This is a genomic window from Microbacterium sp. TNHR37B (assembly GCF_001620065.1).
Lineage (GTDB): Bacteria > Actinomycetota > Actinomycetes > Actinomycetales > Microbacteriaceae > Microbacterium.
Window position 1 is genome coordinate 735,697 of record NZ_LQGV01000001.1, and the last position, 54,235, is coordinate 789,931.

Sequence of the window (54,235 nt, forward strand, 5' to 3'; positions counted from 1 at the left end):
CGTACGCAGCGAGCGTGGCGTCGACGTACTGCTGCGCCTTTCGACCACCCCATCGCTGCGGCTTGGCATCCGCCTCGGCGTAGCAGCCGGGGCCGTGGCGCAGGGCGAGCGAGCTCATGGCTTGACTCGCGTCTCGTAGTACGCGAGGGCGAGCAAAGCGACGACGGACGCCCAGCTGCACGAGACGAGCAGCGCGAGCACGTCGCGCGGGATCATCGTCGAGATGACGACGGTACCGATCGCGATCGCCAGCAGCGTGACCATCGCGACGAGCAGCGCGTGAGCGCGGCGACGCATCACGATGCACTCCTGAGAGCGAGCGGCCTCTCGGCGCAGTGCACGCACTTGCCGTAGTGGCCGAGCTCGTGCGCGCCGTTGCGATAGTTCGCGGGGCACCGCTCATCCGACCAGCGCACGGCGCCGAGGTTATCCACAGGCGCAACCATCGTGCCCTGTGGTTGCGCTGGTACGTGATCTTTGTTCTTTACTTGGTCTTCTATAGGCGTCGGTTTGACCGACGACGGTGGAGCCGACGTCGGTTTAGCCGACGTCGGATAATCCGACGCGGTGCGGCGCGGGTTATCCACAGGCGCGAGTAGTGGTGAGGCACCGTGTTCGTCGACCCCCTCGAAGGGGTCTTGGATCACCCAGTCGTGCCCCGCCATGCGACCGTGCGCGCGGCGCTTCTGAACGCGGTGGAGGTACCCATAACGCTCGAGTTCGCTGACCATCCGGCGCAGGGCGTCGCGCCCCTCAAGACCAGCGCCGCTGAGAGCGTCAAGGGTGATCTGATAGCTCGAGGTGTCGTGCGTCATGAGCTCGGCGAGAAGGCCCCGTGCCCCACGACTGAGGCGGCGATCGCGGAGCCACGCGTTGGGCAGCTGTGTGAAGTCTCGCTCGAAGCGCAGCTGGACGCGCGTGATCCTCGCGGACTGCGCGGTGTGCTCGGTCACCATTGGACGGCAAGCGCGCTGGCGAATGCACGGGCCGCGGCGGAGCCGCGGAGTGCACCCTCGGTGAGGATGACGATCAGCGTGCGCTGCTGATCGAGCGAGAGCGGTGCGAGCGCGCGCTTGTAGAGCTCGAGGCGCACCAATGGTTCGGGGTGCTCGCTGACGGTCGCGAGCTCGGTGAGCTGACGCGCGATCGCCTGGTAGTTCTCGGTGGCGGTTGCCATGTCCCTGGTCTCCACTTCCGTATCATTTTCGATACAGAGGGAACGGTCATGCACCACAAGCCCGCTTGTCACGATTGCGTGCGGCGTGTCGCAATATTGCCACGCTTGACGCGCTAGCATGACGGCATGACCATGCTTCAGTCGCAGGCCACGACACCGGCTCAACTGCTCTCGGAGACTCGGCGCCTCTCGGGGCTCACTACGCGCGAGCTCGCCGCGCTCATCGGAGTCTCGCACTCGGCGATCGCGCGGTGGGAGCGTGGCGAGGGAGAGCCGAGCGCTTCGCAGTTCGTGCGTTGGGCGCGCGCAACAAGACAGCCCCTCGACCAGATGATCGAGGGGCTGTCGTCGTGCACCCCCTGGGACTCGAACCCAGAACCCACTGATTAAGAGTCAGTTGCTCTGCCGATTGAGCTAGAGGTGCAGGCTGTTCGCACGAGGCGAACCGAGGGTCAACGTTACCATCCCGATGCCCGCTCACGCCAATCGAGCAGGGCGGCGCCGGTATCCTGGAGCCGTGACCCCCGAACCCCTCGTGCGCTCCTGGAACGAACCGTTCACCGACGACCTCACGAGCGATCTCGAGCTGGCCCTGCGCATCGCGGACGCCGCCGATGCCGTGACGATGTCCCGCTTCGACGCCGCAGACCTGTCCGTGCAGACCAAGGCCGACGCCTCGCCCGTGACAGAAGCGGACCTCGCGGCGGAACGTGCGATCCGGGACGTCCTGGCCTCCGAGCGCCCGGAGGACGGCGTGTTCGGTGAAGAGTTCGGCGCGTCGGGCGATGCGAGCCGTCAGTGGATCATCGATCCGATCGACGGCACGGCGAACTACCTCAAGGGGATCCCGATGTGGACGACGCTGATCGCCCTCGCGATCGACGGCGTGCCGCGCGTCGGGGTGGCCAGCCAGCCCGCCCTCGGTCGTCGGTGGTGGGCAGCGACGGGCCTGGGCGCCTGGACCGACGGTGATGCTGCGGGCCCGCGACGGCTCCACGTCTCGACCGTGTCGACGGTCGCGGAGTCGAGCATCAGCTTCCAGAGCATCTCGCAGTGGGACGAGGCGGGCCGCGCCGACGCCCTCGTCCGCATGAGCCGCGCCGTGTGGCGCGACCGCGGCTACGGCGACACCTGGCCCTACATGCTGCTCGCCGAAGGGCGACTGGAGTTCGTCGCGGAGTTCGGCGTGAAGGAGTACGACATCGCTGCACTCGTTCCGATCATCACCGAGGCGGGCGGACGCTTCACCGACATCGACGGCAACGACTCCCTGTCCTCACGATCGTCACTGGCGACGAACGGCATCCTTCATCGCGCCTTCCTCGACCTCGTCCACGACCGCTGACCTCGGAGTCCCGCCCATGTCCGCACGTCTCCCCCGTCTCCTCGCTGCTCTCGGCACCTCGGCGGCCCTGGCTGCGACCCTCGTCGCGTGCAGTCCGTCATCGGCCGCACCCGCGCCCGGCGCATCGACACCCCTCGCCCCCAGCTCCCCGGCGCAGACCTCGGCGGCACCGCCTGCGCCCTCGGAGACGGCAGGCGCCGTTGATCCCGCCGACGTGACGTGTGAGAACCTCCTGCCCGCCGACCAGGTGGCAGAGCTCACCGAGCAGGGATGGACGTTCCGCGAGGACCCGTTCCTGATCGGCGACACGGAGTTCCCCGACGGCATCTCCTGCACGTGGGGTGACTTCGAGCAAGAGGTGGAGGACGACCTCCTGCTGTTCGGCTGGTCTCCGATCACCCCGGAGGAGGCGACGACGGCGCAGGCGGCGCTGGAGTCCGAAGGCTGGATCATCGAGCAGGGCGCGGAGGGCACCTACGTCACGGAGGACCCTGACGGGGCCATCAACCGCGACGAGGACGGCTACGGAATGACCTATCTCTTCGGAGACGGCTGGGTCACCGTGTCGGACACCAAGCAGGGGCTTCTGCTCATCCAGCGCCCCGCTAGCTGAGCGGGTCGTACGCGAAGGCGCGCACCTCTTGTGCGCAGCGGCACGCACGCGCCAGGCGAGCCGCCCACGCGTGGGCCTCATCGACGGTGGGGAGTTCGAGGATCGTGTAGCCGCCGCGAAGATCGCCCGTCTTCGCGTACGGCCCCGCCGTCACGGTGCCGTCGCCCGAGACCCTCACCGGGTCGACGGTCTCGTCGATCCCCCCGCCGAACACATACACGCCGGCGTCTTTCGCCGCCTGGATCACGGCGTGGGATTCGGCAACCACGAGGTCGAAGTCCTCCGGCGGGAACTCCATGACCCCGGTCGGAAAGGAGATGAGGTACTTGGTCATGCGCCGATTATCGCGTCGCCTCGGCTCGACCGGTAGCGTCGAGGCCACGTCGACACGAGCCGTAAGGAGCGGCGCGGCGGCGTGAGGCACGGAGGATCCATGGGCGAGTTCGACACGGTCGTCGTCGGCGCGGGGGTCGCAGGTCTCACGGCCGCCCGACTCCTGCGGCGGGCGGGCCGCTCCGTCGTGGTCGTGGAGGCGCGGGGCCGCGTGGGCGGCCGGGTCCACACCGATCGTACGGACGGGCGGATCACCGACCTCGGCGCATCGTGGATCCACGGCATCACCGACAGCCCGGTGGCCGCCGCCGCGTCGGCGTTCGGTATGCCCACGACGGAGTTCACGGTCGGCGGCTATCAACCCGACAGTCGTCCCATCGCTCACTACGACCCGTCCGGGCATCGACTGTCGCCGTCTGCGGCGGCGAGCTACGTCACTGACATCCACACGGTCGATGCCGCACTCGTCGACGTCATCGCCGCGTCCGCGCCGAGGGCCTCGTATCTCGAGGTCACCGAGGAGGTGATCGGTCGCCAGCCGTGGACGCCCGAACGTGCCGACCGCGTGCGCGAGTACTTCTCGCATCGCGCCGAGGAGCAGTACGGAGCGGCCATCGACGATCTGGCGGCCCACGGTCTCGACGACGACGCGATCGACGGCGACGAAGTGGTCTTCCCCGACGGTTACGACCGGCTCCCCCACCACCTCGCCGAGGGGCTGGACGTGCGCCTCGGCCATGTCGTCACGCGTATCGAATGGAGCGGCGCGGGAGCACGCGTCACGACCGCCCAGGGGATCTTCGCAGCCCGTGAGGCCATCGTCACCCTCCCGGTCGGCGTGCTGCAGTCCGGCGACGTGGCCTTCGACCCCGAGCTTCCCGATGAGGTCGCAGCTCCGCTCTCACGACTGCGCATGAACTCCTTCGAGAAGGTGTTCCTCCGGTTCCCGTCCGTCTTCTGGGACGACGACGTCTACGCCATCCGTCAGCAGGGCGCCGAAGGGGCATGGTGGCATTCCTGGTACGACCTCACGCGCCTCCACGGTGAGCCCACGCTCCTGACGTTCGCCGCCGGCCCTGCCGCGATCGGCACACGCGGATGGACGGACGACGAGGTCGCCGACTCCGTCATGGCGCAGCTCCGTCGACTCTACGGCGACGACATCCCCGCGCCCACGCGCGTCGATGTGACCGCCTGGCACGACGATCCCTTCGCGCGCGGGTCGTACGCGTATATGACGCTCGGCTCGACCACCGACGACCATGACGCCCTCGCAACGCCGATCGGCGGCGTCCTGCACCTGGCCGGGGAGGCGACGTGGACCGACGACCCCGCCACCGTGACGGCCGCGCTCCTCTCCGGGCACCGGGCCGCCGAACGCGTGCTCGGCCGCGAGATCGACGTGACCGGGGCCTGGGCCGACTGACGGATCTCCCCGGGCACGACGAAGCCCCTCGCCCCGGGTGAACCCGCGACGAGGGGCTTCCTCCATCGTGACAGTGGATTCGTGGAGCTGGGGGGAATCGAACCCCCGTCCAACGCTGTGATACTGCGTCTTCTCCGGGCGCAGTCTGTAGAGACGTTCTGCTCGGCCCCGACCTTTGTCACAGACACCTAAGTCGACAGGCCCAGTCTGGGAAGAGTCCCGTGTGACGTCCAGACGCCGTCACACAGCAAGATTCCTAGATGACGCCAGGATCCGTGTCGGAATCACACACGGTCTGACGGACTATCGGGCTCGCTTAGGCAGCGAGGGCGAAGTCAGTGCGCTTTGCATCGGCACTTATTGGTTCGCAGAGATCGTTAACGAGATAACCCTGCATCCTCGGCCCGCTTCCCGCAGCTTCGCAGGCGCTGTCGAAACCGATCAGCCCCGTGAGCCTTGCGGCAGAGAACCACTGTCACGCTGTGGAGTTGTCGTGTTCCGGCACCTCGGTGCCAGAGCATTACAGCCTACAACGCTTCGCGGCCCCGCGCCATTCCGCGGCGTAGAGTCGAGGCATGAGCGAGGTCATCATCACCGTCCGCGGCGAGCACGAGACGCGCGTCGCGCCTGAACGCGCCGTCGCCCGGATCTCTGCCGTGGCTGATGGCCCCGTACGAGGCACGGTCGTCGACCGGGTGTCCGCGCTCTCCTCCCCCGTGCGCGAAGACCTCACCACCCGCGCGGAAGCAGGCTCGGTCGTGGAGTGGAGCAGCGGCCGGGTCACCGTCTGGTCCGATCGCCCCTGGAATGCCGACGGTGTGCAGCTCGACCTCGTCCACCATGCGTCCGTGGAGCTGTCGGCCACGTTCGGCGACCCCGAAGCCCTTGCGGAGTGGCTCGACACCGTCGCCCAGCGAGACGGACTTCAGGTGGGCGGTGTGGAGTGGCAGCTCTCGCCGGAGACACGGGCACGTATCGAGCGCGAAGCCGCGACCCGTGCAGTCGCCACCGCCGTCGAGCGGGCCACCGCCTACGCGCGGGCGATCGGACGCAGCTCCGTCGTCCCGCTGGAGATCGCCGACCTCGGGCTCCTGCGCGGGGCTGAGGTCGACGCGACACCGCGCGTGTTCGCGAAGGCCGCGATGGAGATGGACGCCGCCGGATCGCCCGGCTTCGCCTTCCGCCCGGAAGAGATCGTCGTCCGCGCCGCGGTCGAGGCACGTTTTCGCGCCGAGTGACCGCGCCTCGGGCCGCCGATCAGTCGCCGAGGCGGTTGCGGGTGCGCATCGCGCGCTCCGCCTCGCGCTTGTCCTCACGTTCGCGGATGGTCTGCCGCTTCTCGTACTCGCGCTTGCCCTTGGCCACCGCGATCTCGACCTTGGCCCGCCCATCCGAGAAGTAGAGCTTGAGGGGCACCAGGGTGTAGCCGCCGGCCGAGATCGCGTGAGAGAGCTTGATGATCTCGTCTTTGTGGAGGAGCAGCTTGCGGGTGCGCTTGGACGCGTGATTGGTCCAATGCCCCTGCGAATACTCGGGGATGTGCACGGCGTCGAGGTAGGCCTGCCCCCCGTCGATGTAGGCGTAGCCGTCGCTCAAGTTCGCGCGCCCCTGACGGAGCGACTTCACTTCGGTCCCCGTGAGCACCAGCCCCGCCTCGTACGTCTTCTCGATGGCGTACTCGTGGCGCGCGCGACGGTTGGTCGCGACGACCTGCTCCCCGCGTTCCCTGGGCATGATGACTCCTCGTGTCCGATCGCCGTCGGTTCCCGAACGGGCTCGGGAGACGGCAGCCGACCAGCCTACCTCAGGCGCGGAGCCAGCGTCGGATCGCGAATCCGGCCGACAGTGCCGCGAGCACGAGGCCGATGAGGATGATCGCGGGAATGACGGCGGCCGCGTCGGACAGATCCACCCAGGTGGTGATGAAGTTCACGCGCTCGCGCAGGTATCCGCGCACGCCGAACTGGATCCCGGCCAGGATCGCTCCGCCGGCCAGCAGCGAGCCGATGAAGGCGGCGAAGACGCCTTCGAGGATGAACGGGGTCTGGATGAAGCGGTTGGACGCTCCGACAAGGCGCATGATTCCGAGCTCCTTCCGCCGCGCATAGGCGGAGAGCCGGATCGTCGTCGCGATCAGCAACACGGCCGCGACCAGCATGAGGGCGGCGATGCCGACCGCGATGTAGGTGGCGACGGTGAGCGCCGTGAACAAGGGATCGAGATACTGCATCTGGTTGATGACGGCGTCCACTCCGTCCATCGCGCCGAACGCTTCCGTGATGACGGCGGCCTGCCCCGGGTCGTTCAAGGTGACGTAGTACGTCTCGTTCATCTGGTCTTCGGTGACGAACTCGCGGTAGTCGTCTCCGTACAGGTCGAGGACGGCTTGGTAGGCATCAGCGCGCGACTCGAAGCGCACTCCCTTGACCACCGACTGCAGGGCCTCACTGTCGAGCTTCTCCTTGACGGCGGCGACCTGGTCCTCCGTGGCCACTCCGTCGACACAGGTCTTGGAGGTGGAGATCGAACTGCACAGTGAGACCGCCACCTGTGCGCGATCCACCCAGTACGAGTACATCTTCGTGATCTGGAGCTGCATGAGCATCGCGGCGCCCACGAACGTCAGCGACACGAAGGTCACGAGGATCACCGAGATCACCATCGAGGCGTTCCGACGCAGGCCCGACAGGGCCTCGCCGAGGATCAGTCCGACTCTCACGACGTGGGCCCCACTTCGTCTTCGTCGGTGGACAGACCGAGGCGATCGGCGGCGCCGAGACCGTCGAGTCCGAGCTCCTCGAGGTCCACCGAGGGTGCCGCGATCGGAATGGGTCGTGTGCCGGGCGCAGGATCGGCCGCGGGCTGGGTGAGCGCGGGCGCGTGGCCCGCCTCGGCGGCGTTCTCGGCGGGGGCGGGGCCTGCGGTCGTCGCGGGTGCGGGTGGGATGGGCTCGGGTGGGCGGGAGGCGATCTCCCGCTGCAGCTCGAGGACGGCCGTCAGGGCGGCCGTCGCCGCGACACCCTTCTCCTCCAGGGGAGCAAGACTCGGGAGCGCCGAGGTGTCACCGTAGCCACCGTGCCGGTCGTCGCGCACCATCGCGCCGCCGCGGAGCTCGATCACTCGGCGCTGCATCTCGTTGACGAAGCCGGCCTCGTGCGTGGCCATGACGACCGTGGTGCCTCCCGCGTTGATCCGCGCGAGGAGCTGCATGATGTCCACCGACGTCGCCGGGTCGAGATTTCCCGTCGGCTCGTCGGCGAGCAGGATCTGGGGCCGGTTCACGAGGGCCCGCGCGATGGCGACACGCTGCTGCTCACCGCCCGACAGCTCGTGGGGCAGGCGCTTGTCCTTGCCCTGGAGCCCGACCAGGGCAAGCGCCTCGGGCACGGCCTGCTGGATGAACGCGCGGGAGGAGCCGATCACCTGCAGCGTGAAGGCGACGTTCTGGAACACCGTCTTGCCGGGAAGCAGCCGGAAGTCCTGGAAGACCGATCCGATGTGACGCCGGAAGTAGGGCACCTTGCGGGTGGAGAGCGAGCGGAGGTCGCGCCCGAGCACGACGACTCGCCCCTCGCTCGGGGTGTCCTCCCGCAGGATCAGCCGGAGACACGACGACTTCCCGGAGCCGGACGCACCGACGAGGAAGACGAACTCACCACGTTGCACCTCGAAGTCGACATCGTGCAAGGCGGGTTTGCTGGTGCCGCGATATCGCTTGGTGACCTGCTCGAACCGGATCATGACCCGTCGAGCCTAAGCGCGCCGCGAGCCGTTGCCGGTCACGACACCCGCAGGAGCATGCGATCCCCGCTCGGCGCGGAGGCGGTGACGGTCTGCGTCGACCGTCTCTCCGGCTTCCGCGGACGCGGGGTCAGTCGTCGTCGTCCTTGCGCTTGCGCCACCGGATGCCTGCCGCGATCAGTCCGTCGAGGTCACCGTCGAAGACGGCGGCGGGGTTTCCCACCTCGTAGCCGGTGCGGAGGTCTTTCACGAGCTGCTGGCCGTAGAGGAAGTAGGAGCGCATCTGGTCGCCCCAGCTGGCGGTGATGACGCCGGCGAGCTCCTTCTTCTTGGCCGCCTCTTCTTCCTTCTGCAGGAGCATCAGGCGCGTCTGGAGCACGCGCATGGCGGCTGCGCGGTTCTGGATCTGGCTCTTCTCGTTCTGCATCGAGACGACGATGCCCGTCGGGATGTGCGTGATGCGCACGGCGGAGTCGGTGGTGTTGACCGACTGCCCACCGGGGCCCGAGGAGCGGAAGACGTCGACACGGATGTCGCCTTCGGGAACCTCCACCTCCTGGGCCTCCTCCATGACGGGGATGACCTCGACGGCGGCGAAGCTCGTCTGGCGCTTGTCGGCGGATCCGAACGGGCTGATGCGCGCCAGGCGGTGCGTTCCCGCCTCGACCGACAGGGTGCCGTACGCATAGGGGGCGTCGACCTCGAACGTGGCCGACTTGATGCCGGCGCCTTCGGCGTAGGAGGTGTCCATCACCTTGACGGGGTACTTGTGACGCTCGGCCCAGCGCAGGTACATGCGCAGGAGCATGTCGGCGAAGTCGGTCGCGTCGTCGCCACCGGCGCCGGAGCGGATGGTGACGACGGCGGAGCGCGCGTCGTACTCGCCGTCGAGGAGCGTCTGCACCTCGAGCTGTCCGATCGCGTCGCGGAGGTTGGCGAGCTCGGTGCGCGCCTCGGCGGCGGAGTCCTCGTCTTCCATCTCGTTCGCGAGTTCGACGAGCACCTCGAGATCGTCAAGGCGCTGGCCGATCTCGCTGACGCGCTTGAGCTCGGCCTGGCGGTGGCTCAGGGCGCTCGTGACCTTCTGCGCCTTCTCCGGGTCGTCCCAGAGATCGGGGGCGCCGGCCTCTTCGGACAGGCGGTCGATCTCGGCGCGGAGCCCTTCGACGTCGACCACCGCCTGGATGTCGGCGAAGGTGGAGCGCAGGGCCTGGATGTCGGCGGAGAGATCGAGTTCGAGCATGACACTCCAGACTAACGTGGAAAGGGTGACCGCCGCCGACTCCCCCGACCCCATCGGGAGGATGCTGTGGCGACTCGCGCCGATGATCTACGGCCCGACCGTCCTGTTCGCGCTCGGTGAGGGCGCCCTCCTTCCCCTCCTTCCCGTCTTCGCGTCGCAGTTGGGCGCCGATGTTCCCACCGCGGCGCTCGTCGCCTCGGCCCTCGTGGTGGGTCAGCTCTGCGGCAACCTGCCGGCGGGGTGGGCCGTCGCCCGCATCGGCGAGCGAGCCGCGATGGCGATCGGCGGCGGGGTGGCGATGGCGGCCGTCGTGGGCGTGGTCTTCGCGCCCAACCTGGCGGTCCTGGCTCTGTCGGTGTTCGCGATCGGACTGAGTGCGGCGGCGTTCGGGCTCGCCCGGCACGCCTTCATGACCACGCGAGTGCCGCTGTCGTTCCGGGCGCGGGCGCTGTCGCTGCTCGGCGGCACGTTCCGGCTGGGCATGTTCGTCGGTCCGTTCTTGGCGGCGGCGCTGCTGGCGGTCTTCGACGACCCGCGCGCGACGGCGTGGTTCTTCGGCATCTGCCTGGTCGCGGCCGTGACGCTGGTGCTGACGGGGCAAGATCCCGAGCGACTGGTGCCGGCGACTCCCCCGCCCGGCGCCGCGTCGGGGGCCACGGATGCCGATACCGGCGAACCGGTGACTGGCCCCGTTCAGGTGCCGCGCCGGGAACCCGGGACCGGGGTGATCCGCACGATGTGGCGCCACCGGCGGGTGCTGTCGCGTCTGGGCGTGGCTGCGGCCTCATTGTCGGCGGTGCGCTCGGCCCGGCAGGTGGTGCTGCCGGTGTGGGGCGTGTCGATCGGCCTGGATGCCCAGACGATCGCCCTCGTCGTAGGAATCTCGGGAGCGATCGACTTCGCCCTGTTCTACGCCAGCGGCCAGGTGATGGACCGCTTCGGGCGACTGTGGGCTGCGCTCCCTGCAATGCTGCTGATGGGCGTGGGGTTCCTCGCGCTGTCGGTGACGCACGACGGCGATCAGGCCGCGATGTGGTTCGGCGTGTTCGCGGCGGTGCTCGGGGTGGGCAATGGACTCTCGAGCGGCATCCTCCTCACACTCGGAGCGGACGCGGCCCCGCAGAGCGATCCGGCCGCGTTCCTGGGCTCTTGGCGGACGCTCACCGATGCCGGTGGCGCCGTCGCTCCACTGCTCGTCTCCGCCACCGCCGCCGTGTTCTCCTTTCCGGTGGCCACCGGAGTCATGGGCGTGATCGGTCTTCTCGGTGCCGCCGCCTTCGTCCGCTGGGTGCCACGCCCCTGATCGGTTGACTCCTATACGTGCGAGTCGTCGCGGGCGGACCGCACGATGTCGCGTTCCAGCAGGCGATAGCCCAGGTACTGCAGGCCCGCGAGCAAGAGCAGGCCGACGACCGCGACGACCCACCACGGCACGAACGGCTCGATCCAGATCGCCGCGACGTAGTACGCCGCGAGCACCGCGACAACGAGACCGATGCGCGGCAGGGTGCCGAAGAGGGCACGCGTGGCTTGAAGGCTGAGGACTCTTCTCATTCGATCCATCCTCGCCGCTTCAGCACCCAACCCTTTCATCCCAGAGCCGTACGGCTGGTCGCGGTCGAAGTGAGAACGACGCCGTCGGGGACGAAGAGACCGACCAGCGGCGGCCGCCACACCGCCTCGATCGTCACCCGCGCAGACGAGCCATCGGGGGTGTCCGCGCGGACGAGTCGCATGTCGTCTGCGCCGCCGAGCAGCAGACGCGCCTGTTCCGCGACGCCCTCATCCGTCAGGCGAGCAACGGGGACACCGTTGTTCACCTCGATGATGAAGCCGTCAGCTCCCGCGAGCGCAGCAGCGTCCGCGACGGCGTCGACACGCTTCTGCATCAGGTAGAGACTCGTCGCACTGACACTGACGAGCACCAGCGCGATCGCCAACAGCGCGTATCCGAGAGTCAGCAGCAGGATGCTCCCCTCATCGTCAGGTTCATCCGACTCCGTCACGGCTCACCACCCCACGTGCGCGCCACTTTTTGTGAGGCCGCGGCATCGACAGTCACGCGCGCCGCTCGCTCCAGCCCGAGAACGGGTGGCACGAGTGGGAGCGCGACCTCGGCGCGCAGCGTCACCAGGATCACCGCGCCGGCGCGGGGGCATTCGACTCCCTGCGGGCGGCAACGCAGCTCGACCTGCACAGAGCCGGGCTCCATCCCATACTCGCGTTCGATTGCCGCCAGCACGCGCTGAGACCGGATGTCGGCGTCGTCCCGATCCTCCGACGTGGCGATCGTGCGCGCCAGGTAGCGCGCACCCGCTTCCACGGCGAAGGCGTGCCCTTGAATCTGTCCGAGCGCAATGATCAGGTACACGATCGGGACGAGGAGCACGGCGCCGGCAGCAATGAATTCCAGCGACGCCGAGCCGGCGTCGCCTGTTCCTACAGTGTCTCCGTCGCAGAGCCGCGACTCACGGGAGCGTCTCCGCAGGCGCACGACCGACCACCTCCCAACCACCCGGGACTCCAAAGGGCCCGACCAGGGGAAGAGTCGCCGTCACCGTGACCTCGACCGACGGCTCACCGAGGAAGGTGACCTCTCGCGCGGTGACCTGCTCGACGAAGCCCCGCCCGACGGCGCGCTCGACCACGTGGCGAGCGCGGATCGCGCCGTCCGCCGCATCGACGTCGGCGAGCGCGCCGTAATAGGCGCCTTCGACCGCGGCGTCGTGCACGACGTTCCGGAGATACACCGCCACCCCGACCTGGAGAACCCCGAGGGTCAGGAACGTCACGAGAATGCCGACGAGGAGAAACTCGACAGAGGCCGAGCCACGATCGTCGGCGGTGTCCGTCAGAAGCCGGAGACGCGACTGATCGCTTGCTCGAAGAGGTTGGCGAGTGCCGGACCGGCCAACGCCCAGATCGCCACCACGAGTCCCGCCGTCATCAACGTCACCAGCACCCAGCCGGGAACATCTCCGCGCTCGTCCTCCCCGAACCCGGAGGTCCGCGCACGCCACCTCTTCCACAGCCTGTTCCACATGTTCTCTCCCCTCTTCAGTGATCACGACACCGCTCACCCCACACCCAGGCGCAGCATGACGATTCCTGGAAAAACCGCGAACAACACCGACAACGGCAGGAGCAGAAACACGAGCGGGAGGAGCATCGCGATCTCCTTGCGTCCGGCGAGCTCCAGGAGGTCTCGTTTGGCTCCTTCGCGCGCATCGGCTGCTTGATCCTGCAGCACCTGCGCGAGAGGAGCGCCGCGGTCGATCGCCGCGACGATGTGATCCACAGCCCGCCCCAGGGCCGCGACGTCCAGGCGCTGTGAGACGGCCCGCAACGCGTCGCTCAGATTGGATCCCGTGCCGCTCTCCACGACTGCCCGACGAATCTCGCCCGTCAGCTCGCCCGTGCCGACGTTCCCGACACGGTGCAGGGCGTCCCGCAGCCCCTCGCCTGCCGCGAGGCAGAGTGAGAGGAACTCCAACACCGTGGGGAGCTCGTCCTCGATGCGGACGCGTCGCTGCTGGGCCCGCCGCGTGAGTCGCATCTCACAGACCGCCGCGGCCACACCACCACCCAGAGGCGCGAGCATCGTGGCCGCGGGGCCTCCCCCACCCCACACCGCCAGAGCGACAGCAACGAGCGCGCCGATCAGGACACCCCCGAGTCCCCAGCCCAACTGCACGGAGCGAAACGATGCGACCGACTGCATCGATCCCGCTTGTTGGAGGCGCCGGGCGACCTGCGCGTGCCCGCCGATCTGTCCGAGGAGTCGGTGAAGCCGCGCAACTCCCGTCGCCGACCCCGTCGGCCCCGCGACAGGTGTCAGCCCCAGCGGGTCGGCGATGTCACGCAGGTACGGCGCAATCCGGCGCGTGAGCGTCGGTGCCGCCCACTGCGGAACGCGCGTTCCGAGGAGGAGCACCCCCGTCGCGAGCGCACCGCCGAGAATGACGGCCAGGGCCACGTCGCTGAGCAGACTCACCCGAACCACCGCTGTGGTTCCGGGAGCCGGCCCAGCCGGACCATGAGTCGATACGCGGCGACCGATACGCCCGCTCCGGCGAGGACCAGGATGAACCCCTCCGGAGACCCATACGCCCGGGACCCCTCGGGGCGGGCAGCCAGCAGTCCCAGCACGAGCCACGGCGCCACGACCCCCAAGACGGCAGCGCCGCGGGTCCACGACTGACGCGCTTCGATCTCTCCCCGCAGGGCGGCGTCCGTACGGACCGACGCCGACAGCGCGCGGAGCACCGCGGTCAGTTCGGTTCCTCCCACCTGACGAGCCATCCGCAGCGTCTCGAGGATGCGGTCGCTCACGGAATCCCCCAGGACTGCCTTGAGCCGGAGGAGCGCGGAGTCGAAGTGCCCCGAGGCCGCCAGATCGGCCGAGAAGACCCGGAAGGCCGGCCGGAGGGCCGGCGGCGCGGACTCGGCGAGCGACGCCACCCCGTCCGGGAGCGACATCCCCGACCGCACGGACGCGACGAGAAGATCGCAGACATCCGGCCAGAGCGTGCGCCGCATGCGACGCAGGCGACGAGCCCTCGAGCGCAGCCATACGACCGGCGCGTGAGCGCCGGCGGCAGCGGCGATGAGGGCGACCGCGAGAAGGCCCGTCACGAGCCAGGCCACCGACGCGCTGCCGGCCGCTGCGCCCACCGAAAACATCGCGAGACGCGCGGCCGGGATGTGCGCGTATCCGGCCACGTCGAGCAGACGTCGAGCGCGCCCCTCCTCGCGTACGGCGACACGATGCTCGACCGGCGGCCAGAGCCAGGGGGACAGGATGAGGAGAATGCCCGCCGCCAACACCCCGCCGAGGAACACGGTCATCGAGGTTCCCCTTCGCCGAGCGCACGGGTCTCGATGACCCCGTCGACGACGCGCCCGGTCACCTCGACGACTTCCGGCACGACCCGTCGGCCGTCGCCTCGGCGGGCGCAGTGCAGCACGAAGTCGACCGCCGAGGCCACCGCAGGAAGGACGAACGAGGAGTCGATGTTCCGTCCGGCCAGGAGCGGCAAGGACGCGAGCTTGCGCAGAGCGTCGGCTGCCGAGTTCGCGTGGATGGTCGCCGCGCCGGGAACGCCCGTGTTGAGCGCGAGCAGGAGGTCGAGCGCCTCCGCACCGCGCACCTCACCGATCACGAGACGGTCCGGTCGCATCCGGAGCGCCTCCTTCACCAGCCGACGGAGGGTGACCTCCCCCGTTCCCTCCAAACCGGGCTGTCTCCCCTGCATCGCAACGACGTCGGGAGCAGTGATCGCCAGTTCGAACGTCTCCTCCACAGTGACGACCCGCTGGGATTGATCGGCCGCATCGATCAGTGCCCCCAAGAGCGTCGTCTTCCCCGCGTGCGTCGCACCGGAGACGAGGAACGACTTCCCGGCGTCGATCGCCGCCACGATCCATTCGGCGGTGCGCTCGGTGAGCGACCCGGCCGCCACCAGCGCCGGAAGGCTTCGCACGCCCGGCACGAACTTGCGAATGTTCACCGCCCAATGCCGGCGCGTGACATCGGGGATGACGACGTGGAGTCGCGAGCCGTCAGGAAGAGACGCGTCCACGAACGGGTGGCTGAGGTCCACGCGACGACCGGTCGCGTGGAGCATGCGTTCGACGAGGTCGCGCACCTCCTCCTCCGTCAACCGCAGCGGCAGGCGCTCACTGCGACCCTCACGGGCGCAGAAGACCCGGTCGGGCGCATTGATCCAGATCTCCTCGACCGTCGCGTCGTCCATCAACGGCTGCACCACGCCGTATCCCGAGACGCTCGCGAGGATCGCCCGCACGGCCGCCTCCTCGTCGTCGACGGAGGCAACGCCGCGCGAGGGCGCGAAGTCGTTGTGCCGCTGGATCTCGGCCAGCACCAAGCGTCTCGCGCGCTCGGGATGGCGCATCGGATCCACCTGCTCGACGCGGAAGACATCTCGCACCCGTTCGCTCAACGCGCGCGTCACGGAGAGATCCTCGGCGGCATCGATCAGCGGAAACATCGCGATCATCCTGACGAACCCGCCGGCCAAGCCTCCGAAGTTATCCACACCGCCCGCGGGCGGTGCGTGCCGTCAGAGGTCGCGGCGAGCGTAGAGGCGCGCGGCCACCGCGCGGGACGCGATTCCCAGGCCCAGCACGACGACGAGTGCGCTCACAGCGAGCCACACCGGCGGCACCGAGGTCAGCGCCGCCGCGACGGCCTCCCCCGCCTCGGGCACGAGGCCTCCGACGAGCACGACGACCACGACGATCGCGGCGGGCACCGCGAATCCCACCGTGCGTGCGCGGGTGGCGCCCACCGCGAAGTACAGCGGCAGCTCGATCGAGAGGACCACCGCTGCCACCGCAAGGCTCCCCGCGGCGATGCCGAGCGCGAGCGGGAAGTCGAAACCCGTCGCCAAGGCCTTCGCTGCGAGCGGGGCGATGAGGAGGCCGACGGCGGTCATCGCGACGAGGATCGCGAGGGCCGTCGCGTAACGCCCCGACACGACCCTCCGTCGATCGATACCGAGAGCCCCGTAGAGGGTGTCGAGCCGGCCTCTCTCGTCGTTGCCGAACAGATACTGCGGAGCGATCATCACCGCGAACACGCCGGCGGCGGGGATCACGGCGTAGGGGCTCTGCGACGGCAGAGCGGCAGCGACCAGAAGCACGAGGGCCGGCAGCAGGAGCGACCGCGCAGACGGGCGCAGGGATCGCAGGTCGAGTCGGATGAACTGCACGACGGAGTTCACGGGTCACACCTCCTGGGGCTGGTGGCGCTGATGATGAACGACGACCTGCTCGATCGTCGGCGCCTCGATCTGGACCGACGGCCCGAAGGCCGCGGTGTCGGCGGTACGGATGATGCCGTCGAAGGTCTCTCGTCCCCGCCGCAGTCCCCGCACGAGCGGTTCGTTGTCCGGCGTCACATCGTCGAGCATTCCTCGGACATAGGCGAAGTCGGTCGTGAGCTCGTCCACGGGGCCGGAGTAGACGACCTTCCCCTCGTCCACGAACAGCAGATGATCGGCGAAGTGCTCCAGGTCGCTCGTGATGTGAGTGGAGAAGAGAAGCGACGCCTCGGATCCCGTCATGTAGTCGCGGAGGACGTCGATGAGGTCCGCCCGCGCCGACGGATCCAGTCCGCTCGTCGGCTCATCGAGGATGAGGAGCTCCGGGGCGTCGGCGAGCGCCAGAGCGGTCATCAGGACGCTCCCCTGCCCCCGTGACAGGTCCTTCACCTTCGCATCGGCAGACAGACCGAACCGTCGACAGAGCCGGTCGAACCGCGCCCCGTCCCAGCCGCCGCGGAACTGCGCGTAGGTCGCGGCAGCGTCACGGACGCGCCAGTCGGGAAGGACGAAGGGCTGGTCGAACGCGACGCTCACGCGCTCCGGCGGCGGAAGCCGGATGGTCCCCTCGTCTGCATGGACGAGACCCACGAGCGTACGCAGAAGGGTCGTCTTGCCCGCGCCGTTGGCGCCGACCACCCCCGTGACGAACCCACGAGGAACAGCGACGTCGATCGGGCCGACGACGAAGCTTCCGCGTCGCTTGATCAGCCCCGAGACCTCCACCACGTTGTCCACCGTCATCACAGCTCCCACTCCTCCTCGATCATCGTCATCAGTTCCTCTCGGGACACCCGGCCCGAGGCGCGAGCGCGCGTCACCACCTGGCGGATCCCCGCACGAGCGCGGTCGAGGGCGCCGGCGCGGGCGACGTCGGCGTCGATCTCGGCGACGAACGACCCCTTTCCCGGCACGTTGACGATCAGCCCCTCGGCGGCCAGCTCGTTGTAGGCGCGCGTCGTGGTGATGAGCGACACGCGCAACTCCTCGGCAAGCGCACGCAGCGACGGCAGGGGCGATCCAGCGGAGAGCTCGCCCGACATGACCTGTGCCCGCACCTGCTCCACGATCTGTTCGTAGAGCGGGACGCCGGACGTCGTCGAGACGATCACGCGCATACCCACTCCTTCATCGCGCCTTACTGTATATACACACTATATACACCTACACGACCCCGGTCACCCCTGCTTTTCTCCAGCCCATGGGCGACCGCTGTGGTCGGACCACAAGTAGACTCGCCGCAGGCGGTCATCGCCGCGAAAGGAGCGGATGCGATGCTCAGCATCTCGGAGACCCTCGACGTCCAGGCGGACGCCGCCGTGCACAAGGCCGATGGACTGCGCACTCCCCTGCGCTTCACGCTCTCGGGCATGCTGGCCGGCGCCTACATCGGGATCGGTGTCGTCCTGATGGTCGCCACGGCCGGACCGCTCCTGGCGGGCGACACAGGCTTCGGCAAGCTCGTCGCGGGGCTGGTGTTCGGTGTCGCGCTCACGCTCGTGGTGTTCGCCGGCGGCGACCTTGCCACCTCGGCGATGATGGTGCTCCCCCAGGGTGCCCTCATGCGGGCGATCAACCCGTGGCGCGCGGTGGCGACGCTCCTCGCCACCCTCGCCACGAATCTCCTCGGAGCCCTGGTGTTCGCCGCCCTCATCGTCGTGTCCGGCGTCCTCCACTCCAACGCCGCCGCGGGCGACATGGTGCAGAGCATGCTCTCCGCCAAGGCGCACGAGTCGCCCGCAGAACTCCTCGTCCGCGGAATCCTCTGCAACCTGCTCGTCTGCCTCGCGATCTGGATGTGCGCTCGCGTCCACTCCGAGGCAGCCAAGATCCTGCTCATCTTCGCCGCGATCCTGGCCTTCATCAGCTCGGGCTTCGAACACGTCGTGGCCAACATGACCACCTACGGGATCGGCCTGTTCGGCGGCTACGCCGACACCACATGGATCCTGTTCGCCTCGAACCTCTGGTGGGTGGGCCTGGGGAACCTCATCGGCGGCGGACTGTTCGTCGGCGTCGCCTACTGGGTCATCGGCGGCTCCCCGCGGTCCGTCGGCGCCGGATCGGCGGCCCCCGCGACAGCCGATTCCACGGCGGATTCGCAGACCCGTGCCGTCTCAGATACGAAGGCCCCCTCGATAGACTGATTCCCCCGCGGGAGTGGTGGAATTGGCAGACACGCAGGATTTAGGTTCCTGTGCTGAAAGGCGTGTGGGTTCAAGTCCCACCTTCCGCACGGGACGATGCAATCCGCGTCGTCCGTCATGACCGCCGACCGCATGTCCGACCGACGGGACCTCCGTGCACTCCATCGCCCTCATTCCCTGGCTCGACCCCACCACGATCATCGAGGCGGCCGGTCCGTGGGCTCTGCTCGTCGTCTGCTTCATCGTGTTCGCCGAGACCGGGCTGCTCGTCGGGTTCCTCCTGCCCGGCGACACCCTCCTGATCATCTCCGGGCTGCTCACCCACACGAACGAGATCTTCGGCGTCAACATCTGGATCGTGTCGCTCCTGATCGCCCTGGCGGCATTCCTCGGCGGAGAGGTCGGCTACTACATCGGGCACAAGGGCGGCCCCGCCGTGTTCGAGCGCAAGGAGTCCGGGCTGTTCAGCCGCAAGAACGTAGAGCGGACGAACGCCTTCTTCGAGCGGTACGGCGGGCTCACGGTCATCCTCGCCCGCTTCGTCCCGATCGTGCGTACCTTCGCGCCGGTGGCAGCCGGCGTCGGACACATGCCGTGGAAGCGCTACAGCCTGTACAACTTCATCGGTGCGATGATCTGGGGCTTCGGGCTCACCATGGTCGGCTTCCTCGTGGGCTACATCCCGTGGGTCGCCCACCTGGTCACGGAGTACATCGACCTCATCCTGCTCGTCGCCGTCGGCGGAACGGCGATCTTCACCCTCTGGCACTACTTCTCGGAGCGCCGCAAGGTGCGCAAGGAAGCCGCAGCCGGGGTGGAGCCTCGTGTCGACGCCCGGGAGGCCGAGGAGCTCGCCCTCGAGCCCGAGGTCTTCGACGACCCGCTCACCCCCGACACCGACGCATCGGCCGAGCACCGGCAGCGCGAGGAGCCCCGCGCCGACGCCTGAGCGAGCGTCCGCTCAGGACGCCTTCTTCGTCTTCTTCGGTGCGGCCTTCTTCTTCGCGGAACCGCCATCACCGGAGCCCGAGCCCGCAGAGCCCTTGTCGCCCGAGGCACCTCGCGCGGCACGGCTGCGCTCCACACTGGCGCGGAGCGCTTCCATCAGGTCGATGACCTCGCCACCCGAGTCGGCGCCTTCCGCTTCGCCGAAGGTCTCGCTCGTGTCCAGCGCGTCACCCTTGTCGAGCTTGGCCTCGATCAGCGTCCGCAGCTCGGCCTGGTAGGCGTCGGTGTACTCTGCCGGATCGAAATCACCGGAGAAGCTCTCCACGAGGGAGGCCGACAGGTCGAGCTCCTTGTCGGAGATCTTCACCTCGGTCTCCAGCGCGGGAAACGACGCCTCGCGCACTTCGTCGGCCCACAAGAGCGTCTGCAGCACGAGCACGTCTCCTCGCACTCGGAGCGCGGCCAGGCGCGTCTTCTGACGGAGCGAGAAGCGGACGATCGCCGTCCGGTCGGTCTGCTCCAGCGTCTTGCGCAACAGCACATAGGCCTTCGGCGAGGAGGAGTCGGGCTCCAGGTAGTAAGCACGGTCGAGGGTGAGCAGGTCGATCTGCTCGGACGGCACGAACTCCACGACCTCGATCTCGCGACTGCGCTCGGCGGGGAGTGACGCGAGGTCCTCCTTGGTCAGCACCACGGTGCGTTCGCCGTCGTCGTACGCCTTGTCGATGTCGGCGTACGGGACGACCTCGCCGTCGATCTCGCAGATGCGCTGATAGCGGATCCTGCCGCCGTCGGCCGCGTGCACTTGATGCAACGGCACGTCGTGGTCTTCGGTCGCGGAGTAGACCTTGACCGGCACGTTGACGAGGCCGAACGTCAGGGCGCCCTTCCAGATGGATCTCATCGTCCCAGTAGACACCGAGGGCGCGGGTGGTCGCCAGGGGTTGCCCGTTAGCCTTACGCCATGGCAGATGCTCCGCGCCGCGCCTCCCCGCAGACCGTCGAGGTCGCCGGGCGCCGTCTGCGCGTGAGCAACCTCGACAAGGTCCTCTACCCCGAGACCGGCACCACCAAGGGGGAGGTGATCGACTACTACACCCGGATCGCCCCGCTCCTGCTGCCTCACGTGGCCGGGCGTCCGGTCACCCGCAAGCGCTGGCCCGAGGGCGTGGATGCCGCACCGTTCTTCGCCAAGGCACTCGAGGCCGGTGCCCCGTCCTGGATCCCGAGGCGTCCGATCGCCCACAGCTCGGGCCCGAAGGACTATCCACTGATCGAAGAGACCGCAGCGCTCGTGTACTTCGCCCAGACCGCGAGCCTGGAACTACATGTGCCGCAGTGGCGATTCACCCCCGACGGCGACCGAGGCCACCCCGACCGGCTCGTGCTCGACCTCGACCCCGGCCCGGGAGTGGGCCTCGCCGAATGCGCGCAGGTGGCCCGCTGGGCCCGAGCGGTCCTGACCGAACTCGGCATGGACGCGCTCCCGGTGACCAGCGGCAGCAAAGGCATCCACCTCTACACGCCTCTCGATGGCTCCCGCACGAGCGAGCAGATCTCCACGTTCGCACACGAGCTCGCCCGAGCGCTGGAAGCAGACCACGGCGATCTCGTCGTGAGTCAAATGAGCAAGGCCGCTCGACCGGGACGAGTGTTCCTCGACTGGAGCCAGAACAACGCCGCGAAGACGACCATCGCCCCCTACTCGCTCCGCGGTCGCGCCCAGCCGACCGTCGCAGCGCCGCGGACGTGGGCCGAGCTCGACGACGCCGACCTTCGACATCTCACCTTCGCCGAGGTGCTCCAGCGCGCCGACGATACGAGCCTCACTCCCCCATCCCAGCCCACACGCGCCGCAGCGAGAACCTCCGACCACGCGCTCGGTCCGTACCTCGCCAAGCGCTCCGCCGACAAGACACCCGAACCCATGCCGTCCTCCGCAGACGCTGCCACCGATGCGGCCGAGGGCACCGCCTCGCGGTTCGTCATCCAGGAGCACCACGCCCGTCGCCTGCACTACGACCTGCGTCTGGAACGCGACGGTGTGCTCGTCAGCTGGGCCGTTCCGCGCGGCGTGCCCGAGACCGGCGCCCAGAACCATCTCGCCGTCATGACGGAGCCCCACCCGATGGAGTACCTCGACTTCCACGGCGAGATCCCGAAGGGACAGTACGGCGCCGGGACGATGACCATCTGGGACGTGGGCACCTACACCACCGAGAAGTGGCGCGACGACGAGGTGATCGTCACCCTTCAGGGCCGAGACGCGGGCCCGCTGCGCGAGGCGCGGCTGGCTCTCATCCGCACCGGCGGGGAGGGCGAGAAGTCGCAGTGGCTGCTGCACCGGATGACCCGGGAGCCGGCCGCCCTGCCCCGCCGCGGACACCATCGGCCTTCCGCCTCCCCCACGCGCGGCCGTCCCGCCGCCGACGGGGAGGGGGACGCCGCGATAGCTCCGATGCTCGCGACGGCATCCACTCCGGAGTCGGCGCGACGGGCCGCCCGTCGCTGGTCAACGCCGTGGGTGGAGTTCAAGTGGGACGGCATCCGGGCGATCGGCTCGTGGGACGGGAGACGCCTGCGGTTGACCGCGCGGAGCGGCACCGACATCACCGATCGTTACCCGGAGCTGTCCGACGTCGATGCCGGGTTCGGGCCGGTTCCCTGTGTCGTCGACGGAGAGATCGTCGCCCTCGATGCCTCCGGCCGCCCGAGCTTCAGCCGGCTGCAAAATCGCATGCACCTCGCTTCTCCCGGAGAGATCCGCCGGGAGATGACGCGCACGCCCGTGCAGTACTTCCTCTTCGACCTGCTCTCCCACGGCGGCACCGATGCCACTCCCCTCCCGCTCGCGCAGCGACGCGAGCTCCTGGAGGCCGTGGCTTCCGACACGATCGAGGAGATCAGCGTTCCCCCGGTCGTCGACGACCTCGAGGTGGCTCTCGCAACGGCCGAGGAGCTGAACCTCGAAGGCGCGGTGGTCAAAGACCCCGCATCTCCCTACCGTCCGGGGCAGCGCAGCGAACAGTGGCTCAAGGTGAAACGCACGCACACCCTCGAGGTCGTGATCGGCGGCATTCGACCCGGAAAGGGGGGACGCACGGGGCAGATCGGCTCACTCCTGGTCGGAATCCCCGGGCCTGACGGCCTCCGCTACGCCGGACGCGTGGGATCGGGGTTCAGCGAGCGCACGCTGCGCGTCCTGGACGACGCACTCGCACCGCTGCGCTGCGAAGCCGATCCGTTCGTCGGCACTCCGGCCGCCGACGCGGGCGATGCGCTCTGGGTGCGGCCGCGCCTGGTCGCCGAAGTCGAGTTCGCCGAGCTCACACCCGATGGCGTCCTCCGGCACGCACGATGGCGCGGGCTCAGGTCGGACATCACCGCCGACGAACTCTCCTGACCCGGTTAGTGGGCGTCGTGCTCGACGTGTCCGACCGTCTCGAACTGGAAGGTGGAGTGCTCGACGTCGAAATGCTCCGCCAGGCACGTCTGGAGCTCGGCGAGGAGCTGCGTCGTCCGCCCCTCGGAGAGCACCTCGGCAGCGACGACGACATGCGCCGTGAACACGGGCGCCCCACGGGTGAGCTGCCAGACATGCACGTCGTGCACGGCAGTGACCCCGGGCTTGCTGAGCAGGTGCTCGCGGATCTCGGCGACATCGGTGCCACGCGGAGAGGACTCCCCCAGCACCGCGAAGACCTCCCGGAGCAGCGTCACGGCCCTCGGCACGATCATGACCGCGATCGTCAGCGACGCCAGCGCATCGGCGGGCATCCACCCGGTGAGCCAGATCACGCCCGCCGCGAGGATGACCACCACCGAACCGATCAGGTCGCCCATGACCTCGAGGTACGCACCCCGGACGTTGAGGCTCGTCCGTTGCGCGGCACTCAGCAGCCACATCGAGATGGCGTTCGCGACGAGGCCGGCCGCAGCGACGATGAGCATCACGCCACCGGCCACCTCCACCGCGGACGGGTCGATCAGGCGCTGGATCGCTTCGACGACGATCCACGCGCACAGCAGGATCAGGATCACCCCGTTGATCAGGGCCCCGAACACTTCGGCACGCTGGTACCCGTAGGTGTTCCGGTCGTTCGCGGGCCGTGCGGCGATGATGCTCGCGACAAGGGCCACCACGAGGGCGGACGAGTCTGCGAACATGTGCGCGGCATCGGCTAGCAACGCGAGCGATCCGCTCCACAGCGCGCCGACGATCTGGACGACCATGACCGTGGCCGTGAGGCTGAGCGAGATCGTCAGCAGCCGGCGGTTGCTCGCCGAACGAATCCCCGGCGTGGGTGCGTGGTCGTGCATGTCTTCGAGGCTATTGCCGAAGAGTCGTGATCACGGCCGATTCCCACAGTCGGGAATGAGTGTGATTTTCAGTCGCCCGATCGCGGCACCCGGGCCAGCAGCGGGCTCAGCTCACGGAAGGCGCGGCCCCGATGGGACGCTGCGTTCTTCTCTTCGGCCGACCACTCGGCCACTGTCCGTGCCGGCTCGTCCTGACCATCGGGGATGAAGATGGGGTCGTAGCCGAAGCCGCCCGCGCCCGAAGGGGCGCTGGCGAGCCGCCCGGGCCACACCCCCTCGACCACGTATTCCTCGCCGCCGGGAAGGACGAGCGCGATCACCGACACGAACTGGGCGCCACGGCGCGGGTCGGCGATATCGGACAACTGGTCCAGCAGGAGCGACACGTTGGCCGCCGCATCCTTCTGGTGCCCCGCCCAGTACGCCGAGAATGCCCCCGGCGCACCGCCCAGCGCGTCGACACAGATCCCGGAATCGTCTGCGAGGGCCGGCAGCCCGGTGTGCGCGCACGCTGCGCGCGCTTTGATCAGCGCGTTCTCCGTGAAGGTGACGCCGTCCTCTACGGGCTCGGGACCGTCGTAGCCGACCACCTCGATGTCCGGGCGCTCGTCACGCACGATCTGGGCGAACTCTGCCACTTTGTGAGGATTGTGGGTGGCCAGCACGATGCGGGTGGCGGCGCTCATTCGGTCTCTCCGGCCGCGAGGGTCGCCCGCTGGATCTCCCGCAGTTCCGCGCAGCCGTCGACCCCGAGCTCGAGGAGCGCATCCAGCTCCCGCTTGTCGAACGGGGCTCCCTCCGCCGTTCCCTGGACCTCGACGAAGAGACCGCGGCCGGTGACGACGACGTTCATGTCCGTCTCGGCGCGCACGTCTTCGACGTAGGCCAGATCGAGCATGGGCGTCCCGTCGATGATGCCGACCGAGACCGCCGCCACGGAGTCGCGGAGGACCTCGGCCTTCTTGGCGACGAGTCCCTTGGCGCGGCCCCACTCGATCGCATCGGCGAGCGCCACGAACGCTCCGGTGATCGCCGCCGTACGCGTGCCGCCGTCGGCCTGGAGGACGTCGCAGTCGATGACGATCGTGTTCTCGCCGAGGGCCTTGGTGTCCACGACGGCGCGGAGGGCTCGGCCGATGAGGCGGGAGATCTCGTGGGTGCGCCCCCCGACCTTGCCCTTCACCGCTTCGCGGTCGTTCCGGGAGTTCGTCGCGCGCGGAAGCATGGCGTACTCGGCGGTCACCCAGCCCTTGCCCTTGCCGGTCAGCCAGCGCGGCACTCCGCCGGTGAACGACGCAGTGCAGAGCACTTTGGTTCCGCCGAAGGAGATGAGCGCCGACCCTTCGGCGTGCGCGCTCCAGCCACGTTCGATCGAGATGGGGCGCAGCTGGTCGGCGGTGCGGCCGTCGGCCCGGACGTCAGTGGTCATGCGTTCTCCTTGGGAAGGTCGATGGCTCCGGTCTGGACGAGACGAACGCGCGAGACGCCCTGTCCCATCAGTCGATGAGCGAGGCGGAGGAAGTCGTCGGCGGAGTCGCCGGTCGCCTCGTATACGTGCGTGGGCGTCGCGTCGGGACCAGCGAGCAGATCGCGGGAGACGAGCTGACGGTAGACGTCCTTGGCCGTCTCGGTGTCGCTGGAGACGAGGGAGACGTCAGGCCCCATGACGTAGCTGATCGCGCCCTCGAGGAAGGGATAGTGGGTGCAGCCGAGCACCAGCGTGTCGACGCCGGCATGCCGAAGCGGCGCGAGGTAGTCCTCGCACGCCTCCAGTACGGCCGGCGAGTCGGTGATCCCCGCCTCGACGAATTCGACGAAGCGGGGGCATGCCTGCGCGAACACCGACAGCTGCGGATTGACGGCGAGCATGTCCTGGTACACGCCGGATCCGATCGTTCCGGTCGTACCGATGACCCCGATCCGGCCGGTGCGGGTCGTGGAGACTGCGGTCCGCACGGCGGGGCCGATCACCTCGACCACCGGCACGTCGTATCGTTCGCGCGCATCCCGCAGCATCGCCGCCGACGCGGTGTTGCACGCGATCACGAGCATCTTGACCCCCTGATCGACGAGCGTGTCGAGAACCTCGAGGGAGTAGCGGCGCACGTCGGCGATCGGCTGGGGTCCGTAGGGAGAGTGCGCGGTGTCGCCGATGTAGAGGAGAGACTCCCTCGGCAACAACTGCGAGATCGCGCGGGCCACGGTGAGCCCCCCGACGCCGGAGTCGAAGATCCCGATCGGCGCGTCATTCACGATTCCCCAGCCTACCGTCCGCACCCAGGCGGCCGCCGCGACCCCCGGGCGCCTCGTGCCGGGACGTCGATAGAGTGTCGCCATGAGCGCCGCGTCCCGCACCGCACTGCTGACCGACCGCTACGAACTGACGATGATCGATGCCGCGCTGCACGACGGCACGGCATCGCGCCGTTGCGTCTTCGAGGTTTTCGCGCGCAGGCTCCCCGGCGCCCGCCGCTTCGGGGTCGTCGCCGGCACGGGACGACTCCTCGACGCCCTCACCCGCTTCCGGTTCGACGACGACGAGCTGCGGTACCTCCACGACGAGCGCGTCGTGAGCCCCGAGACGATCGCTTTTCTGGAGGGCTACCGTTTCGGCGGCTCGATCACCGGCTACGCGGAAGGGGAGCTGTACTTCCCGGGCTCCCCCGTCCTGACCGTGGAGGGAACGTTCGCCGAGGCCGTGCTCTTGGAGACACTGTGCCTGAGCATCCTCAATCACGACTCCGCCGTGGCCAACGCCGCTGCCCGGATGAGCGTCGCCGCCGGTGATCGCCCCCTCGCCGAGATGGGGTCGCGGCGCGCTGCCGAGCACTCCGCGGTCGCCGCCGCCCGGGCCGCCTACATCGCCGGATTCGACGCCACGAGCAACCTGGAAGCCGGTCGCCGCTGGGGTGTGCCGACCATGGGCACCGCCGCGCATGCATGGACACTGCTGCACGACAGCGAGGAGGAGGCGTTCCGCAGCCAAGTGGCCACGCTCGGCACGGGCACCACCCTGCTCATCGACACGTACGACATCCGCGAGGGCGTCGCGACAGCCATCCGCGTCGCGGGGCGGGAGTTGGGGGGCGTGCGCATCGACTCGGGGGACCTTCCGACGGTCGCCTCCGAGGTGCGCGCGCAGCTCGACGCTCTCGGCGCCACCAAGACCCGGATCACCGTCACCAGCGATCTCGACGAGTTCGCCATCGCCGCGTTGGCCGCATCCCCGGTCGACGCGTACGGTGTCGGGACCTCGGTCGTCACCGGCTCTGGCTCACCGACCGCCGGAATGGTCTACAAGCTGGTGGCGAGGCAAGGCAGCGACGGCGGCTGGGTGCCGCTGGCCAAGTCCTCGGTCGACAAAGCCTCCCGCGGGGGCCTCAAATCAGCCTTCCGAACGCTCGAGCGTGGGACCGCGACCTCAGAGCTCATCGCCGTCGCCGACGGCTTCGATCGGAAGCCAGTGCCCGCCGATCACCCCGAGGCACGCTCCTTGCAGGTACCACTGATGTCAGACGGCGATCCCGACATCGCGGCGCTGGGACCCGAGGGCGTGCAGCGCGCGCGGGCTCACCACGCCCTCGTGCGCGAGGAGCTCCCCGTGCAGGCGCTGGCCCTCAGCAGATCCGACCCGGCGCTGCCGACGGTGTACGTCGACGTCGCCTGATCAGGAGATCAGCGACTCGTAGATCTCCTTGCACGTCGGGCAGACCGGGAACTTCTCCGGATCGCGCCCCGGCGTCCACTTCTTGCCACAGAGTGCGCGCACGGGCTTGCCCGTCAACGCCGACTCCAGGATCTTGTCTTTCTTCACGTAGTGCGAGAAGCGCTCGTGATCTCCTGGCTCGATGTTCTCCTCGCGGATGAGTTCCTCGAGCTCGCGGTCGAGGGTGGCCAGCCCGCCTTGGTCGGGGCTGTCGAGGGGCTGGTTGCTGGCCAGGGGCATGCTCATGGACACCGATTCTAGCCGCGCACGCCGCCGCCGGATCGGGTCAGCTTGCCTCGGCGAACTCCATCACGCGACTCGCCCGCCGGACGAAGAGCCATCCTCCCCCGAGTACGCCGACAACGAGGATGAACAGGCCGACGCCGATCCCGAGCCACATCGCCGTCCACGTCATCGTCGTCTCGCCCGACAGGGTGAGCCACGCCGCCCAGAAGGCCGGGGCCGTGAGGACGAGGGCTCCCCCCAGCACCATCCCCTGGCTCACTGGCCCTCCCGTGCGCTGGGGCTGCTCGAAGGGGCTGTCCCCCGGGCCGGACACCGGGTAGGGGGCGGCGACCGAGGAGATCGACGACAGGCCGAATCCGGAGAGAAGGAGGCCGGCACACACCCCGATCATCGCCGGAAGGAGGCTCCAGTCACCGTGCACGCCGATGGTGACCGAGATCGAGACCGCGAGCGTCGGGATCGCCAGGAGCGTGGGCGGCACGAGCCGCCCGATCCGGTCCGCGACACCGCTCACGCCGCTGGCCACATGCATCCAGATGGCGGTGGAGTCGTAGGCGAGGTCGTTGTGTGCGAGCCAGCCGAAGAAGAGGGCCATGAGAGGCGCAGGTACGAGGACGGCCGTCTGGAGCGGAACACCGACGACGATGAGCGGAACCATCACGACCACCGCGGCGATCGGGATGACCACGACGTTCACGATGTACCGCGGGTCGCGCGTCCAGTAGATCAGGCTCCGCGCCGCGATCGCTCCCGTGGGCGTCCCCGGGGTGATGGTGAACCAGCCGAGCCCGCGCGCCGACCTGACCGAGAGGGGACGTTCGGTCGTTTCCAGAAGCCAGCGCACTACAGCCCACCAGGCGACGGCGAGCAGGACGAGCGTCAGCAGTGCGACGGTGAGCGGCCCCGCGGGATCGCCTTCCTGCCATCGCCACGGCACGGCCCAGGCCGCGCCGAGAGGCGTAACGGCCAGAATGTCGACCGCTCCGGCGAGCTCACGCGGAACGTCCACATCCCATTGCAGCGACGCGGCGAAGACACCGACGGGGACGGCCACCACGAGGAGCGCCAACAGGAGCACTCCGGTGAGCTCACGTGAGCGCCGCTCGCGGAGAACGCGAGCGCTCACGGCGAAAGCGATGCGTGCGAGGAGCACCGCAGTGACGACGCCGGTGATCCCGGCCAGGACCGACACCCCCAGCGGCACGCCATGCGCGTCCCACACGACGACGAGCGCGACCGACGCGGTGATGAGCGCGAGGGCGGGGAGGCTCAGCATCCCGGCCAGAGCCGTCACCGGCGCCAACGATCCCGGCGTCGCTCCGAGCACGGCGAACCGGCGCGGATCGAGCGGGTCGTCCGGGCCACCCAGGAGCGGAGCGACGAAGAAGCCCGCCACAACGGTCGCTCCCGCGATGACGGTGACTGCTGCCGCCGCGTCGTCGTCGAGGCGGTCGATCCGCAGCAGCGCCCACACCGCGGCACCGGCGGCGACGACCGCGAACAGACCGGAGAGCACCGCCGAGGTCACCTGGCGGCGGTCTCCGCGCACCGCTCCGAGCAGGAGGGCGAGCCTCAGCCGGAGAACGTGTGCAACCACTCGAGCCCCTCCACGTCGCTGAGTCCCCCGGCGAGCTCGACGAAGCGCTGTTCGAGCGTGAGCTCTCCGCGAACGTCGCTGACGGTTCCCTCGGCCAGTACCCGGCCCGCGACGATGACCGCGACGCCCGTGCAGACACGCTCCACGAGATCCATCCCGTGGCTGGAGAGCACCACAGTGCCGCCGTGCGCGACGTAGGCGGACAGGATGTCGAGGATCACGGCACTGGAGACCGGATCGACTGCCTCGAAGGGCTCGTCCAGCACGAGGACTCTCGGCGAGTGGATCATGGCGCCGGCGAGCATGATCTTCTTCGTCATGCCCGCCGAGTAGTCGGCGACGCTCCGCCCGAGCGCCTCGGTGAGGTCGAAGGCACGAGCAAGGTCGGAGGCCCGGCTGTCGGCGACCGCCGGCTTCAGGCCGCGCAGCACCCCGTAGTAGTGCAGGAGCTGCCGACCGGTGAGTCGATCGAAGGTGCGCAGCCGGTCGGGAAGAACTCCCATCGCCCGCTTCGCCCCGCGGGGATCGACACGCGCGTCGATGCCGGCGACCTCGATCGTGCCGGCGTCGGGCGCGAGGAGCCCCGCGATCATCGAGAGCGTCGTCGTCTTTCCGGCCCCGTTGGGGCCGACGATGCCGTAGAACGTGCCCGCCGGGATCGTCAGGTCGACCGCGTCGACGGCGCGCGTTGCACCGAACGACTTCGACACGCCGCGGACGCGCACGGCGGCGGGAGGCTCCGCGTCGACCATCGCGTCGACGTCGGTCGCGGCGTCGACCACCGCGTCGGCGGGGGCGTCGGCATCGGTCACGTCGGCGTCGGCCGTCAGGGGCGAAGGAGCCGTGTCGTCGGCCCGGACCGCCCCGAGATCGTCCCCGTCGTCGCGCCACGCAGCGCCCTCCATGACGACGCTCTCATCCTCCGCGACGACGCTCTCACCGATCAGGCTCGCATCGTCAACGACTGCCGGCTCCTCCGGTGCCGCCACCTGGTCGAGCGGCGACGCCTCCTCCGGAGCCGGCACCTCCTCTTCGGGTACCGGCGCCTGCTCGGCCGCGGCCGACTCCGCCGGTGAAGCGACAGGCTCTTCCACAGCCGTCGGTACCGGCGCTGCCTCGGCGTCCGGATCGGCAGCGACGTCAGGCGTCGCCTCGGCCGCGTGCACGTCATCGGTCGCCGGCTCCGCGGGAGCCGGTGGCACCTCCACGGAAGCTGCGCTCTCGTCCGGAGTCGGCGAAGACCCATCCTGGCTGCTCGCCACAGCGTCGATGTCCGAAGCGAGTGCCTCCGAGCGGGCCTCTTCCGCAGTCGTAGGCTCCGGAATCCCCTCGACGCCTCCCGGGTCCGGCGCCGTGACAGCGCTCGGCAACGGCGGTACGGGGGGAACCGACGACACGGAGGGAGGGGTCCGCACCGTGGCCGCCGTCGGCACGGGCGGGACTGTCGGCAGAGGAGGTACCGGCGGCACAGATTCCGCCTGCTTCTTCGCCGTGCCGGACTTCTTCGCGACGCCGGACCTCTTCGCGGCGGCGGGCTTCGGGCCGGCCGCCTTCTTCGCGGTGCTGGGCGTCTTCTTCGCGGCGCGCGGTGACTTCGCGGAACCGGGGGCCGCCGTCGCCGGCGATCCCGTCGTCGAGCCGGCGTCGCCTTCTCGCTGGGAGGCGGACGCCTCGTCGTCACGCGCAGCGGGCACGGGAGGGGCAGCGGGGTCCCCGGGCTCCGCTGCTCGCGACGCAGCCGAGGACGAGACTTTCGAGGCGGCTTTTGCGGGACGCTTCTTCGCCGTGGTCCGGGGCGGCCGGGGCGAGGCCGACACCGAACTGCGAGCGGGCTTCGAGACCGACGCCGCGGCCTCCTCCGACTCGGCGACGCGCCGGGCCGCCTCCGCCGCAGGCACCGACGGAAGTGGCGGTGGAGTCGCCGACAGGCCGATCTCGTCGATCGAATCGTCGTGCGACGGCGAGGAGGAGGCTGTCACCCGTCCAACCTAGCAAGTGGGCCCGAGGGTTCCTCCGAGGATGCCGGACGCCGACACGAAGCCCGTCGGAGGTCACGAATGGGCAACGGCGGCGCCATATCCTGCGCCTTCCCAGGGGCCTCCGATACCATGACAGACGGCACGAAGGCGTGTCTCTCCGTCTACACGACAGTGAACACCTTCAGGAGCACAGCTTGACTCTTCAGATCGTCATCCTTGCGGCCGGCATGGGCTCGCGGCTCGGACGCAGTCTGCCCAAGCCGCTCACCGAGCTCGCCGACGGCCGCACCATCATGCAGCAGCAGCACGACAACATCCGTGCGGCGTTCGGCACGTCCGCGCGGATCACCGCCGTCGTCGGGTACCGCGCAGAGACGATCGTCGAGGCGTTTCCCGAGGCCGACTACGTCTACAACGACCGCTACGACCAGACCAACACCTCCAAGAGCCTCCTGCGTGCCCTCAAGGCAACGGGTCGCAGCGGTGTGCTGTGGATGAACGGAGACGTCGTCTTCGATCCGCGCGTTCTGGGCCGGGCCATCGAGCTGGTCGAGCGCGACCAGTCGTTCGTCACGGTGAACACCGCGAAGGTCAGCGACGAAGAGGTCAAGTACACGATCGACGCCGCCGGAAACATCCAGGAACTGTCCAAGACGGTCGTGGGCGGCATCGGAGAGGCCGTCGGGATCAACTACGTCTCCGCCGCCGACAAGCGAGCGCTCATTGCACAGCTGAGCCGCGTCGACGATCAGGACTACTTCGAGCGGGGGCTCGAGCGGGCGATCGCGGAGAACGGCATGGTGGTCCGCCCCCTCGACATCTCCGACCTGTATGCAGTCGAGGTCGACTTCGCGGAAGACCTCGAGCGCGCGAATCTCTTCGTCTGACCACCGCACAGCCGCCCTTCAGGCCGCGCTCATAGGATCGGGCGATCATGGCCAAGGTCCACCGCATCCACTCACTGCCCGATGACGCGCCGTGGGCAGGTGGACTGCCGCCCGAGGGTTCGCCGGAGCACCCCGCGATCGTGCGTGCCCTCGACCGGGTCTTGAGCGTCCAGCGGCCCGTCGTCGTCGCGCACCTGCGGAGCATTCGCCTGCGCCACTCCGACGCGTCCCCCGCGACGATCGTCCGCATGCTCGAGCGGCGCTATCTCGCCGCGGTCACGACCGGTGGCGCCGCGGTGGGTGCGACTGCCGTCGTGCCCGGCATCGGGACCGGCATCACCCTTGCCCTCAGCGGAGCGGAGACCGCGGGATTTCTGGACGCGACCGCGCTGTTCGCGCAGTCGCTCGCCGAGTTGCACGGCATCCGGGTAGAGGACCCCGACCGCGCGCGAGCACTCGTGCTCACGATCATGCTGGGGTCCGAGGGCGTCGCACTGGTGTCGCAGTGGGCCCGACAGGCGTCGGGAAAGGGTATGCCGCGTGACAAGTACTGGGGCGAGCTCATCACCACGTCGCTCCCTCGCGCCGCCGTGGGTCCCCTCGTGGACCGGCTGAAGTCGACCTTCGTCCGGCACTTTGCCTCCCGAGGCGGCGCATCCGTCCTCGGCAAGGCGCTCCCCTTCGGCGTCGGTGCTGCGATCGGCGGCGGCGGAAACCATCTCTTGGGTCGCCGCGTCGTGGTCACCTCTCGTCGCGCTTTTGGCGTCGCTCCGTCGGCCTATCCGCCGGAGTTGGAGCCCAAGCCCGGCGCCCGTCCCGTCGAGCACGCACTGGCGGCGCGGCTGCGCCAGGTCGGTGGAGCGGTCGCTGGCCTCGGTGAAGCCGCGGGCGGCACGGTGTCACGGCTTGCCCGGGGGCGCCGACGGGCATCGGGGACGACGGGGATCAGCCCGGTGGAAGGCAGTACCGACGTCCGCTGATGCCTCCCCGGGCGGCCTGGTTTGCCCATTGTCCACAGCATGACGGTGTGGCGCCCGACGCGGGGCCATGGACGTCGGACAGTGCCCATAGCGTTCCGGCATGCTGGAGATTCTGGAGGGGGAATCCCCCCACCCGTACCGCGTTCCGTGGCGCGTCGACCGCGTCCACGATTCTCATCCGCTGATCACCCATCGTGGGACCGAGCCGGCCGACTTCGTTCGGGTGTTCCGCAGCGACGGTCCCGACGAGTACTGGGGACGCGTTGTTCCCGGCGACACCGCCGAGCTCTGTCTCTGCGATGGCGACCTCGACACCCTGACGATCACTCTGTCGTGGTTCCGCGCGGGCACCGACCAGGAGTACGTATGGCGCTTCGTCGTCTGAGGCGAGGTGCTGGCCGCAACACCCCCTCGACGCGCAGAATGGAGTCATGGGATTGTTCCAGAGCCGCCCTGAGGAGCCCACTGAGTGGGCGGGCCTGCCTGCCGAGCCGTGGGATGAGCCGAGCCCCTCGGAACAACTGGCGGGTCCGACGGAGGCCTCCCCCGCCGCCATCGACCTCACCGCCCTGCGCGCACCCGAGGGCCACGCGTATGTCGCTGTCCCGATCGAGGCCGTGCCGTTCGTCACGGGGACGGAGGCGTCCGACGCAGACGGCGACGGCGACTGACCCGCTGACGCCGCGGGCGGTGGCGGTCACCTCACGCGGAGGCGGCTCGCCGGCGCAACTCTCGACGGAAGTCAGCCTCCGAATAGGGCGCGATGTTCGCCGGCAAGTCCTCGGCAGTCAGCCCCCGGACGAAGACCTCAGGAGCGACATCGAGAGCAGTGGCCAGCTGAATGAGCACGTAGAGCGTGGGATTTCCCTGTCCGTTCTCGATCCGCGCAAGATGCGACACGTCGAGATCCGCGCGTTCGGCCAGCGCCTTCCGGCTCACCGTCTGCTTGTCGCGAAGAGAGCGCACGAGCATGCCCACATGAGCGGAGGCTCGAGAACGCGGTTCGGACATGCCCCCAGCATCGACGCGATGGACGCGCAGGCAGGAGGCTTTCATGAGTGGGCCTTTACGCCTACACTTGCTGCGGGTCTAGGCTCGCGACGTGGGTGACCTGCGACGACGACTGCTCTCCTTCACGGAGTCGTCCTTCGCCGACTCCGACACGCGCGAGCTGATCGCCCTCCTCCAGGCGTGGATTCCCACGCAGCGCTGGTTCGCCTCGAAGGGAACCGCACCTCGGCTGCGTCCGATCGCGGCAGCCATCCTTCCCACGGATGTCCCCGCGACGCGCGTATACGTCCTGATCGTCCGCGACGAGGCCACCACGACGGGGGTGACCTACCACGTCCCCCTCGTCGACGCGGAGGGCAGCACCGCGGCGACGAGTCTCGGCGTCATCGGCCGCCGCGGGGACGGAAACGTCGTGATCGACGGCCCCCACCACCCCGCGTACACGGCCGCGCTGGCTCACGCGGTGGCCCCTCAAGTCTCGGCGGGGCCGGCACGCGTCCTCGACGGAGAGCAATCCAACACCTCGATCATCTACCGCGCCGAGGGGCGCCCGGCGGTGATCTGCAAGATCTATCGTCAGCTCCACACGGGGCCTCACCCTGACATCGAGCTGCAGAGCACACTCGCGAGGTCGGGATGCTCACGTGTCCCCGCGGCAGTCGGCGTGTGGGAAGGCGCGTGGACTCCCTCAGCGTCGGGGGCGCTCGCCTTCGCGCAGGAGTACTTCCCCGACGTCGAAGACGCGTGGCGCGTCGCCCGCTCGGCGGCCCTCGCGGGTCGGAGCTTTGTCGAGGATGCCCGAACGCTGGGCGAGGCGACCGCCGACGTCCACCTTCGGCTTGCCGAGCTGTTCCCCACGACACCTTCCGATGCCGCTGCGCGTCACGCGATCGCCACCGCATGGGACCGGCGGCTCCGCCTCGCCGTCGCCGAGGTGCCCGCCATACAGAGGCACCGCTCGGCAATCGCCGAGGCGTACGACCTCGCTCTCGAGACCCCCTGGCCGCCGCTACAGCGGATCCATGGCGACTACCACCTCGGACAGGTCCTCCAGGTTCCCGCCCGGGGGTGGGTGCTGCTGGACTTCGAGGGCGAGCCGCTCCGACCCATGACGGAGCGGCTGCGACCAGATGCCGCATGGCGAGACATCGCAGGAATGCTGCGGTCCTTCGACTATGTGGTGGGCTCGCTGCAGAACGAAGGCAACCCCGAGCACCTCCGCGGCTGGGCCGAGGCTGCGCGTGATGGATTCCTCCGCGGATACGAGCGCCGGACGCAGCGTCCGTCCGCGGGAGCACTGCTGGATGCATTCGAACTCGACAAAGCGGTCTACGAGGCGATCTATGAGACTCGCAACCGCCCCTCATGGCTCGAGATCCCCCTGACCGCGATCGATCGGCTCGTCGACACGGATTGAGCGCGTTCGGCGTCCACTCAGGGCAGTTGTGGATACCGTTGACGCGATGGTCACCACTCCTCCCCCGCGCGCGAGCGGCCGCATCAACAGCCTCGACGGATTGCGCGGGGTTGCAGCGATGGTGGTGCTGCTGCACCACTGGCTCCTCATCGCGCAGCCGTGGCTGCAGGGAACCGTCGTCTGGGCATGGATCTCCCAGTCGCCCGCCAAGCTCATCACGGCCGGCAACGAGGCCGTGCTCGTCTTCTTCGTCCTGTCGGGCCTGGTCGTGGTCCTTCCCGTCTTCCGCGCCGGCTTCTCCTGGATGGGGTTCCTGTCCGCGCGGGTCGTGCGCCTCTACGGACCCGTCATCGCGGCACTGCTGTTCGCCGCCCTGCTGATCCTCCTCGTGCCCCGCGATCCCTCGCGGATGCCCGCCGGCTCATGGATGACCGACACACACGCCACGCAGGTCTATCCGCCCAGCCTGCTCGCCCAGATGACGCTGATACCGCGGTCCTACCCCTTGAACAACCCGCTCTGGTCGCTGCACTGGGAGCTCGTGTACTCGATCCTCCTCCCCTTCGCGACGGCCCTCGCGCTTCTCGTGCGGCGGTGGGCGCTCACCGCCGTGCTCGCGTGCGCGGCCCTGAGTCTGGTCGGCCGGATGCTGGAGCAACCCGAGCTTCTCTACTTCCCGATCTTCCTCATGGGCACGATCATGGCCACCCGCCTTCCCGACATGCTCGCTTGGGTCGAGCGGCCGCGACCACGCTGGTTCATGCCGCTGTTCGCCGCGGGAAGCGTGTTGCTCCTCATCGCGAGCTGGCTGGCCCGCCCCATCGCACCCAGCGGAGGAATCCTCAACACGGTCCTGTGGTCGCTGGCCGCACCGGGGGCGGCGGGACTGGTCGTGGTGAGCCTGGCGTGGGCACCGGTCATGCGCTTCTTCGAAACCCCCGTCATGCAGTGGCTCGGCAAGATCTCGTTCAGCCTGTACCTCGTGCACGTGCCGATCCTCGCCACGCTCGCCTACGCGGTCGGCTCACAGAACTGGCAGCTCGTGGGCCTGCTCGGCATCCCCCTCAGCCTCCTGGTCGCCTGGGGCTTCTATCAGCTTGTCGAAGCTAAAATGCATCAGGCGGCGCGTCGTGTTCACCGCGCCGTCGCCGCACGAGCACGGCGTCGGGCGAACGAGATCGCGCCCTGACGTCGGCCGACGATCGAGAGCACCGCCCACCCATGCGCCTGAGACTGCCCGCTGTCCTGTCCAAGACCCTTCGTCGGGCACGGCGCATGGCTGCCGCCGAACAGATCGCCCTCGCCCGGCTCCTCCCCATTCGCCCCCGGACCGTCCTCTACGAGTCCTTCGCCGGCAACGGGGCGCTCTGCAACCCGGAAGCGATCTTCCGGCGGCTCCTCGCCGACCCCGACTTCGGCGATCTGGAGCACATCTGGGCGCTCAGCGACACCGACGCCGCCGCTGCGCTCCGTCGCGAGTTCGCCGGCCGACGAGACATCCGGATCGTGGAGCGAGGAAGCGCCGCCTACTGGACGGCCGTATCGACCGCGGGGTACCTGATCAACAACGCGACGTTCCCGCCGTCCTTCGGGAAGCGCCCGGGACAGGTGTATCTCAACACGTGGCACGGCACTCCGTTGAAGCTCATGGGGTTCGACATGCCCGGCGGCGCGCGCGAGTCGGCGAACACGCTGCGAAACCTGCTGAGCGCCGACTACCTCCTGGCCGCCAACCCCTTCATGACCGAGGTCATGTACGAGGACGCCTACCAACTGCGCAACATCTACCCGGGCTCGATCATCGAGGAGGGTTACCCCCGCATCGATCGCCAGCGCCTCACCGACGCCGAGGAGGAATCCGTCCGGAAGACGCTCACCGAGCAGCTCGACGTGCCCCTCGACGGCCGCCGCATCGTGCTGTTCGCCCCCACGTGGCGCGGCGCCTCGTTCCAGTCGCCCGATGCCGACCTCGCCCACCTCGCCGATCAGGCCGCGGAGCTCCAGCGTGGTCTCGGCGACGGCGTCGTCGTGCTCGTCAAGACGCACCAGGTCGTGCATTCACTCGCACAGGGCGTTCCGTCGCTACGTCGCCTCCTCGTGCCCAACACCATCCCCGCGAATGTGCTCCTCGGAGTGGCGGATGCGTTGGTGACCGACTACTCGTCGATCTTCTTCGACTATCTCGCCACCGGCCGCCCCATCGGCTTCCTGGTCTCGGATGCGTCGAGCTACGCCATGGAACGAGGCACCTACCTCCCGCTCGACGAGCTTCCCGGGCCCGTGTCGACGGACGCGACCGCGGTGGCCAGCGCCCTGCGCGACCTCATGGCACCCGGCGCCCTGCGGCACGCCCGGTACGACGAGTGGGCCGCCCGCTTCGTCCCCTACGAAGACGGTGACGCCGGGGACCGCGTCATCGACGTCGTCTTCCGCGGACGAGTACGCGACCGCCGCATCCGCACCGCACGACGGGACGGGAAGCCGCGCCTGCTCTTCTACGTCGGCGGCATTCGGATGAACGGCATCACGACCTCTGCCGTGAACCTCCTCAACTCCCTGGATCGGGAGAAGTACGACGTCACCGCACTCATGGCGTTCCCCAGGGGCGACACGACACGCCGCAACCAGGCCCGACTCGACCCCGGCATCAGACAGATCTTCCGCATCGGGGGGATGAACGGCCTGAAGGGCCGACAGCTCTTGCGGCGACTCGAGGACGTGAGCACCGATCCGCTCCGCGCTCATCGACGCTTCGGTCATCGCACGCTCTGGCGGGATGAATGGACGCGGGTCTTCGGAACCGCCCGTTTCGACTGGGTCGCCGACTTCAGTGGCTACAGCCCGTTCTGGGCACACCTGATGCTGCATTCCCCCCGCGCTGTCCGCGCCATCTGGCTGCACAATGAGATGGCAGCCGACCGAGAGCGCACGGTCGCCGGGAAGCAGCCCTTCCGCCGCTCCCTCGGGCGCGTCTTTGCGATGTACCGGGCGTACGACCAGTTGGTCTCGGTGTCTCCGTCGCTCACGGAGCTCAACCGCGCCGAACTGGCCCGCTACGCCCCCGCCGATAGGTTCCGGACACTGCGGAATCTCCCGGACCCCGTCGAGCAGGCCGTGGATGCGGAGCCCGAGGCACCCCGCAGCGAGGAGGACGAGGCCTGGCGCCACGCGTTGGAGATCGAGGGTGTGCAGCGCTTCATCACGGTCGGACGCCTCTCGACCGAGAAGAACCACGCGCGGTTGATCCGCGCGTTCTCCCGCGTCCACGCCGAGCGGTCGGCGACGCAGTTGTTCATCGTCGGCGGCGGTCCCCTCGCGGCCGACCTGGAGGCGCAGGTGCGTGCGGCCGGGCTCACCGGGGCCGTGTTCCTCACCGGTCCACAACCACAGCCGGGGCGGATCATGGATCGCACCGACTGCTTCGTGCTGTCGAGCGACTACGAGGGCCAGCCGATGGTGCTGATCGAAGCCGCTCAGCGCGGGATGCCGATCGTCTCCACGGCGTTCGGGTCCGCCCGCGGCGCCCTGCCGGGCGACGACATGCACGTGGTCGACCGCGACGACGACGCCCTGGCCGAGGGGATGCTCGCCTACCTGGAAGGCCGAGTGGCCCCCGCAGCGCTGGACGTCGAGCAGTACACGGCGGAGGTCCTGGCCCAGTTCGACGAACTCGTGCCGCATCCGGAATGATCGACCACATGACCCGCGACGCCGACGTCCCCCCGGAGGGGTCGGGCGTCACCTTCGTGATGCCCGTGCTCAACGAACGGGATTACCTCGAACGCGCCGTGCGCACCGTGCTCGCGCAGGATGTCGATGGTCCGTCCGAGATCATCCTCGCCCTCGGTCCCTCGCACGATGGCACGACCGAGTTGGCGCACGAGCTCGCCGAGAGCGACGAGCGGATCCGCCTGGTCGAGAACGCGGCCGCCGACATCCCGGTCGGTCTCAATCTGGCCATCTGCGCCGGCTCCTACCCGACAGTGGTGCGCGTCGACGCGCACTCCGAGCTCGCCCCCGGCTACACCGCCCGAGCGTTGCAGACGCTCGCCCGGGAGCGCGCGGCCAACGTCGGGGGCATCATGCGGGCCGAGGGGCGCACCCCCTTCCAGCGCGCCGTCGCCCACGCATACAACTCCCCCGTCGGCCTCGGCGGCGGGGCGTATCACGGCTCGGGCGAGGCCGGCCCTGCGGAGTCGGCCTACCTCGGGGTCATGCGACGATCCGTCCTGGAGGACGTCGGCCTGTTCGACGAGTCCATCCGCCGCGGCGAGGACTGGGAGCTCAATCTCCGGATCCGTCGCGCCGGCTACCGAGTCTGGTTCGACCCCGCGCTCTCGGTCACCTACTGGCCCCGCGAGAGCTGGAGCCGGCTCGTCCGCCAGTTCCGCGCCACGGGCACATGGCGAGGGGAGCTAGTCCGACGCTACGGGACCGGAAACTCGCTGCGGTACTTCGCCCCTCCCCTGCTCGTGCTGCTCGTCGCGGTGGCGGCCGTGGTCGGCGTGCTGCAAGCCGCCCGCCTGCTCACGGGCCCCGCGTCGCTCGTCGCCAGCATCGTCTACGCGCCGATCGCGGTCTACGTGCTCCTCGTCCTCGCTTTCGCGGCCGCGCCCAGCCGGGGACGCGGCGGGCGGGAACGGCTGTGGAGCCTCGCCGTTCTCCCCTCGATGCACCTCGCGTGGGGGGCCGGCTTCGTGTGGGGACTGATGCGCGGCGCCCAGGAGACCGTCGATACGTCGCGGCTGGAGCGCAACACCCCACTGCCGTGACGACGTCGACACGGCCACCCGAGCCGCCGAGCGGCCGCATTCCCGATCAGCGTTCGACGAACCCCTGATCGAGGATCCGGGCGACGACCCGCTGGGCCGCTGCACCGTCCTCGCGCTCGTTGAACCGTCGGCGCCACGCACGGTAGCGTTCCGCGAAGTCGTCGACGACACCGCCGTCGGCGAGATGGGCTTCCAGTTCGTCCTGAGTGACACTGACCGGCCCGGGCGCCTCGGCGAGGAGATCGAAGGAGAAACCCCGCAGCTCCCCGCGGTAGTGCTCGATGTCCGGGGCGAAGAAGTAGACGGGCTTCCCGGTGACCGTGAAGTCGAACATGACCGACGAGTAGTCCGTGATCAAGGCGTCGGCGGCCACCAGCAGGTCGGACACATCGGGGTATGAGGTGACGTCGATGACGCGGGGGCCCTCTGCGTCGTCTCCTCCGGAGAGCGTTCGCGAGTGGCCGCGCACGAGCACGATCGCGCCCGTGGCCGCCGCCAACCGTTCCAGATCGAGGAAGTCGACGATGTCGGCGCGGTCGTCTCGCCACGTCGGCGCATAGAGGATCACATGCTCGTCGTCGGGGATGCCGAGGCGACGCCGCACCGGACCGGGCTGCCCCGTCACCAGGACGTCATTGCGGGGATACCCCTCGATCCAGATCGGACGGCGGCGGAACGCGTACGCCCCCCGCAGGACCCGTGCAGCATAGGGGTTCTGCGCCAGGAGCACATTCCATCGCCGCGACTCCTTCAGCACCGCGAGGGCGCGCCGTGGATCGAAGCCGGGACGATGGAGGGCGAGGCGCTTGAGGGGCGTCCCGTGCCAGGTCTGCAGCACGATCTGTCCCGGACGCCGCGAGAATCGGCGGCGCAGCCAGTCGTTGACCACGAGCAGCCGCGCCGCGCCCCGCGCGCGCCACCATTCCGGGCTTCCCTCCACGACCGCGATCGCGCCGTCCGGCACCTGCACCGACAGATCGACGACGCTCCAGTAGCGCACGACGTTCGGTGCGAGCCGCGCGAGCTCGCGATCGATCGCCCTGGGATTGCAGCTGGCGCTGCGCCCGTAGAAGCTCTCGAAGAAGACGGCGTTCTCCAGCCCCTGGGGCCGCGTCGCGTATCGACGTTCCAGCGCGTCCTGGCCCTCTCCCGAGTCGTACGCGGGATCGAGGGGCGGACCGACCCGCAGTACCCCGTCGCGCAGCTCGGCCCGCAGCGACGGCCACTGCGTCAACGGCAGCGCGGGTGGTGCCTCCGCGAGTCCGCCGCCGTCGAACGTGGCCTCCACGAGGTAGTCCCCGGACGGGAGGGGAAGCGTCGGCCCGTCCCAGCGCGCTGCCTCCAACGGGATCACCGCGCGCCACGTCTTCCCGCGGCCGGTGATCCGGCCCGGGACGCGCGCGCGGGAGCCGCGGAGCTCGACGCGGCGGGGGCGGTCGCCGCGGCCGGTGAGCTCGAGAGCGGGGTGGGGTGTGAAGCGTGCCTCGATCATCGCCGTTGCCCTTCCAGGATGTCGCGGATGCGCACGTACACGCGTTCGGTGTTCCGCCCGTCGCGGAAGGCGTGCACCCGCGCGTCGAGCGCCCGTGCCCGCTCCAATCGCCTGTCCCGTTCCGCTCCGTCGGCGAGGACCGCGGCGAGCTGGTCGGCCGCCTGAGCCCAGTCGCGGGCGTGCTCTCCCCCGGACACGTCCGCGTAGCGGCCGTAGAACCCGCGCTCGGCTTCGTAGGACTCGAGGTCGGGGGCAAGGAAGACCGCGGGGACCGGCACGAGCGAGGCGTCGAAGATCAAGGAGGAGTAGTCCGTGACGAGCGCCCGCAGGGCCGGGAGCAGCGGGGTGACGTCGGCGACGAGGTCGCTGCCGAGCAGACGTATCCGATCACCGACTCCCGCGGCGTAGTCTCCCGCCCCGAGCGGGTGCGAGCGGATGAGGAGAACCGCGTCCCGCTCCTCCAGGACCTCGACGATGCGTTGCCATTGCGCTGCATCGGGCACCGCGGGGTCGGGGGCGCCGTCGCGCCACGTCGGTGCGTACAGCACGAGCGCGCGGCCATCGACCGGTCCCACGACACGCTCGATCTCGGCACGTGCCGCGTCGTGTCGCTCCGCCGCCGAGCCGGTCGACAGCACGTCGACACGCGGCTCCCCCGTCACCGGAACACTCGGGTCGGGAAGGGCGAACGCGGACTCCAGACGGCCCCGCACGAGGTGCGATGCCGCCGGGATCAGCCGGATCTGCCGCTGCGTGCGCCGATACAGCGCGGCGATCAGAGGCCGGAGGATCACCAGAGGCGCCCGCACCGTCGCGGGCGAGTCGAGTCCGATGCGCTTGAGGGGAATGCCGTGCCACAACTGGACCACGACCGCGCCCGTCGTCGCGTAGCGGTCGACGTCGCCGAAGCCGTGCGTCACGACGACGACCCGCGCCCGCGCTGTCCGCCAGAAAGCGCGGGCAGAGCCCTTCCGCACCGCAGGGATACCTGCCGTGGCGGCCGCGCGTGCCTGCTCGTCGTCGGCGACGAGCCACACCGTCTGCTCTCCCGCGGCAGCCGCAACACGCCAGAGAGCCAGGGCGCCGTCAGCGATGCCGACCGCGGAGCCGAAGACCCACTCACGCGACGAGCGCGGAACGATCATCGTGGCCAGTCGCCCGAAGACGTACAGCGGGATCCGCACCAGCTTGGCGACGTTTCCCGCACCGAAAGAGAAGGACGCCACCTCGCGAGCCTATCGCGGGGTGGCGTCCTTCGAGGCCGTCAGTCGGAGAGCGTTCCGAGGGTCACGTCGACCGAGGCGGTCTCGCCGTCACGCACGTAGACGACGGTCGCCCTGCTTCCTGCGGCGAGTGCGCGCACCTGCGCCGTCAGATCGGTCGCGTCGGTGATCGGCACCCCGTTGAACGAGGTGACCACATCGCCGGCCTTGAGCCCCGCCTTGGCTGCCGCTCCTCCGGCGGACACCTCGCTGATGTAGGCGCCCGCGGTCGTTGCGCCCTTCTGCGACGCGGCGTCGCCGACCATCGCCCCGAGGAGTCCGTGCGTGGCCGCCCCCTTGTCGATGAGCTCGTCGGTGATGCGCTTGACGACGTTCGACGGGATCGAGAAGCCCACGCCGATCGAACCGGCCTGGCTCGAGCTGGACCCGCCGGTGGAGGCGATCGCCACGTTGATGCCGATGAGCTTCCCGGCCTCGTCTACCAGAGCACCGCCGGAGTTGCCGGGGTTGATGGCGGCGTCGGTCTGGATCACGGCGATGGAGATCGAGCTCTTCGGTGACTGCTGCTGCTGGCCCTGACCGAAGTCGAACTGGAAGGGCGACTCGTTCTGTCCCTGCGGCGAGTCGTCGTCTCCGCCGCCGTCGGGCGCGGCGGACGAGGCGATCTGGATCGAGCGGTTGAGCGCGCTCACGATGCCCGTGGTGACGGTGTTCGAGAGCCCGAGTGGCGCACCGATCGCGACGGTCTGATCGCCGACGTTCAGCGAGGACGAGTCGGCGAACTCGATGGGCGTCAAACCGCTGGCGTCCTTGAGTTTGATGACGGCCAGGTCGTAGGTGGGGTCGGTGCCCACGACGGTGGCCTGATAGACCTTGCCGTCGGAGGTCGTCACGGTGATCGCCGCGTCTCCCGTGGCGCCATCGAGGGTGACGACGTGGGTGTTCGTCACGACGTAGCCGTCGCTGCTGAGCACGACACCGGAACCCGTGCCACCGCCGGAGCCGGACGTCGCGGCGATGGTGACGACGCTCGGGAGGACCTTTGCCGCGATCGCCGTGGTCTGGTTGACCGACTCACGGTTGTTGACGGTGACGGTGGAGGGACCGGAGGTCACGACCGTGGAGCCGTTCGCGGTGAAGATCGAACCGCCAGCGGCCGACGCGCCAAGCCCGGCCGCACCACCGACGAGGGCGGCGGCGACCATGATGGCGACGATCTTGCCCGCTCCGACGCGCCCGGACGGTTCAGCCCCCGTGTGGTCGGCTGCGTGCGGCGTCGACCCCGGCTGCGCCGGCGCCGAGGCGTACGGGCCCGGGGCGTAAGGCTGCGTGGGCTGCGTGTGGAACGCGCCACCGTACGGCAGAGGCGGACGCGGGGGAACGGCCTCGCCAGCCGTATCAGGAGCCGCGGGGGCGGACTCGGACGCCGGCGAGGCGGGGCCGGTGTGCGAGGCGGCGCCGGTGTGCGAGGCGGCGGTGTCGGACGCCGCGTCGTTCGCACCGTTCGGGAACGACCCGGCGTCGGGGACGGAGGTGTGGTCTTCCGGTGATGAAGTGCTCATGGCGGTTCCTTTCGAGACTCCCTCAGCTTGACCCGCAATGCTGTGCGTTCCTTATGGCGAGGCCTCGATCAGCCTATGCGTGTAGCCTGACCCGGTGCAGCGCATTCCGTCGACGCCGCCACCGCCCGGAGCCTGGCAGCGCGCCGCGCGGGGAGCGGGCCTGCTGGCCCCCGACGGCACGAGCGCCCCGACCATCTTCGCCGAGATGAGTGCCCTCGCCGCCCAGACGGGGGCGATCAACCTCGGGCAGGGCTTCCCCGATGAAGACGGTCCTGACGAGGTGCTCGCCGCGGCACGAGCGGCGATCTCGACCGGGCGAAACCAGTACCCACCCGGGCGAGGTGAGCCCGATCTCCGGCACGCCGTGTCGGAACACCAGCGCCGCTTCTACGGTCTCGCGGTCGATCCCGACCGCGAAGTGCTCATCACGGCCGGCGCCACCGAGGCGCTCGCCGCGACTCTTCTGGGGCTCATCGACGGTCCCGGCGACGAGGTCGTCGTCTTCGAGCCGACGTATGACGCCTACGCCGCGCTGATCGCTCTCGCCGGTGCGACCCTGGTGCCTGTGCCGTTGCGGTCACCTCGCTTCCAACCGGACCTGGAGGAGCTGCGGCGCGCAGTGAGCGATCGAACCCGCATCATCCTCGTCAACGACCCCCACAATCCCACCGGCATGACCTTCGACGCCGAGGTCCGCGACGAGATCGTCCGCTTGGCCGCGCGGCACGACGCGATCATCGTGACCGACGAGGTGTACGAGCACCTCGTCTTCCGCTCTCGGCACGTGCCGCTGGCCAGCCTGGAAGGAGCGCGCGAGCGCACCCTCTCGATCTCTTCTGCCGGCAAGACCTTCTCGGTCACGGGGTGGAAGGTCGGCTGGATCACCGGCCCGGCGCGCCTCATCGACGCCGTCGTCGCCGTGAAGCAGTGGCTCACCTACGTCAACGGTGCGCCTTTCCAGCCGGCGGTCGCTGTCGGTCTGCGCCTCCCCGATGAGTTCTTCTTCGGCGCCGCCGCGACGCTGCGGGACAAGCACGCGCTTCTGGCGACCGGGCTCCAGGCAGCAGGGTTCTCCGTGATCGCGCCGCACGCGGGGTACTTCACGATCGCCGACGCCCGGGACCTCGGCGAGGCGCACGGCAGAACCGACGCCGACGACTTGTGCCGATGGCTGCCGGAAACTGTCGGCGTCGTGGCGATCCCGGTGACCGCATTCGTCACGACAGAGCATCGCGAGGACTACTCCTGGCTCGTGCGCTTCGCCGCGTGCAAGCGCCTCGAGGTCATCGCCGACGCGTCACAGCGGTTGGCGACGATGGTGCGCGCGTAGCCCCGCCCGCACGCGACCTCACTCGGCCTGCGGCACGGTCTCGCTCCGCCTCGGCGTCACCCCGAACCGGCGCAGGGCCAGGGCCGGGTTGATGCGCCGGACGCGGGACACGGCGGCGCGGTCCAGATGGGCGACCGCGACGTCGGTCGCCGTGCCGACACCGGCCACCTCGACGCCCACGGGGTCGACGATCATCGAGGCGCCGACACCCAACGGCGGCGGATGATCGGCCGCCGCTACGAAGAACGTGTTCTCGATGGCGCGCGCGTGCAGGAGTGTCCGCCACTGATGCTCCTTGAGCGGCCCCCTCACCCATTGGGCCGGCACGAGCGCGAGCTCTACTCCGGCATCGGCCAGCAGCCGACTCACCTCGGGGAAGCGGAGGTCGTAACACGTCAGCAAGCCGCAGACCATTCCCGCGACCTCGAAGGTCTGCGGATCCTCCACCGCGCCAGGCTCGATCCAGTCCGATTCGCGCTGCCCGAACGCGTCGAAGAGGTGCAGCTTGCGGTAGCGCGCGAGGAGGCCACCACCGTCGACGGCGACGACGGTGTTGCGCACGCGCCCACCATCTGCCTCTTCGAGCAGCCCCGCAACGATCGTGAGGTCATGCTGACGGGAGAGGGCCGTGAGCGCGGCGACGAACGGCCCGTCGAGCGGTTCGGCGTTCTCGGCGAGCGACGCATCGAACGGATCCACGAAGTAGCTCGAATACTCCGGGAGCAGGAGGAGGTCGGCTCCGCGCTCCGCCGAGCGCCGAACCAGGTCGCCGATGGTGTCGAGATTGGCGGCGCGGTCTGCCGACGGAGCGAACTGTCCCACCGACACTCCCACCGACGCGCTCACGACACGTCCGCCGATCGGCGTGCGGCCGCCATCATGCGAGGGACGACGATCCAGAGGATCCCGATGACCACGCCCAGCGCGCCCCCGGCGCTCCACGCGGCCCCCGCGCCCACGACCACATCGAAGACGAAGGCGACGACGCCCATCATCATGAGCGAGACCGTGAACAGGGCGGTGATCAGCGCCGCGTGTCCGAAGGCGACGATGATGGGCTTCGCACCGCGTCGGAACAGCATCCGGTGCAGGGCGACGGGCGCGAGCGCGACGATCGCGCTGAGGGCGGCGAGCATGACCAGGACGAGGTAGAAGACGCGCTGACGATCATCGAGGTCGGCGAAAGCGGGTTGGAAGGCGAGAGCGAGGAGGAACCCCGTGAGGATCTGGGTTCCCGTCTGCAAGACACGAAGCTCCTGAAGCACCTCGCTCCAGTTGCGGTCGGCGCGCTCGTTGACCGTCTCGGCACGTCCATCGCCGGGGCGCGCGTCCGCCGCGTCACCCCTCGTCGCCGCTTCCGTCATGCCTTCATCCTCCTGCCCCGCGTCTCGCCGAGGCAAGAATCCGAGCGGATTCGCCCCCTGCCTCAGAGCGTGCTAGGCTGACTTCTTGTGCCGCGGGGTGGAGCAGCTCGGTAGCTCGCTGGGCTCATAACCCAGAGGTCGCAGGTTCAAATCCTGTCCCCGCAACAAGAGAAGAAGGCGTCCCCCAGGGGGCGCCTTCTTCGCATTCCCGCCGTGTGATCGTCACGCCCGGGTCGTCATGCCCCCGCTCGGTCGCGAGCAGGCGAGTCCCCCACGACGAGCTCCATGTCCCCCAGGAACCGGGCGATCGCCCGGAGCTCGTCGTCGGTGTAGCTCACCATCGCATCCCGCATGCGCCTCATGCGCTCCCCGAAGTGGCGATAGAAGTCCACTCTCGCGCCCTCCGACAGGACCACCACCCGGGAACGACCGTCGTGGGGGTGCGGACGCCGCTCGAGATGCCCGCTGGCCGTGAGCCGATCCAGCAGCTTGGTCGTCGAGGCGGTGGAGATCGCCAGATGCCGGGCGATGTCGTGCGGGGAGACGAGCTCTCCCCGACCTTCGCGCACGATGAGCATGCGCAGGGCTGCCAGATCACTGGCGTTCATGTCCATCTCCCCACGGATGCCTCCGTGCATGTGATCCATCGCATCGGAGAAGGCACGCAGCGAACGCATGACATCGAGGACCAGTTCGTCACGGGGGCTCTGAGGAACCCAGCGCTGGTCAACCATGTGGACACCCTCTCGTTGCTTATGTAGTATCGCTGAAAATCGCTAGTTAAACTAGCAATAAGGAGAAGACATGACTGTGACCGATCTCGTCGTGCTCCTCGATGACGACGGACAAGAGATCGGTACCGCTCCGAAATCGAGTGTGCACGGCACCGATACCGCGCTCCATCTCGCCTTCTCGTGCCACGTGTACAACCGCCGCGGCGAGACGCTCGTCACACGCAGGGCACTCGACAAGCGTACGTGGCCCGGTGTCTGGAGCAACTCGTTCTGCGGGCACCCCCGCCCCGCCGAGCCGGTGATCGCTGCCGTTCACCGTCGGGCCGAGCACGAGCTGGGGATCACCCTGCGCGACGTGCGGCTGGCCCTGCCGCTGTTCCGCTACCGCGCCGTGGACGCGAGCGGTGTCGTCGAGCACGAGGTCTGCCCCGTCTACCTCGCGGTCACCGATGACGAGCCCGACCTCAACCCCCGCGAAGTCGTGGAAGCCCGCTGGGTGAGACCGGAGGAGCTGGGCGCCGGACTGGCCGCGACGCCGTGGGCCTTCAGCCCGTGGCTCGTGCTCCAAGCCGAGCAGCTGGGGTTGTTCGAGGACGACGACGCCCGCAAGAGGGCTTCGTGATCGACCTCACCGCCCAGCAGCACAGCGCGATCGACGCCGCGATCACCGAGTCCGTCCAACGGCTCTGCGCACGCACGGCCGCGCTCGGAGAGGGCGCCCGCGCTCTCGGCGAGGCGGTGGCCGCTGCGACGGCCGACGGCAAACGCTTCCGCCCCGCCCTGGTCGTGGCGGCGTTCACCGCCTTCGGAGGACGCGAGACGGAGGCTCCGGCCCTGTGGCAGGTCGCCGCAGCCTTCGAGATCCTGCACACGGCGTTCCTCATCCACGACGACCTCATTGACCGCGACGTCGAACGACGCGGGATGCCGAACGTGGCAGGGCGGTTCCAAGCCCGCGCCCTGTCCGCGGGCGCCGACGAGCGAGGGGCGCGGGTCGTCGCCGACGCCGCGTCGGTGCTCGCCGGAGACCTGCTCCTGTTCGAGGCCGCACGGATCATCGCCGCCGCACCCGTGGATGAGAGCACCCGGGCGGCACTCACGGATGTCCTGGACGAGGCGGTGCTCGTCTCGGCAGTGGGCGAGCTCGCCGACGCCGAACATTCGTCCCGCGCGGACTATCCCGACGCCGAGGCCCTCCTCGCGGCGGCGCACGACAAGACGGCGGTGTACTCGTTTCGTGCGCCCCTGCGCGCCGGCGCGATTCTCGCCGGCGCCCCGGCCCACGCACCGCTGGCCGAGGCGGCGGCCGAGCTCGGCCTCGCGTTCCAGCTCGTCGACGATCTCATCGGGACCTTCGGCACCCGGCGACAGGCCGGACGTGAACCGGGCGCGGATCTTCGCGAGTCCAAGCGCACCCCCCTCATCGCGCTGGCCCGGGAGACGCCGCAATGGCCCCGGGTCAGCTCGGCGCTGGCCGTGGCCCACACCGGCCCCATCGCCGTCCGACGCGCACAGCGCGCGATCGAGGCCAGCGGCGCACGTGGTGAACTGGAACGTATGGTGTCGGAGAGCCTCGCCCGAGCGAGAATGCACGCGAGTTCGCCGGCGCTCCCCGCGCGCGCGGTCGATCTGCTCGAACGCTTGGCCGTCGCCATCGAGGCGCGGATCCCGTGAGCGCCGCGACCCTCTATGACCGCTGCGCGCGCGAGGCCGCGTCGGTGGTGATCGGCGCCTACTCGACCTCATTCGCCCTCGCCTGCCGGCTGCTGGGAAAGCGCACTCGTCAGGACGTCCGCTGCGTCTATGCGCTCGTACGCATCGCCGACGAGGTCGTCGATGGGACCGCTGACGCGGCCGGCGTCGCTCCCGACGAGCAACGCGCGATCCTCGACGCGCTGGAGGCCGAGACCCTGCACGCCGTCGCCGGAGGGTTCAGCACGAATCTCGTGGTGCACGCCTTCGCCCTCACGGCGCGCGCCTGCGGAATCGGCGCGGATCTCATCGTTCCGTTCTTCGCCTCGATGCGCACCGACCTCGACACCTCCCTTCACGATGGAGCGTCTCACGACGCCTACGTCTACGGGTCGGCGGAGGTCATCGGGCTCATGTGCCTGCAGATCTTCGTGAACGCCGGCTCGCGGCGACCGATTGCACCCGATCCGGCCCTGGTCGACGGCGCACGTCGGCTCGGGGCGGCATTCCAAGACATCAATTTCCTCCGCGACCGCTCCGACGATGCGGAACGACTGGGCCGCGACTATCTGGGTCTGTCGACGGGCGAGAACACCCGTGAGGACGTGCTCCAGCGCATTCAGGCCGACCTGGACGCCGCCGCGGCGGTGATCCCCCGTCTCCCCCGTGACTGTCGCCGAGCCGTCACGGTGGCACACGGCCTGTTCGCCGAGCTCGCGCAGCGCCTGCGGTCCGCCGACCCCGACACTCGCGTGAGCGTCCCCGGCGGTGTGAAGGCGCGGATCGCGGCACGCTCCCTCCTTCGCCTCTCCCCTCGGAGCACATCATGAACGGCACGGTCGCGGTGATCGGTGGCGGCATCGCCGGGTTGGCCACCGCCGCGCTCCTGGCGCACGACGGCGCGACGGTCACCGTGTTCGAGGCGCGCGAGGAGGTCGGTGGACGCGCGGGATCGTGGGAGCGCGACGGCTTCCGGTTCGACACGGGGCCGAGTTGGTACCTCATGCCCGAGGTGTTCGAGCACTTCTTCGCGCTGCTCGGAACCACAGCGGCGGAACAACTCGACCTCGTCCGGCTCGATCCCGCCTACCGTGTGTACGGCGAGCCGACGGCCGCGGGGCCGGCGGAGCCCGTCGATGTCGTCTCGGGCAGAGACCATGCGCGGAGGCTCTTCGAGTCGCGGGAGCCGGGCGCCGGAGCGCGACTGGACGCCTACCTCGATTCCGCCGCCGATGCGTACGACCTCGCCGTGTCACGCTTCCTCTACGACACCTACGAGACCACCGAAGGGCTTCGGGACCGCCGCGTGGTGCGGCGCCTGCCCGAGCTCATCCCGCTCCTTCTCCGCCCGTTGGCCCAACACGCGGCACGATCGTTCCGCGACCCGCTGCTCCGCCAGATCCTCGGCTACCCCGCCGTCTTCCTCGGCGCGTCGCCGTACCACGCCCCGAGTCTGTACCACCTGATGAGCCACCTCGACCTCGATGACGGCGTCCTCTACCCGCAGGGCGGCTTCACCGAGCTCATCCGCGCGATCGACAGGCTCGCGCGGGAACGCGGCGTGGAGGTGCGGACTTCGAGCCCCGTCGAGGAGATCCTCGTCGAGAACGGTCGGGCCACGGGGATTCGACTCGCGGACGGCAGCCTCCACGCGGCCGACCTCGTCGTGTCGGGCGCCGACCTCCACCACACCGAGACCCGGCTCCTTCCGCCCGCCCTGCGCTCCTACCCGGAACGCTGGTGGCGGCGGCGCACGCCGAGTCCCGGGGCGCTCCTGCTCCTCCTCGGGGTCGACGGAGAGCTTCCCCAGCTGCCGCACCATACGCTTCTGTTCGCCGAGGACTGGCGCGAGAACTTCGGCGCGATCTTCGGGAAGGAGACCCGGGTTCCCGACCCCGCGTCGCTCTACGTCTGCCGCCCGTCGGCGACCGACCCCACCGTCGCGCCTCCGGGCGCGGAGAATCTGTTCGTCCTGGTCCCGATCCCCGCCGACCCCTCCCTGGGACGGGGCGGAGAGGACCGCTCAGGCGATCCGCGGGTCGAGGAGCTCGCCGACCGCGTGATCGCCCAGATCGCGGAGTGGACGGCGGCACCCGACCTCGCCGAGCGCATCCGGGTGCGACGGACCATCATGCCCGCCGACTTCGAAGCCGACCTCGGCATCTGGCGCGGGAGCTCCCTGGGCCTTGCCCACACCCTCGGTCAGAGCGCGGTCTTCCGGCCCCGCAATGCCTCCAAGAAGGTGAAGAACCTCCTCTACGCCGGGTGCTCGGTGCTCCCGGGCATCGGACTCCCGATGTGCCTCATCTCGGCCGAGCTCGTGTTGAAACGCGTGCGCGGGGAACGCGGTGCGGGCCGCATCGCAGCCCCCCTCTCGCATCGCCGCTGACATGCCCGGGCTCTATCTCCTCTTCCTCGTGCTCTCGGCCGCGGGTGTCGCGGCGCTCGATGTCCGCTTCCGCCTGGCCTTTCCCCCCGCTCGCGCGCGAACGGCGACCACCGTCGCGGTGGGAACCGTGTTCTTCCTCGCGTGGGACGCGGTCGGGATCGCCTCGGGGGTGTTCGTCAAGGGCTCCAGCCCTCTCCTCCTCGGCTGGGATCTGGCTCCGCACCTGCCCGTCGAGGAGCCGGTCTTCCTCGCCTTCCTCTGCTACCTCGGGCTCGTCGTGTGGCAGGCCGCCCTCCGCCCCATCCGTCGTCGCGGCGGCGTCGACGCGACCGCCGCGCCCCCGCACCGCGACGATGAGGGGGGCCGCTCGTGAGCTACCCCGTGATCGTCGTTCCGTTCCTGATCGTGACGCTCGCGGTCACCCTGTGGTCGTTGCGACGACCGGGCGCCCGGCAGCGCCTCCTCGCCTCCGGAATCGCCGCGGCCGTGCTCGTCGCCTTGACGGCGGTCTTCGACAACCTGATGATCGCCGTGGGGCTGTTCACCTACCCGGAGGATCTCATCAGCGGCATCCGCATCGGCCTCGCGCCCATCGAGGACTTCGCCTACCCCGTCTGCGCCGCCTTCCTCGTTCCCGCCGTGTTCGCCCTCCTCCCCGAAAGAGGTCCGGAATGACGCAGATCCTCGTGCAGCTGTTCGTCGCCTCTCGCCCCGTGAGCTGGATCAACACGGCCTACCCGTTCGCACTCGCCTACCTCCTCACCACGCGACAGATCGACTTGCTCCTCGTCGTGGGAACGATCTTCTTCCTGATCCCCTACAACCTCGCGATGTATGGGATCAATGACGTCTTCGACTACGAATCCGACCTGCGCAATCCTCGCAAAGGCGGGACCCACGGTTCGGTCCTCGACCGGCGGTTCCATCGCATCACCCTCTGGTCTTCTGCCGTCGGCCTCGTGCCGTTCGTCGTGCTGCTCGTGATGTGGGGATCGCCCCTGTCGACACTGGTCCTCGCGCTGAGCCTGTTCTTCGTCGTCTTCTACTCCGCGCCGCCGCTGCGACTGAAGGAGCGGCCGTTCGCGGACTCGATCACCAGCAGCATCCACTTCTTCTCCCCGGCCGTCTTCGGACTCGTCCTGGCGAACGCGACGTGGACGGGCGCTCTCGTGCTCGTCGTCGTCGCTTTCGCCCTGTGGGGCATCGCTTCTCACGCCTTCGGCGCCGTGCAGGACATCGTCGCCGACCGTGAGGCCGGCATCGCCTCGATCGCGACGGTCCTGGGCGCCCGTGCCACCGTCCGGATCGCTCTGGCGGCCTACGGCCTCGCCGGGATCGCGCTCCTCGCAACGACCTGGCCCGGGCCTCTCGCGGCCGTGCTCGTCGTTCCCTACCTCGTGAACGCGTGGCCCTCGCGGAACCTCCGTGACGAGGACTGCACCCGGGCGACAGCGGGATGGAACCGCTTCTTGTGGCTCAACCAGATCGCCGGGTTCGGCACCACGCTCTTGGCGATCTGGTGGTGGTTCGTGTCGGCCTGACCGCGGCCCGGCCGACACGAACCCAGGTGATCAGCCCTGGCTCGGGCTGAGCTCCAGCAGCGTCTCGACGGCCTTCGTGAGTCGGGCGTCCGCCTCGGCGAACTTCGTGAGGTCCCCCGCCTTGAGCGCGGCATCGCGGTCGAGCATCGCCTGTCGCGCATCGTTGAGTGCCGCC

General features: G+C 69.4%; 63 protein-coding genes, 3 tRNA genes and 1 other RNA gene (2 of these 67 running past the window's edge). 29 read left to right on the plus strand and 38 right to left on the minus strand.

All coding sequences use genetic code 11. The features are described from left to right. The 4 genes in view from AVP41_RS03600 to AVP41_RS03615 are tightly spaced (each overlapping or abutting the next) and all read right to left on the minus strand, a layout consistent with a single transcriptional unit that may run on beyond the window. Positions 1-118, minus strand: partial view of an HNH endonuclease signature motif containing protein gene (locus AVP41_RS03600; protein ID WP_067160859.1) — the start only. It extends 197 nt beyond the left edge of the window; 118 of the gene's 315 nt are visible here — the first part of the coding sequence; its start codon is at positions 116-118; its stop codon lies beyond the left edge, outside the window. After that, positions 115-300, minus strand: a complete 186-nt coding sequence (locus tag AVP41_RS03605) for a hypothetical protein (RefSeq protein WP_157532375.1) — start codon at positions 298-300, stop codon at positions 115-117. The genes AVP41_RS03600 and AVP41_RS03605 overlap by 4 nt, the downstream gene beginning before the upstream one ends. Then, positions 297-953, minus strand: coding sequence for a hypothetical protein (locus AVP41_RS03610; RefSeq protein ID WP_157532376.1), 657 nt, complete (start codon positions 951-953; stop codon positions 297-299). The genes AVP41_RS03605 and AVP41_RS03610 overlap by 4 nt, the downstream gene beginning before the upstream one ends. Next, positions 950-1,177 (minus strand): hypothetical protein, encoded by a 228-nt coding sequence (locus AVP41_RS03615; protein WP_067160869.1) that lies wholly within the window; start codon positions 1,175-1,177, stop codon positions 950-952. Before AVP41_RS03615 ends, AVP41_RS03610 begins: the two co-directional genes overlap by 4 nt. A gap of 132 nt (positions 1,178-1,309) precedes the next feature. Between AVP41_RS03615 and AVP41_RS17090 the strand changes: the two genes are divergently transcribed. Beyond that, positions 1,310-1,567 (plus strand): helix-turn-helix domain-containing protein, encoded by a 258-nt coding sequence (locus tag AVP41_RS17090; RefSeq protein WP_442922780.1) that lies wholly within the window; start codon positions 1,310-1,312, stop codon positions 1,565-1,567. On the opposite strand, the gene AVP41_RS03620 is transcribed toward AVP41_RS17090, so the two are convergent. Beyond that, positions 1,529-1,601, minus strand: a tRNA-Lys gene (locus AVP41_RS03620). The two genes, AVP41_RS17090 and AVP41_RS03620, sit on opposite strands and share 39 nt — an antisense overlap. 93 nt (positions 1,602-1,694) lie before the next feature. Between AVP41_RS03620 and AVP41_RS03625 the strand changes: the two genes are divergently transcribed. Together AVP41_RS03625 and AVP41_RS03630 are read left to right on the plus strand one after the other, a co-directional pair. After that, the gene (locus tag AVP41_RS03625; protein ID WP_067160873.1) at positions 1,695-2,522 is read left to right on the plus strand and encodes an inositol monophosphatase family protein; all 828 of its coding nucleotides are present in this window, start codon (positions 1,695-1,697) and stop codon (positions 2,520-2,522) included. Positions 2,523-2,538: 16 nt separating this feature from the next. Then, entirely contained in the window at positions 2,539-3,135 is a 597-nt protein-coding gene (locus AVP41_RS03630; protein ID WP_067160876.1) for a hypothetical protein, read from the plus strand. Here the strand turns inward: AVP41_RS03630 and AVP41_RS03635 are convergent. Beyond that, entirely contained in the window at positions 3,128-3,469 is a 342-nt protein-coding gene (locus AVP41_RS03635) for a YciI family protein (protein ID WP_067160880.1), read from the minus strand. The two genes, AVP41_RS03630 and AVP41_RS03635, sit on opposite strands and share 8 nt — an antisense overlap. 99 nt (positions 3,470-3,568) lie before the next feature. Between AVP41_RS03635 and AVP41_RS03640 the strand changes: the two genes are divergently transcribed. Next, positions 3,569-4,894: a flavin monoamine oxidase family protein gene (locus AVP41_RS03640; protein ID WP_067160882.1), complete on the plus strand. Its 1,326-nt coding sequence runs from the start codon at positions 3,569-3,571 to the stop codon at positions 4,892-4,894. A 79-nt stretch (positions 4,895-4,973) separates the two neighbouring features. On the opposite strand, the gene ssrA is transcribed toward AVP41_RS03640, so the two are convergent. Then, positions 4,974-5,343: a transfer-messenger RNA gene (ssrA, locus tag AVP41_RS03645) on the minus strand. Positions 5,344-5,469: 126 nt separating this feature from the next. Between ssrA and AVP41_RS03650 the strand changes: the two genes are divergently transcribed. After that, positions 5,470-6,132, plus strand: coding sequence for an SIMPL domain-containing protein (locus tag AVP41_RS03650; RefSeq protein WP_067160885.1), 663 nt, complete (start codon positions 5,470-5,472; stop codon positions 6,130-6,132). A 19-nt stretch (positions 6,133-6,151) separates the two neighbouring features. Here AVP41_RS03650 and smpB read toward each other — a convergent pair whose 3' ends face one another. The 4 genes from smpB to prfB all read right to left on the minus strand — a co-directional run bounded on the left by smpB (position 6,152) and on the right by prfB (position 9,878). Next, complete coding sequence (gene smpB / locus AVP41_RS03655) at positions 6,152-6,628, minus strand: SsrA-binding protein SmpB (protein ID WP_067160889.1); 477 nt, start codon at positions 6,626-6,628, stop codon at positions 6,152-6,154. 70 nt (positions 6,629-6,698) lie between these two features. Beyond that, on the minus strand, positions 6,699-7,613 hold the full coding sequence (ftsX, locus tag AVP41_RS03660) for a permease-like cell division protein FtsX (protein ID WP_067160893.1): 915 nt from the start codon (positions 7,611-7,613) through the stop codon (positions 6,699-6,701). Further along, positions 7,610-8,635: a cell division ATP-binding protein FtsE gene (gene ftsE / locus AVP41_RS03665; protein WP_067160896.1), complete on the minus strand. Its 1,026-nt coding sequence runs from the start codon at positions 8,633-8,635 to the stop codon at positions 7,610-7,612. The genes ftsX and ftsE overlap by 4 nt, the downstream gene beginning before the upstream one ends. 130 nt (positions 8,636-8,765) lie before the next feature. Further along, a complete protein-coding gene (gene prfB / locus AVP41_RS03670; protein WP_067160900.1) occupies positions 8,766-9,878 on the minus strand; it encodes a peptide chain release factor 2 in 1,113 nt (370 codons plus the stop codon). Between the two features lie 61 nt (positions 9,879-9,939). On the opposite strand from prfB, the gene AVP41_RS03675 reads away from it, so the two are divergent. Then, positions 9,940-11,181 (plus strand): MFS transporter, encoded by a 1,242-nt coding sequence (locus AVP41_RS03675; RefSeq protein ID WP_067162745.1) that lies wholly within the window; start codon positions 9,940-9,942, stop codon positions 11,179-11,181. Between the two features lie 11 nt (positions 11,182-11,192). Here AVP41_RS03675 and AVP41_RS03680 read toward each other — a convergent pair whose 3' ends face one another. The 11 genes from AVP41_RS03680 to AVP41_RS03730 form a co-directional block, all read right to left on the minus strand. Further along, the gene (locus AVP41_RS03680) at positions 11,193-11,432 is read right to left on the minus strand and encodes a hypothetical protein (protein ID WP_067160902.1); all 240 of its coding nucleotides are present in this window, start codon (positions 11,430-11,432) and stop codon (positions 11,193-11,195) included. A gap of 35 nt (positions 11,433-11,467) precedes the next feature. Then, positions 11,468-11,884, minus strand: a complete 417-nt coding sequence (locus AVP41_RS03685; RefSeq protein WP_067160905.1) for a pilus assembly protein TadG-related protein — start codon at positions 11,882-11,884, stop codon at positions 11,468-11,470. After that, positions 11,881-12,267, minus strand: coding sequence for a TadE family protein (locus AVP41_RS03690; protein WP_231902650.1), 387 nt, complete (start codon positions 12,265-12,267; stop codon positions 11,881-11,883). The genes AVP41_RS03685 and AVP41_RS03690 overlap by 4 nt, the downstream gene beginning before the upstream one ends. Positions 12,268-12,346: 79 nt before the next feature. Further along, positions 12,347-12,799 (minus strand): TadE family protein, encoded by a 453-nt coding sequence (locus tag AVP41_RS03695; RefSeq protein ID WP_082829091.1) that lies wholly within the window; start codon positions 12,797-12,799, stop codon positions 12,347-12,349. Then, positions 12,730-12,921 carry a hypothetical protein gene (locus AVP41_RS03700; RefSeq protein WP_067160908.1) on the minus strand — a complete coding sequence of 64 codons (192 nt, stop codon included), beginning with the start codon at positions 12,919-12,921 and terminating at the stop codon, positions 12,730-12,732. Before AVP41_RS03700 ends, AVP41_RS03695 begins: the two co-directional genes overlap by 70 nt. A gap of 33 nt (positions 12,922-12,954) precedes the next feature. Then, complete coding sequence (locus AVP41_RS03705; RefSeq protein WP_067162751.1) at positions 12,955-13,872, minus strand: type II secretion system F family protein; 918 nt, start codon at positions 13,870-13,872, stop codon at positions 12,955-12,957. After that, a complete protein-coding gene (locus AVP41_RS03710) occupies positions 13,869-14,726 on the minus strand; it encodes a type II secretion system F family protein (protein ID WP_067160911.1) in 858 nt (285 codons plus the stop codon). Before AVP41_RS03710 ends, AVP41_RS03705 begins: the two co-directional genes overlap by 4 nt. Then, a complete protein-coding gene (locus AVP41_RS03715; protein ID WP_197464243.1) occupies positions 14,723-15,889 on the minus strand; it encodes a CpaF family protein in 1,167 nt (388 codons plus the stop codon). Before AVP41_RS03715 ends, AVP41_RS03710 begins: the two co-directional genes overlap by 4 nt. Positions 15,890-15,961: 72 nt before the next feature. After that, a complete protein-coding gene (locus tag AVP41_RS03720) occupies positions 15,962-16,624 on the minus strand; it encodes an ABC-2 transporter permease (protein WP_067160917.1) in 663 nt (220 codons plus the stop codon). 3 nt (positions 16,625-16,627) lie between these two features. Next, on the minus strand, positions 16,628-17,467 hold the full coding sequence (locus tag AVP41_RS03725) for an ABC transporter ATP-binding protein (protein ID WP_067160920.1): 840 nt from the start codon (positions 17,465-17,467) through the stop codon (positions 16,628-16,630). Beyond that, positions 17,467-17,841 (minus strand): GntR family transcriptional regulator, encoded by a 375-nt coding sequence (locus AVP41_RS03730; protein ID WP_067160923.1) that lies wholly within the window; start codon positions 17,839-17,841, stop codon positions 17,467-17,469. The genes AVP41_RS03725 and AVP41_RS03730 overlap by 1 nt, the downstream gene beginning before the upstream one ends. A gap of 156 nt (positions 17,842-17,997) precedes the next feature. Here AVP41_RS03730 and AVP41_RS03735 point away from each other — a divergent pair, with 156 nt between their 5' ends. From AVP41_RS03735 to AVP41_RS03745, 3 genes are all read left to right on the plus strand, one after another. Further along, the gene (locus AVP41_RS03735) at positions 17,998-18,870 is read left to right on the plus strand and encodes a formate/nitrite transporter family protein (RefSeq protein ID WP_067160926.1); all 873 of its coding nucleotides are present in this window, start codon (positions 17,998-18,000) and stop codon (positions 18,868-18,870) included. A gap of 7 nt (positions 18,871-18,877) precedes the next feature. Beyond that, positions 18,878-18,959: transfer RNA gene (locus tag AVP41_RS03740), tRNA-Leu, on the plus strand. 65 nt (positions 18,960-19,024) lie between these two features. Further along, entirely contained in the window at positions 19,025-19,819 is a 795-nt protein-coding gene (locus AVP41_RS03745) for a DedA family protein (RefSeq protein ID WP_082828997.1), read from the plus strand. A gap of 12 nt (positions 19,820-19,831) precedes the next feature. On the opposite strand, the gene ku is transcribed toward AVP41_RS03745, so the two are convergent. Next, positions 19,832-20,722 (minus strand): non-homologous end joining protein Ku, encoded by an 891-nt coding sequence (ku, locus tag AVP41_RS03750; protein ID WP_067160929.1) that lies wholly within the window; start codon positions 20,720-20,722, stop codon positions 19,832-19,834. Positions 20,723-20,782: 60 nt separating this feature from the next. Between ku and AVP41_RS03755 the strand changes: the two genes are divergently transcribed. After that, the gene (locus tag AVP41_RS03755) at positions 20,783-23,221 is read left to right on the plus strand and encodes an ATP-dependent DNA ligase (protein ID WP_067160931.1); all 2,439 of its coding nucleotides are present in this window, start codon (positions 20,783-20,785) and stop codon (positions 23,219-23,221) included. Between the two features lie 5 nt (positions 23,222-23,226). Here AVP41_RS03755 and AVP41_RS03760 read toward each other — a convergent pair whose 3' ends face one another. The 4 genes from AVP41_RS03760 to murI all read right to left on the minus strand — a co-directional run bounded on the left by AVP41_RS03760 (position 23,227) and on the right by murI (position 26,391). Next, positions 23,227-24,138 carry a cation diffusion facilitator family transporter gene (locus tag AVP41_RS03760; RefSeq protein ID WP_067160935.1) on the minus strand — a complete coding sequence of 304 codons (912 nt, stop codon included), beginning with the start codon at positions 24,136-24,138 and terminating at the stop codon, positions 23,227-23,229. Between the two features lie 68 nt (positions 24,139-24,206). Beyond that, entirely contained in the window at positions 24,207-24,824 is a 618-nt protein-coding gene (rdgB, locus tag AVP41_RS03765) for an RdgB/HAM1 family non-canonical purine NTP pyrophosphatase (protein ID WP_067160938.1), read from the minus strand. Beyond that, positions 24,821-25,567 carry a ribonuclease PH gene (rph, locus tag AVP41_RS03770; protein WP_067160941.1) on the minus strand — a complete coding sequence of 249 codons (747 nt, stop codon included), beginning with the start codon at positions 25,565-25,567 and terminating at the stop codon, positions 24,821-24,823. The genes rdgB and rph overlap by 4 nt, the downstream gene beginning before the upstream one ends. Beyond that, complete coding sequence (gene murI / locus AVP41_RS03775) at positions 25,564-26,391, minus strand: glutamate racemase (protein ID WP_067162753.1); 828 nt, start codon at positions 26,389-26,391, stop codon at positions 25,564-25,566. The genes rph and murI overlap by 4 nt, the downstream gene beginning before the upstream one ends. Before the next feature lie 82 nt (positions 26,392-26,473). Between murI and AVP41_RS03780 the strand changes: the two genes are divergently transcribed. Continuing rightward, a complete protein-coding gene (locus AVP41_RS03780) occupies positions 26,474-27,805 on the plus strand; it encodes a nicotinate phosphoribosyltransferase (protein WP_067160944.1) in 1,332 nt (443 codons plus the stop codon). On the opposite strand, the gene AVP41_RS03785 is transcribed toward AVP41_RS03780, so the two are convergent. From AVP41_RS03785 to AVP41_RS17040, 3 genes are read right to left on the minus strand one after another with little or no spacing between them, the layout of a single operon-like run. After that, positions 27,806-28,084 carry a DUF3039 domain-containing protein gene (locus AVP41_RS03785; protein WP_067160947.1) on the minus strand — a complete coding sequence of 93 codons (279 nt, stop codon included), beginning with the start codon at positions 28,082-28,084 and terminating at the stop codon, positions 27,806-27,808. It abuts the gene before it with no gap. Positions 28,085-28,130: 46 nt separating this feature from the next. Beyond that, positions 28,131-29,687, minus strand: coding sequence for a hypothetical protein (locus tag AVP41_RS03790; protein ID WP_067160950.1), 1,557 nt, complete (start codon positions 29,685-29,687; stop codon positions 28,131-28,133). Next, positions 29,663-30,889, minus strand: coding sequence for an ABC transporter ATP-binding protein (locus AVP41_RS17040; RefSeq protein ID WP_331709373.1), 1,227 nt, complete (start codon positions 30,887-30,889; stop codon positions 29,663-29,665). The genes AVP41_RS03790 and AVP41_RS17040 overlap by 25 nt, the downstream gene beginning before the upstream one ends. 214 nt (positions 30,890-31,103) lie before the next feature. On the opposite strand from AVP41_RS17040, the gene AVP41_RS03800 reads away from it, so the two are divergent. From AVP41_RS03800 to AVP41_RS03820, 5 genes are all read left to right on the plus strand, one after another. Continuing rightward, positions 31,104-31,679: a hypothetical protein gene (locus tag AVP41_RS03800; RefSeq protein WP_157532377.1), complete on the plus strand. Its 576-nt coding sequence runs from the start codon at positions 31,104-31,106 to the stop codon at positions 31,677-31,679. A gap of 181 nt (positions 31,680-31,860) precedes the next feature. Continuing rightward, positions 31,861-32,553: a phosphocholine cytidylyltransferase family protein gene (locus AVP41_RS03805; protein ID WP_067160956.1), complete on the plus strand. Its 693-nt coding sequence runs from the start codon at positions 31,861-31,863 to the stop codon at positions 32,551-32,553. A gap of 47 nt (positions 32,554-32,600) precedes the next feature. Further along, positions 32,601-33,533: a hypothetical protein gene (locus AVP41_RS03810; protein ID WP_067160958.1), complete on the plus strand. Its 933-nt coding sequence runs from the start codon at positions 32,601-32,603 to the stop codon at positions 33,531-33,533. Between the two features lie 100 nt (positions 33,534-33,633). Next, complete coding sequence (locus AVP41_RS03815) at positions 33,634-33,918, plus strand: hypothetical protein (RefSeq protein ID WP_067160960.1); 285 nt, start codon at positions 33,634-33,636, stop codon at positions 33,916-33,918. Positions 33,919-33,964: 46 nt separating this feature from the next. Then, positions 33,965-34,204, plus strand: a complete 240-nt coding sequence (locus tag AVP41_RS03820; protein WP_067160962.1) for a hypothetical protein — start codon at positions 33,965-33,967, stop codon at positions 34,202-34,204. A 31-nt stretch (positions 34,205-34,235) separates the two neighbouring features. On the opposite strand, the gene AVP41_RS03825 is transcribed toward AVP41_RS03820, so the two are convergent. Beyond that, positions 34,236-34,544: a helix-turn-helix domain-containing protein gene (locus AVP41_RS03825; RefSeq protein WP_197464244.1), complete on the minus strand. Its 309-nt coding sequence runs from the start codon at positions 34,542-34,544 to the stop codon at positions 34,236-34,238. Positions 34,545-34,635: 91 nt separating this feature from the next. Here AVP41_RS03825 and AVP41_RS03830 point away from each other — a divergent pair, with 91 nt between their 5' ends. The 4 genes from AVP41_RS03830 (at position 34,636) to AVP41_RS03845 (ending at position 40,733) form a co-directional block, all read left to right on the plus strand. Continuing rightward, complete coding sequence (locus tag AVP41_RS03830) at positions 34,636-35,961, plus strand: maltokinase N-terminal cap-like domain-containing protein (RefSeq protein ID WP_231902652.1); 1,326 nt, start codon at positions 34,636-34,638, stop codon at positions 35,959-35,961. A gap of 46 nt (positions 35,962-36,007) precedes the next feature. Next, a complete protein-coding gene (locus tag AVP41_RS03835; protein WP_067160966.1) occupies positions 36,008-37,150 on the plus strand; it encodes an acyltransferase family protein in 1,143 nt (380 codons plus the stop codon). An 86-nt stretch (positions 37,151-37,236) separates the two neighbouring features. Next, on the plus strand, positions 37,237-39,651 hold the full coding sequence (locus tag AVP41_RS03840; RefSeq protein WP_231902653.1) for a glycosyltransferase: 2,415 nt from the start codon (positions 37,237-37,239) through the stop codon (positions 39,649-39,651). Positions 39,652-39,659: 8 nt separating this feature from the next. After that, entirely contained in the window at positions 39,660-40,733 is a 1,074-nt protein-coding gene (locus tag AVP41_RS03845) for a glycosyltransferase family 2 protein (protein WP_067162759.1), read from the plus strand. 46 nt (positions 40,734-40,779) lie between these two features. Here the strand turns inward: AVP41_RS03845 and AVP41_RS03850 are convergent, their stop codons facing one another. From AVP41_RS03850 to AVP41_RS03860, 3 genes are read right to left on the minus strand one after another with little or no spacing between them, the layout of a single operon-like run. Further along, a complete protein-coding gene (locus tag AVP41_RS03850; protein WP_067160970.1) occupies positions 40,780-42,225 on the minus strand; it encodes a CDP-glycerol glycerophosphotransferase family protein in 1,446 nt (481 codons plus the stop codon). Next, on the minus strand, positions 42,222-43,451 hold the full coding sequence (locus AVP41_RS03855) for a CDP-glycerol glycerophosphotransferase family protein (protein WP_067160973.1): 1,230 nt from the start codon (positions 43,449-43,451) through the stop codon (positions 42,222-42,224). The genes AVP41_RS03850 and AVP41_RS03855 overlap by 4 nt, the downstream gene beginning before the upstream one ends. A 38-nt stretch (positions 43,452-43,489) precedes the next feature. Beyond that, positions 43,490-45,010 (minus strand): S1C family serine protease, encoded by a 1,521-nt coding sequence (locus AVP41_RS03860; RefSeq protein WP_082828999.1) that lies wholly within the window; start codon positions 45,008-45,010, stop codon positions 43,490-43,492. Between the two features lie 94 nt (positions 45,011-45,104). Here AVP41_RS03860 and AVP41_RS03865 point away from each other — a divergent pair, with 94 nt between their 5' ends. After that, entirely contained in the window at positions 45,105-46,340 is a 1,236-nt protein-coding gene (locus AVP41_RS03865; protein ID WP_231902654.1) for an aminotransferase class I/II-fold pyridoxal phosphate-dependent enzyme, read from the plus strand. Positions 46,341-46,358: 18 nt separating this feature from the next. On the opposite strand, the gene AVP41_RS03870 is transcribed toward AVP41_RS03865, so the two are convergent. Beyond that, positions 46,359-47,186, minus strand: a complete 828-nt coding sequence (locus tag AVP41_RS03870) for a carbon-nitrogen hydrolase family protein (RefSeq protein WP_082829000.1) — start codon at positions 47,184-47,186, stop codon at positions 46,359-46,361. Continuing rightward, positions 47,183-47,704, minus strand: a complete 522-nt coding sequence (locus tag AVP41_RS03875) for a DUF6328 family protein (protein WP_067160976.1) — start codon at positions 47,702-47,704, stop codon at positions 47,183-47,185. The genes AVP41_RS03870 and AVP41_RS03875 overlap by 4 nt, the downstream gene beginning before the upstream one ends. Positions 47,705-47,795: 91 nt before the next feature. Between AVP41_RS03875 and AVP41_RS03880 the strand changes: the two genes are divergently transcribed. Next, positions 47,796-47,869 (plus strand) — tRNA-Met (locus AVP41_RS03880). Between the two features lie 71 nt (positions 47,870-47,940). On the opposite strand, the gene AVP41_RS03885 is transcribed toward AVP41_RS03880, so the two are convergent. After that, positions 47,941-48,438 (minus strand): MarR family winged helix-turn-helix transcriptional regulator, encoded by a 498-nt coding sequence (locus AVP41_RS03885; protein WP_067160979.1) that lies wholly within the window; start codon positions 48,436-48,438, stop codon positions 47,941-47,943. Positions 48,439-48,508: 70 nt separating this feature from the next. Between AVP41_RS03885 and idi the strand changes: the two genes are divergently transcribed. Genes idi through AVP41_RS03920 form a run of 7 tightly spaced genes read left to right on the plus strand, consistent with a single transcriptional unit; the run spans position 48,509 to position 54,060 of the window. Further along, complete coding sequence (idi, locus tag AVP41_RS03890; RefSeq protein ID WP_067160982.1) at positions 48,509-49,060, plus strand: isopentenyl-diphosphate Delta-isomerase; 552 nt, start codon at positions 48,509-48,511, stop codon at positions 49,058-49,060. Next, a complete protein-coding gene (locus tag AVP41_RS03895; RefSeq protein WP_067160985.1) occupies positions 49,057-50,112 on the plus strand; it encodes a polyprenyl synthetase family protein in 1,056 nt (351 codons plus the stop codon). Before idi ends, AVP41_RS03895 begins: the two co-directional genes overlap by 4 nt. Next, on the plus strand, positions 50,109-50,960 hold the full coding sequence (locus tag AVP41_RS03900) for a phytoene/squalene synthase family protein (protein ID WP_067160989.1): 852 nt from the start codon (positions 50,109-50,111) through the stop codon (positions 50,958-50,960). The genes AVP41_RS03895 and AVP41_RS03900 overlap by 4 nt, the downstream gene beginning before the upstream one ends. After that, complete coding sequence (gene crtI / locus AVP41_RS03905) at positions 50,957-52,519, plus strand: phytoene desaturase family protein (RefSeq protein WP_067160993.1); 1,563 nt, start codon at positions 50,957-50,959, stop codon at positions 52,517-52,519. Before AVP41_RS03900 ends, crtI begins: the two co-directional genes overlap by 4 nt. A gap of 1 nt (position 52,520) precedes the next feature. Next, positions 52,521-52,892 carry a lycopene cyclase domain-containing protein gene (locus tag AVP41_RS03910; RefSeq protein ID WP_067162764.1) on the plus strand — a complete coding sequence of 124 codons (372 nt, stop codon included), beginning with the start codon at positions 52,521-52,523 and terminating at the stop codon, positions 52,890-52,892. Next, on the plus strand, positions 52,889-53,194 hold the full coding sequence (locus tag AVP41_RS03915; RefSeq protein WP_067160995.1) for a lycopene cyclase domain-containing protein: 306 nt from the start codon (positions 52,889-52,891) through the stop codon (positions 53,192-53,194). The genes AVP41_RS03910 and AVP41_RS03915 overlap by 4 nt, the downstream gene beginning before the upstream one ends. After that, entirely contained in the window at positions 53,191-54,060 is an 870-nt protein-coding gene (locus AVP41_RS03920) for a prenyltransferase (RefSeq protein ID WP_067160998.1), read from the plus strand. The genes AVP41_RS03915 and AVP41_RS03920 overlap by 4 nt, the downstream gene beginning before the upstream one ends. A gap of 30 nt (positions 54,061-54,090) precedes the next feature. On the opposite strand, the gene AVP41_RS03925 is transcribed toward AVP41_RS03920, so the two are convergent. Then, on the minus strand, positions 54,091-54,235 hold the end of the coding sequence (locus AVP41_RS03925; protein WP_067161001.1) for a UPF0182 family membrane protein. It continues 2,777 nt past the right edge of the window; only the last 145 of its 2,922 coding nucleotides appear in the window; its start codon lies off the right edge, out of view; it ends in the stop codon at positions 54,091-54,093.

Excerpts from the sequence above, each read along its gene's own strand:
- AVP41_RS03615 (WP_067160869.1), bottom strand. The coding sequence starts at position 1,177 with ATGGCAACCGCCACCGAGAACTACCAGGCGATCGCGCGTCAGCTCACC.
- AVP41_RS17090 (WP_442922780.1), top strand. The coding sequence starts at position 1,310 with ATGCTTCAGTCGCAGGCCACGACACCGGCTCAACTGCTCTCGGAGACT.
- AVP41_RS03630 (WP_067160876.1), top strand. The coding sequence starts at position 2,539 with ATGTCCGCACGTCTCCCCCGTCTCCTCGCTGCTCTCGGCACCTCGGCG.
- AVP41_RS03635 (WP_067160880.1), bottom strand. The coding sequence starts at position 3,469 with ATGACCAAGTACCTCATCTCCTTTCCGACCGGGGTCATGGAGTTCCCG.
- AVP41_RS03640 (WP_067160882.1), top strand. The coding sequence starts at position 3,569 with ATGGGCGAGTTCGACACGGTCGTCGTCGGCGCGGGGGTCGCAGGTCTC.
- AVP41_RS03650 (WP_067160885.1), top strand. The coding sequence starts at position 5,470 with ATGAGCGAGGTCATCATCACCGTCCGCGGCGAGCACGAGACGCGCGTC.
- smpB (WP_067160889.1), bottom strand. The coding sequence starts at position 6,628 with ATGCCCAGGGAACGCGGGGAGCAGGTCGTCGCGACCAACCGTCGCGCG.
- ftsE (WP_067160896.1), bottom strand. The coding sequence starts at position 8,635 with ATGATCCGGTTCGAGCAGGTCACCAAGCGATATCGCGGCACCAGCAAA.
- prfB (WP_067160900.1), bottom strand. The coding sequence starts at position 9,878 with ATGCTCGAACTCGATCTCTCCGCCGACATCCAGGCCCTGCGCTCCACC.
- AVP41_RS03675 (WP_067162745.1), top strand. The coding sequence starts at position 9,940 with ATGCTGTGGCGACTCGCGCCGATGATCTACGGCCCGACCGTCCTGTTC.
- AVP41_RS03680 (WP_067160902.1), bottom strand. The coding sequence starts at position 11,432 with ATGAGAAGAGTCCTCAGCCTTCAAGCCACGCGTGCCCTCTTCGGCACC.
- AVP41_RS03700 (WP_067160908.1), bottom strand. The coding sequence starts at position 12,921 with ATGTGGAACAGGCTGTGGAAGAGGTGGCGTGCGCGGACCTCCGGGTTC.
- AVP41_RS03710 (WP_067160911.1), bottom strand. The coding sequence starts at position 14,726 with ATGACCGTGTTCCTCGGCGGGGTGTTGGCGGCGGGCATTCTCCTCATC.
- AVP41_RS03715 (WP_197464243.1), bottom strand. The coding sequence starts at position 15,889 with ATGTTTCCGCTGATCGATGCCGCCGAGGATCTCTCCGTGACGCGCGCG.
- AVP41_RS03725 (WP_067160920.1), bottom strand. The coding sequence starts at position 17,467 with ATGACGGTGGACAACGTGGTGGAGGTCTCGGGGCTGATCAAGCGACGC.
- AVP41_RS03730 (WP_067160923.1), bottom strand. The coding sequence starts at position 17,841 with ATGCGCGTGATCGTCTCGACGACGTCCGGCGTCCCGCTCTACGAACAG.
- AVP41_RS03735 (WP_067160926.1), top strand. The coding sequence starts at position 17,998 with ATGCTCAGCATCTCGGAGACCCTCGACGTCCAGGCGGACGCCGCCGTG.
- ku (WP_067160929.1), bottom strand. The coding sequence starts at position 20,722 with ATGAGATCCATCTGGAAGGGCGCCCTGACGTTCGGCCTCGTCAACGTG.
- AVP41_RS03755 (WP_067160931.1), top strand. The coding sequence starts at position 20,783 with ATGGCAGATGCTCCGCGCCGCGCCTCCCCGCAGACCGTCGAGGTCGCC.
- AVP41_RS03760 (WP_067160935.1), bottom strand. The coding sequence starts at position 24,138 with ATGCACGACCACGCACCCACGCCGGGGATTCGTTCGGCGAGCAACCGC.
- rdgB (WP_067160938.1), bottom strand. The coding sequence starts at position 24,824 with ATGAGCGCCGCCACCCGCATCGTGCTGGCCACCCACAATCCTCACAAA.
- rph (WP_067160941.1), bottom strand. The coding sequence starts at position 25,567 with ATGACCACTGACGTCCGGGCCGACGGCCGCACCGCCGACCAGCTGCGC.
- AVP41_RS03780 (WP_067160944.1), top strand. The coding sequence starts at position 26,474 with ATGAGCGCCGCGTCCCGCACCGCACTGCTGACCGACCGCTACGAACTG.
- AVP41_RS03785 (WP_067160947.1), bottom strand. The coding sequence starts at position 28,084 with ATGCCCCTGGCCAGCAACCAGCCCCTCGACAGCCCCGACCAAGGCGGG.
- AVP41_RS03810 (WP_067160958.1), top strand. The coding sequence starts at position 32,601 with ATGGCCAAGGTCCACCGCATCCACTCACTGCCCGATGACGCGCCGTGG.
- AVP41_RS03815 (WP_067160960.1), top strand. The coding sequence starts at position 33,634 with ATGCTGGAGATTCTGGAGGGGGAATCCCCCCACCCGTACCGCGTTCCG.
- AVP41_RS03820 (WP_067160962.1), top strand. The coding sequence starts at position 33,965 with ATGGGATTGTTCCAGAGCCGCCCTGAGGAGCCCACTGAGTGGGCGGGC.
- AVP41_RS03825 (WP_197464244.1), bottom strand. The coding sequence starts at position 34,544 with ATGTCCGAACCGCGTTCTCGAGCCTCCGCTCATGTGGGCATGCTCGTG.
- AVP41_RS03835 (WP_067160966.1), top strand. The coding sequence starts at position 36,008 with ATGGTCACCACTCCTCCCCCGCGCGCGAGCGGCCGCATCAACAGCCTC.
- AVP41_RS03840 (WP_231902653.1), top strand. The coding sequence starts at position 37,237 with ATGGCTGCCGCCGAACAGATCGCCCTCGCCCGGCTCCTCCCCATTCGC.
- AVP41_RS03845 (WP_067162759.1), top strand. The coding sequence starts at position 39,660 with ATGACCCGCGACGCCGACGTCCCCCCGGAGGGGTCGGGCGTCACCTTC.
- AVP41_RS03850 (WP_067160970.1), bottom strand. The coding sequence starts at position 42,225 with ATGATCGAGGCACGCTTCACACCCCACCCCGCTCTCGAGCTCACCGGC.
- AVP41_RS03860 (WP_082828999.1), bottom strand. The coding sequence starts at position 45,010 with ATGAGCACTTCATCACCGGAAGACCACACCTCCGTCCCCGACGCCGGG.
- AVP41_RS03875 (WP_067160976.1), bottom strand. The coding sequence starts at position 47,704 with ATGACGGAAGCGGCGACGAGGGGTGACGCGGCGGACGCGCGCCCCGGC.
- AVP41_RS03885 (WP_067160979.1), bottom strand. The coding sequence starts at position 48,438 with ATGGTTGACCAGCGCTGGGTTCCTCAGAGCCCCCGTGACGAACTGGTC.
- idi (WP_067160982.1), top strand. The coding sequence starts at position 48,509 with ATGACTGTGACCGATCTCGTCGTGCTCCTCGATGACGACGGACAAGAG.
- crtI (WP_067160993.1), top strand. The coding sequence starts at position 50,957 with ATGAACGGCACGGTCGCGGTGATCGGTGGCGGCATCGCCGGGTTGGCC.
- AVP41_RS03910 (WP_067162764.1), top strand. The coding sequence starts at position 52,521 with ATGCCCGGGCTCTATCTCCTCTTCCTCGTGCTCTCGGCCGCGGGTGTC.
- AVP41_RS03920 (WP_067160998.1), top strand. The coding sequence starts at position 53,191 with ATGACGCAGATCCTCGTGCAGCTGTTCGTCGCCTCTCGCCCCGTGAGC.